This window comes from Commensalibacter papalotli (ex Botero et al. 2024), from assembly GCF_947179115.1.
Classification (GTDB): Bacteria; Pseudomonadota; Alphaproteobacteria; order Acetobacterales; family Acetobacteraceae; genus Commensalibacter; species Commensalibacter papalotli.
This window is the reverse complement of sequence record NZ_CAMXCI010000006.1, coordinates 1-56,369: the sequence shown is the minus strand read 5'-3', so window position 1 is coordinate 56,369 and position 56,369 is coordinate 1. Positions and strand designations below refer to the sequence as shown.

General features: G+C 37.0%; 40 protein-coding genes and 2 pseudogenes. 28 read left to right on the top strand and 14 right to left on the bottom strand.

The window, feature by feature from the left end; all coding sequences use genetic code 11:
• Both QMN76_RS11035 and QMN76_RS10040 read right to left on the bottom strand, forming a co-directional pair.
• Positions 1-116 (bottom strand): single-stranded DNA-binding protein (locus QMN76_RS11035; protein WP_408869470.1); only part of this gene is annotated, 116 nt, incomplete at its 3' end.
• Positions 117-136: 20 nt separating this feature from the next.
• Positions 137-568: a hypothetical protein gene (locus QMN76_RS10040; protein ID WP_282024332.1), complete on the bottom strand. Its 432-nt coding sequence runs from the start codon at positions 566-568 to the stop codon at positions 137-139.
• A 234-nt stretch (positions 569-802) separates the two neighbouring features.
• On the opposite strand from QMN76_RS10040, the gene QMN76_RS10035 reads away from it, so the two are divergent.
• The 19 genes from QMN76_RS10035 (at position 803) to nrdG (ending at position 27,481) form a co-directional block, all read left to right on the top strand.
• Positions 803-1,828, top strand: coding sequence for a sulfate ABC transporter substrate-binding protein (locus QMN76_RS10035; protein WP_282024331.1), 1,026 nt, complete (start codon positions 803-805; stop codon positions 1,826-1,828).
• Positions 1,829-1,850: 22 nt separating this feature from the next.
• A complete protein-coding gene (cysT, locus tag QMN76_RS10030; protein WP_034340077.1) occupies positions 1,851-2,720 on the top strand; it encodes a sulfate ABC transporter permease subunit CysT in 870 nt (289 codons plus the stop codon).
• Positions 2,717-3,556, top strand: coding sequence for a sulfate ABC transporter permease subunit CysW (gene cysW, locus QMN76_RS10025; RefSeq protein WP_034340074.1), 840 nt, complete (start codon positions 2,717-2,719; stop codon positions 3,554-3,556). The genes cysT and cysW overlap by 4 nt, the downstream gene beginning before the upstream one ends.
• A 1-nt stretch (position 3,557) precedes the next feature.
• Positions 3,558-4,538: a sulfate/molybdate ABC transporter ATP-binding protein gene (locus QMN76_RS10020; protein ID WP_034340071.1), complete on the top strand. Its 981-nt coding sequence runs from the start codon at positions 3,558-3,560 to the stop codon at positions 4,536-4,538.
• Positions 4,539-4,799: 261 nt separating this feature from the next.
• A complete protein-coding gene (locus QMN76_RS10015) occupies positions 4,800-5,558 on the top strand; it encodes a phosphoadenylyl-sulfate reductase (protein ID WP_282024329.1) in 759 nt (252 codons plus the stop codon).
• A gap of 33 nt (positions 5,559-5,591) precedes the next feature.
• On the top strand, positions 5,592-6,506 hold the full coding sequence (cysD, locus tag QMN76_RS10010) for a sulfate adenylyltransferase subunit CysD (protein WP_034340065.1): 915 nt from the start codon (positions 5,592-5,594) through the stop codon (positions 6,504-6,506).
• 41 nt (positions 6,507-6,547) lie between these two features.
• On the top strand, positions 6,548-7,861 hold the full coding sequence (locus QMN76_RS10005; protein ID WP_282024326.1) for a sulfate adenylyltransferase subunit 1: 1,314 nt from the start codon (positions 6,548-6,550) through the stop codon (positions 7,859-7,861).
• 24 nt (positions 7,862-7,885) lie between these two features.
• On the top strand, positions 7,886-8,338 hold the full coding sequence (locus QMN76_RS10000; protein ID WP_282024324.1) for a GNAT family N-acetyltransferase: 453 nt from the start codon (positions 7,886-7,888) through the stop codon (positions 8,336-8,338).
• A 91-nt stretch (positions 8,339-8,429) separates the two neighbouring features.
• Positions 8,430-9,515, top strand: a complete 1,086-nt coding sequence (locus QMN76_RS09995) for a LacI family DNA-binding transcriptional regulator (protein WP_282024323.1) — start codon at positions 8,430-8,432, stop codon at positions 9,513-9,515.
• A gap of 113 nt (positions 9,516-9,628) precedes the next feature.
• Positions 9,629-12,727, top strand: a complete 3,099-nt coding sequence (locus QMN76_RS09990; protein ID WP_282024397.1) for a beta-galactosidase — start codon at positions 9,629-9,631, stop codon at positions 12,725-12,727.
• A gap of 21 nt (positions 12,728-12,748) precedes the next feature.
• Positions 12,749-14,017, top strand: a complete 1,269-nt coding sequence (locus QMN76_RS09985; protein WP_282024321.1) for an MFS transporter — start codon at positions 12,749-12,751, stop codon at positions 14,015-14,017.
• 461 nt (positions 14,018-14,478) lie between these two features.
• A complete protein-coding gene (locus tag QMN76_RS09980; RefSeq protein WP_408869469.1) occupies positions 14,479-16,152 on the top strand; it encodes an NAD(P)-binding protein in 1,674 nt (557 codons plus the stop codon).
• A gap of 2 nt (positions 16,153-16,154) precedes the next feature.
• Positions 16,155-19,763: a pyruvate:ferredoxin (flavodoxin) oxidoreductase gene (gene nifJ / locus QMN76_RS09975; protein WP_282024319.1), complete on the top strand. Its 3,609-nt coding sequence runs from the start codon at positions 16,155-16,157 to the stop codon at positions 19,761-19,763.
• A gap of 2 nt (positions 19,764-19,765) precedes the next feature.
• Complete coding sequence (locus QMN76_RS09970; protein WP_282024318.1) at positions 19,766-20,776, top strand: dihydroorotate dehydrogenase-like protein; 1,011 nt, start codon at positions 19,766-19,768, stop codon at positions 20,774-20,776.
• Between the two features lie 739 nt (positions 20,777-21,515).
• Positions 21,516-21,728, top strand: coding sequence for a hypothetical protein (locus QMN76_RS11030; RefSeq protein ID WP_408869468.1), 213 nt, complete (start codon positions 21,516-21,518; stop codon positions 21,726-21,728).
• Positions 21,655-23,976 (top strand): Hint domain-containing protein, encoded by a 2,322-nt coding sequence (locus tag QMN76_RS09965; protein ID WP_282024316.1) that lies wholly within the window; start codon positions 21,655-21,657, stop codon positions 23,974-23,976. The genes QMN76_RS11030 and QMN76_RS09965 overlap by 74 nt, the downstream gene beginning before the upstream one ends.
• Positions 23,977-24,539: 563 nt before the next feature.
• On the top strand, positions 24,540-26,801 hold the full coding sequence (locus QMN76_RS09960) for an anaerobic ribonucleoside triphosphate reductase (protein ID WP_282024314.1): 2,262 nt from the start codon (positions 24,540-24,542) through the stop codon (positions 26,799-26,801).
• Between the two features lie 7 nt (positions 26,802-26,808).
• Positions 26,809-27,006 carry an anaerobic ribonucleoside-triphosphate reductase gene (nrdD, locus tag QMN76_RS09955; protein WP_034340046.1) on the top strand — a complete coding sequence of 66 codons (198 nt, stop codon included), beginning with the start codon at positions 26,809-26,811 and terminating at the stop codon, positions 27,004-27,006.
• Complete coding sequence (gene nrdG / locus QMN76_RS09950; RefSeq protein WP_282024310.1) at positions 26,981-27,481, top strand: anaerobic ribonucleoside-triphosphate reductase activating protein; 501 nt, start codon at positions 26,981-26,983, stop codon at positions 27,479-27,481. The genes nrdD and nrdG overlap by 26 nt, the downstream gene beginning before the upstream one ends.
• On the opposite strand, the gene QMN76_RS09945 is transcribed toward nrdG, so the two are convergent.
• On the bottom strand, positions 27,478-28,542 hold the full coding sequence (locus QMN76_RS09945; protein WP_282024308.1) for an alpha/beta fold hydrolase: 1,065 nt from the start codon (positions 28,540-28,542) through the stop codon (positions 27,478-27,480). The two genes, nrdG and QMN76_RS09945, sit on opposite strands and share 4 nt — an antisense overlap.
• A 133-nt stretch (positions 28,543-28,675) precedes the next feature.
• On the opposite strand from QMN76_RS09945, the gene QMN76_RS09940 reads away from it, so the two are divergent.
• The 4 genes from QMN76_RS09940 (at position 28,676) to QMN76_RS09925 (ending at position 33,248) form a co-directional block, all read left to right on the top strand.
• A complete protein-coding gene (locus QMN76_RS09940; RefSeq protein WP_034340040.1) occupies positions 28,676-28,879 on the top strand; it encodes a zinc-finger domain-containing protein in 204 nt (67 codons plus the stop codon).
• A 20-nt stretch (positions 28,880-28,899) separates the two neighbouring features.
• The gene (gene polA, locus QMN76_RS09935) at positions 28,900-31,680 is read left to right on the top strand and encodes a DNA polymerase I (protein WP_282024306.1); all 2,781 of its coding nucleotides are present in this window, start codon (positions 28,900-28,902) and stop codon (positions 31,678-31,680) included.
• Between the two features lie 98 nt (positions 31,681-31,778).
• Positions 31,779-32,249, top strand: coding sequence for a glycine zipper family protein (locus QMN76_RS09930; protein ID WP_034340038.1), 471 nt, complete (start codon positions 31,779-31,781; stop codon positions 32,247-32,249).
• 390 nt (positions 32,250-32,639) lie between these two features.
• Entirely contained in the window at positions 32,640-33,248 is a 609-nt protein-coding gene (locus QMN76_RS09925) for an SCO family protein (RefSeq protein ID WP_282024304.1), read from the top strand.
• An 11-nt stretch (positions 33,249-33,259) separates the two neighbouring features.
• Here the strand turns inward: QMN76_RS09925 and QMN76_RS09920 are convergent, their stop codons facing one another.
• Positions 33,260-34,051, bottom strand: coding sequence for an energy transducer TonB (locus QMN76_RS09920; RefSeq protein ID WP_282024302.1), 792 nt, complete (start codon positions 34,049-34,051; stop codon positions 33,260-33,262).
• A gap of 163 nt (positions 34,052-34,214) precedes the next feature.
• On the opposite strand from QMN76_RS09920, the gene QMN76_RS09915 reads away from it, so the two are divergent.
• Together QMN76_RS09915 and QMN76_RS09910 are read left to right on the top strand one after the other, a co-directional pair.
• Positions 34,215-34,670: a DUF2946 family protein gene (locus tag QMN76_RS09915; RefSeq protein ID WP_034340033.1), complete on the top strand. Its 456-nt coding sequence runs from the start codon at positions 34,215-34,217 to the stop codon at positions 34,668-34,670.
• Between the two features lie 71 nt (positions 34,671-34,741).
• Positions 34,742-36,931: a TonB-dependent receptor gene (locus QMN76_RS09910; protein ID WP_282066009.1), complete on the top strand. Its 2,190-nt coding sequence runs from the start codon at positions 34,742-34,744 to the stop codon at positions 36,929-36,931.
• Here QMN76_RS09910 and QMN76_RS09905 read toward each other — a convergent pair.
• The 10 genes and pseudogenes from QMN76_RS09905 to tkt form a co-directional block, all read right to left on the bottom strand.
• Positions 36,914-37,477, bottom strand: coding sequence for a gluconokinase (locus QMN76_RS09905; RefSeq protein WP_282024297.1), 564 nt, complete (start codon positions 37,475-37,477; stop codon positions 36,914-36,916). The two genes, QMN76_RS09910 and QMN76_RS09905, sit on opposite strands and share 18 nt — an antisense overlap.
• Before the next feature lie 12 nt (positions 37,478-37,489).
• The gene (rpiA, locus tag QMN76_RS09900) at positions 37,490-38,191 is read right to left on the bottom strand and encodes a ribose-5-phosphate isomerase RpiA (protein WP_282024295.1); all 702 of its coding nucleotides are present in this window, start codon (positions 38,189-38,191) and stop codon (positions 37,490-37,492) included.
• A gap of 75 nt (positions 38,192-38,266) precedes the next feature.
• Positions 38,267-39,031, bottom strand: a complete 765-nt coding sequence (gene pgl / locus QMN76_RS09895) for a 6-phosphogluconolactonase (RefSeq protein WP_282024293.1) — start codon at positions 39,029-39,031, stop codon at positions 38,267-38,269.
• 85 nt (positions 39,032-39,116) lie between these two features.
• Entirely contained in the window at positions 39,117-39,965 is an 849-nt protein-coding gene (locus QMN76_RS09890) for a Cof-type HAD-IIB family hydrolase (RefSeq protein ID WP_282024291.1), read from the bottom strand.
• A 106-nt stretch (positions 39,966-40,071) separates the two neighbouring features.
• A complete protein-coding gene (locus QMN76_RS09885; protein ID WP_034340021.1) occupies positions 40,072-41,187 on the bottom strand; it encodes a glycosyltransferase domain-containing protein in 1,116 nt (371 codons plus the stop codon).
• 135 nt (positions 41,188-41,322) lie between these two features.
• Positions 41,323-44,901, bottom strand: a complete 3,579-nt coding sequence (gene nifJ, locus QMN76_RS09880) for a pyruvate:ferredoxin (flavodoxin) oxidoreductase (protein ID WP_282024289.1) — start codon at positions 44,899-44,901, stop codon at positions 41,323-41,325.
• A gap of 19 nt (positions 44,902-44,920) precedes the next feature.
• Positions 44,921-46,552: an NAD(P)-binding protein gene (locus QMN76_RS09875; RefSeq protein WP_282024287.1), complete on the bottom strand. Its 1,632-nt coding sequence runs from the start codon at positions 46,550-46,552 to the stop codon at positions 44,921-44,923.
• Between the two features lie 402 nt (positions 46,553-46,954).
• A complete protein-coding gene (gene gnd / locus QMN76_RS09870; protein ID WP_034340012.1) occupies positions 46,955-47,938 on the bottom strand; it encodes a phosphogluconate dehydrogenase (NAD(+)-dependent, decarboxylating) in 984 nt (327 codons plus the stop codon).
• A gap of 78 nt (positions 47,939-48,016) precedes the next feature.
• Positions 48,017-50,879 (bottom strand): annotated as a pseudogene (locus QMN76_RS09865) (bifunctional transaldolase/phosoglucose isomerase).
• A 119-nt stretch (positions 50,880-50,998) separates the two neighbouring features.
• Complete coding sequence (tkt, locus tag QMN76_RS09860; protein WP_282024285.1) at positions 50,999-53,062, bottom strand: transketolase; 2,064 nt, start codon at positions 53,060-53,062, stop codon at positions 50,999-51,001.
• A gap of 837 nt (positions 53,063-53,899) precedes the next feature.
• Here tkt and QMN76_RS09855 point away from each other — a divergent pair.
• From QMN76_RS09855 to QMN76_RS09845, 3 genes and pseudogenes are all read left to right on the top strand, one after another.
• Complete coding sequence (locus QMN76_RS09855; protein ID WP_282024284.1) at positions 53,900-54,430, top strand: ankyrin repeat domain-containing protein; 531 nt, start codon at positions 53,900-53,902, stop codon at positions 54,428-54,430.
• Positions 54,431-54,464: 34 nt separating this feature from the next.
• Positions 54,465-55,538 carry a histidinol-phosphate transaminase gene (gene hisC / locus QMN76_RS09850; protein ID WP_282024282.1) on the top strand — a complete coding sequence of 358 codons (1,074 nt, stop codon included), beginning with the start codon at positions 54,465-54,467 and terminating at the stop codon, positions 55,536-55,538.
• Positions 55,539-55,946: 408 nt separating this feature from the next.
• Positions 55,947-56,369, top strand: a pseudogene (locus QMN76_RS09845) (carbohydrate porin); the annotation flags it as partial.

The following is a 56,369-nucleotide window of genomic DNA, read 5'->3' as shown; positions in this document are numbered from 1 at the left end:
GTTCGTTCTTGATCTTTCCATTTCTGTTTAGTTGCCAAGGAAAAACTGGCTGTTTCTTTGCCTGATTGAGTTGTTTTAATCTCTGGATCATTGCCTAGATAACCAGCCAGATTCATCATGTTTATACTGCTTATCATCACGCACCAACCCTCTGAGGAATCAAACCTTTGGCAATCAAGTATTTAAATACTGAAGGTTGATAATTCTCGGTATGTTTGATTAGCCATTTTGGAATATTTTGTTGTTTTTCCAAAATTAATAACGCAAGTTGTTCATCCCTTGAAAGCATTCGAAAAGCAGGATCATCATCATGTTTTCCACCATCAATCACCCACCGTTCTGACGTTACTAACCTATGTGAAACGTTGGAAATCACTTTGGAAATATACCCAATGGGATATTCCTTACCCCATCCTGTTTCAATGGCTTTTAACACTGCCTCACCATCGTGAGCTGCCTCCTCAAACCAAATCGAGATTTGATCTAAGGCTTTGATCGTATCAATTTTGGCCACTTCTTGTAATCGCTTGCATGCCGTTTTCATAAAAGTTGAAAAGGTTCGATTCACTTCCCCTGTTAATTGTTCCTTTTTTCTTTTTTCTTTTTTCTTTTTTAAATTCTATTTCTTTACTCTTTATAGAGGAAATCGCTGCAAACGTTGATTCTCCAAACTCATTATTTAAAAAAATAACAACTATAAAAAATAGTATTTTAAATAAAACACTTTAAATTTTGATAAAATTACTATATCCTATATACCTTGAACTATATTTTCTTCTTTTATCATTAGAATGTCCATATAATGAAACCGTACCAACCAAAAATTTGGAAAATTTTAGCTGCTATTTTACTGATCGCTCCTCTATATCTCCAAACCAGCATTGCTAAAACGGTGACATTATTAAATGTATCGTATGATCCAACACGGGCATTTTATCACGCCTATAATCAAGCCTTTGCACAATATTGGAAAGAAAAAACAGGGGATCATGTAGTTGTTTATGAATCTCATGGTCCATCTGGGAAACAAGCACGATCCGTCATCGATGGTATGCAAGGGGACGTCGTTACCCTTGCTTTATCGGGCGACATAGACGCACTCAATAAATATAAACAGCTTATTGATCCTAAATGGCAAAGCAAATTGCCTTATCATAGTAGCCCCTATTACTCGACTATTGTATTCTTGGTACGCAAAGGAAACCCAAAAAATATTCATGATTGGGGCGATTTAATTAAACCTGGGGTGCAAATACTGACCCCCAATCCCAAAACATCTGGTGTTGCACGTTGGAATTTCTTGGCTGCTTGGGCATATGCTTTGGAAAAATATGGTTCTGAAGCAAAAGCATATGATTTTGTCAAACAACTTTATCAACATGCCCCTATTTTAGATACAGGCGCTCGATCATCCAGCCTCAGCTTTATTCAAAGAGGATTAGGTGATGTTTTAATTTCTTGGGAAAACGAAGCTTATATGGCTTTGAACGAATCAAAACCTGGAGAGTTTGAGCTTATTACTCCTTCTGTTTCTATTCTAGCAGAACCACCAGTAGCCGTCGTAGATTCTGTTGTTGATAGAAAAGGCACGCGTGTTGTAGCAGAAGGGTATTTAAATTACCTCTATAGTGACGTGGGACAAACTCTGGCGGCACAATATTATTATCGTCCCAGTAACCCAAAAATAGCAGAAGAATACAAAGATAAATTTCACACCTTAAAATTAATACCTATTGACAAAGTATTTAAAGGATGGAAAGAAATAAATAACAAATTTTTTAAGGATAATAAAATATTTGACAGAATTATGAGTGAAATTAATCGCTAATTTTTTTAATTAAGGAAGTTTAATGTTTTCTTCTAAATATTCAGTCATTCCAGGATTCTGGCTAAGTTTAGGATATACGTTATCTTGGCTTTCCTTAATTGTTTTACTCCCTTTGGCTGCACTCTTTTTATATGCCAGTCATATTCACTTTGACCAGCTTATGACTATTCTCGGCAATAAACAATTACAAAGTGCTTTAAAATTATCTTTATATACCTCTTTTTATGCCTCTTTATTGGCTTCAATTCTTGGTGTATTTTTAGCATGGATGTTGACACGTTATTCTTTTACAGGAAAAAAAATCATTGATTCAATGGTTGATCTTCCCTTGGCTTTACCCACAGCGATTGCAGGTATTGCTTTGACAACTTTATATGCACCCAATGGATTACTTGGCTCTCTTTTACCTTTTAAAGTTGCCTACACCCCCCTTGGCATTATAATTGCAATGGTATTTGTCACTATTCCTTTTACTATCAGAACGCTTGAACCGATTATCAAGGATATTCCTTATTCTGTCGAAGAAGCTGCAAAGACATTAGGGGCAACACCCTTACAAAGCTTTTTATATATTATTTTTCCAATGTTATTCCCTGCATGGTTAACGGGGTTTTCCTTGGCAATGGCACGTAGTTTAGGCGAGTATGGATCTGTTGTTTTTATTGCAGCAAATATCCCTTATAAAACCGAAATTTTACCCATTTTAATTGTCTCTAAGCTTGATCAATTTGATTATACAGGCGCTACGGTTATCAGTTTGTTGATGTTGCTGATTTCTTTTGCTTTATTATTTGCCATCAATATCATTCAACGTTGGATTAAACCACATCGCTTGATTTGGTTCATTACGCATTTATCTATCCCCCGTTTTTCTAAAAAGAAATCATCATGACGCCAGTAATCTATAAACAAAGTAACCTCAAAAGATCAGTACTTTTAATGATGACATGGATTGTATTTGGTGTTATTTTCCTGGCACCTTTATCCGTTATTTTGATTGAGGGGCTTTCAAAAGGGCTTGGGTTTTTTTGGCATACTTTTGCCAACCCAGTTGCGTTATCAGCATTAAAATTAACATTATTTGCCACGCTACTTTCTGTCATTTTAAATGTTATTTTCGGGGTAATGGCTGCGTGGTGTATCACAAAATATGATTTTGTTGGCAAGAACTTACTGACGACTTTAATCGACCTGCCATTTTCCATATCCCCCATTATTGTCGGATTAATTTATACCCTACTTTATGGTTCACAAAGCATTTTATACCCTTTTTTAATGGAGTATAATTTACAAGTGATCTATGCTGTTCCAGGCATTGTGCTTGCTACTATTTTTGTAACGTTTCCTTTTGTTGCTCGTTCATTAATTTCTTTGATGCAAGAACAAGGCAATACCGAAGAAGAAGCTGCTCGGTTATTAGGAGCGAATGGATGGCAGATTTTCTGGCATGTCACGTTTCCAAATATCCGTTGGGCTCTATTACATGGCGTGGTGATGTGTACTGCCAGAGCCATGGGAGAATTCGGAGCGGTATCCATTATCTCTGGTCATATTGAAGGGCTAACCAACACCCTGCCTTTACAAATAGAAATTTTATATAACGAATATAATGCAACTGCTGCCTTCAGTATCTCTATTATATTGTTAATAATGGCCATGATTATCTTGTTTATAAGACAATGGTGTGAACGCAGAATTACGAATGCTCATTCAGAGGCAGGACAATAAAATGAATATCCGTATTAAAGAATTAAATAAATATTTTAATCAATTTCATGTCTTACAAAATATCAATCTAGATATTCGTAAAGGTGAATTAATCGCCCTTCTTGGCCCTTCAGGCTGTGGAAAAACAAGCCTCTTACGTATTATCGCAGGATTGGAACAACCAAGCTCTGGTCAAATCTTTTTTAACGACCAAGATATTTCAAAAAAAGATATTCGTGAACGTCGCATTGGGTATATGTTTCAACATTTTGCTCTGTTTCAGCATATGACTGTTTTAGAAAATATTTCGTTTGGATTACGTGTAAAACCAAAAAAAGAAAGGCCTTCTGCATCCAATATTTTAGCAAAAGCTGAACATCTATTAGAAATGGTGCAACTAGGTAATTTAGCCAATCGATATCCAGAGGAATTATCAGGCGGTCAAAAACAACGTGTTGCATTGGCACGTGCCTTGGCGATTGATCCCAGCGTATTACTGTTGGACGAACCTTTCTCGGCTTTAGATACTAAAGTCCGAAGAGAGCTAAGACAATGGTTATCTAATTTACACCATGAAATACAACTGACCAGCGTTTTCGTTACCCATGACCAAGAAGAAGCAATGGAAATTGCGGATCGCGTTGTGATTATGAACAAAGGGGTTATTGAGCAAATTGGATCACCCAAAGAGATATTAGACACACCCAAAAATGATTTCGTTTATCATTTCCTTGGGGAAACAAATCACTTTTCAGTTGGTGAACAAAATTTCACGTTCAGACCTCATGAAATTATCCTCAGCATTCATACCGAAAAAATAGGATATTTTGAGGCTGAAGCAATCGATATTCGCCCTCTTGGTGCAGTAACAAAAATCGTTTTAAAACCCAAAGACAGTGATTATCCTATTGAAGCCCAAGTTCCTAATACTACCCGTGATTTAAATAACTTAAACAAAGGAGATAAAGTTTATTTCAGGCCAATTATGGACTTTGAAATTTAAAATTCTTGATGATAATCTCATATAAAATAAATCACTATTATATTAAGTTATATATATTAAAATCCTATAAAAAATGATATTTTTGTTGATTTATTTTAGAAAAACAATTAAATACATATAAATAAAGTATAATAAATTAACATTTGTTCACTACCTACCCTTTTTATAATTTTTTTGTTAAAAGATAGGTTCTAATTATACAAAAGGATTTTTTGTTTTACATCGCTTCGTATTTTCTTTTTTCAGCAAAGCTCACACATAATGACTCCGATAGAACTATACTCTAAAAAACCCAGTGAATTTTATGAACGTAAACTGCTTGAAACTCAAGAAATCCTTAAAAACGCGGTGGCAGAGTATGGCCAAATCGTTCAAGCCACCAGCCTTGGGGTCGAAGATATGGTCATTACGGACTTTATTCACCGTTTAGGCCTACCTATTTCTATTGCAATGTTGGATACGAAAAAATTACATCAGCAAACCTTGGATCTTAAAGATCAAGCAAAAACTCATTATAATCTGGAAATAAAAACTTATTATCCTGATGAAGATCAAGTTGCTGAATATGTCAAAAAAAATGGCGAAAATGGGATTTTCGAATCAGTTGAGCTGCGCAAAGAATGTTGCCATATTCGTAAGCTAGTCCCTTTAAAAGTAATGCTTAAGGGACATGAAGCTTGGATTACAGGCCTACGTAGAGAACAATCTAACTTTAGAGCCAACTTACAAATAGTTGAACAAGAAAACCCAAGCGATGCAACACAGCCAAAGGTAAAAATTAATCCTTTATTAGATTGGACGATTGGGGATATCTGGCATTATGTCAAAGAAAATAACGTACCTTATAATCCCTTGCATGACCAATTTTATGTTAGCATTGGATGTGAACCTTGCACCCGTGCGATTGCTTTAGGTGAAGATTTCCGTGCTGGACGTTGGTGGTGGGAACAAGATGGCGCAAAAGAATGTGGATTACATGTTCATGATGCATCTTCTCTATCAAACAGACCTTCAAAATAATAACGATTTGATTTAAGACTTAAGGGAAATTTTATGACTTCTCATTCACCCAATTTATATACTCCTCTTTCTGATTTAGAAGAAGAATCTATCTTTATCATGAGAGAAGTGGCTGGCTCTTTTGAACGCCCTGCACTTCTTTTTTCTGGGGGAAAAGATTCTTGCGTCATGTTACGTTTGGCAGAAAAAGCGTTTGGGCAAGGACAATTCCCCTTCCCTTTATTGATGATTGATACTGGACACAATTTCCCTGAAGTTGTTGAATTTCGTGATCGCAGAGCCAAAGAGCTTAATGCAAAATTAATCGTTCGTAATGTTGAAGATTCCATGAAACGTGGCACTGTTCGATTAAGTCACCCTTTGGAAAGCCGTAATCCACACCAATCTGTGACACTACTAGAAGCAATTGAAGAATTTCGTTTTGATGCGCTGCTAGGTGGTGCAAGACGCGATGAAGAAAAGGCCCGTGCCAAAGAACGCATTTTCTCTCATCGTGATTCTTTTGGTCAATGGCAACCCAAAGCACAACGTCCTGAGTTATGGAATATATTTAATACTCGCATTTTACCTGACGAAAATTTCCGTGTCTTCCCAATCTCTAATTGGACAGAATTTGATGTGTGGAAATATATTGAACAAGAAAAAATCCCGCTTCCTAACCTATATTACGCTCATCAGCGCCAAGTGATCCCCCGTAAAGGATTATTAGTGCCAGTAACCGATGTTACCCCTGTGCAAGAAGGGGAAACCATTGAAACCAAAACTGTGCGTTTCCGCACTGTTGGGGATATGACTTGTACTTGCCCTATTGAAAGTGATGCTGCCAATGCCAGTGACATTGTCAAGGAAACGGCTGCTGTAACTATCAGTGAGCGAGGAGCCACCCGTATGGATGATCAAACCTCTGAAGCATCTATGGAGAAACGTAAACTTGAAGGTTATTTCTAAGTTTACGCTGTCATCATTTTAACTCTTGAGGAAACGATTTTATGTCATCTTTACAAAACAAACATACGCTTAAATTCTTAACCGCTGGCAGCGTCGATGATGGGAAAAGCACCTTAATTGGGCGTTTATTGCTGGACAGTAAAGCCATTCTTGCGGATCAGCTTTCTGGCATTCAACATAAACTTGCTGATGATGAATCTTATGATCTAGCCAAATTAACCGATGGATTACAGGCTGAACGTGAACAAGGTATTACCATTGATGTTGCCTATCGTTATTTCACCACGCCAGAACGTAAATTTATTATTGCCGATGCGCCTGGCCATGAGCAATATACGCGCAACATGATTACCGCCGCCAGCAGCAGCGATGCTGCGGTGATCTTGGTTGATGTAACCAAAATCAATTGGGAAGACAAAGTGGTTGAGTTATTACCTCAAACACGTCGTCATACCTTATTGGCTAACTTATTAAAAGTGCCTTCTATTTTGTTTGCCATTAATAAATTAGACGCGATCAAGGACCCTGATACAGCATTTATTAATGTCAAACGTGCTTTGGAAAAATTCACCCAACAAGCCAATGTAACCATTACGGATATTATTCCTATTTCTGCATTAAAAGGGTTAAATATTACCACTCGTAATGCCGATAAACATGGCAATATTTTATGTGAAAAAGTCTATCAAGGACCTAGCCTATTAGAAGCCTTAACAGCACTCCCTTCTCACGTTGCGTATAACACACAAGCATTTCATTTCCCTGTTCAGTTCGTGCAAAAATTACAAGAAGCTCATGATGGTTCATCAACCCAACATGGTCGTCGTATTTTCTGGGGTAGAGTTGCTGCGGGCACTGTCACGGTTGGAGATCATTTGACCGTTCAGCCTTCTGGTGCAAAAGCCAAAATCAGCAAGATCTTTGCCAACGCACTACAAGAAGAACTTCATGAAGCTGCTACAGGTCAATCTGTCGGTTTAATCTTAGATCAAGAGATTGATGTTTCCCGTGGGGATTGGTTAATTGCAGCTGAATCATCAACTTCACAAAAAGAAGCCAAAGCAACCTTGGCATGGTTAGATGATGAGCCTTTGGTTGTAGGGCGTGCTTATTGGTTAAAGCACGGACACCGTTGGATTAAAACAAAAGTATCAGCAATTGAACATCATTTAAATATTCATACTTTGGAAACTGAACCTGCCGAAAATCTGGATAAAAACAGCATTGGAGAAGTTTCTTTGGTATTACAACAACACATTCCTATTTTACCATATAATGAAGCCAAAGACGTTGGGGCTGCTATCCTTGTGGATACAGCAACCAATCGTACAGCGGGGGCTGTTTTATTTAAATAGTTCTTTAAAATTATAGAGGGATCAATGATCAGAGAATTTCAAAGTAATGATTTAGATCAAGTGATGGCTATTTGGCTCAATCAAAATCTATTCGCTCACCCTTTTATTGATCCATCTTTTTTTAAAAACAATACTGACTTAGTCAGAATGATCCTTCCATCATCAGAAGTCTATGTACAAGATATTCACGGAATAAAGGGATTTATTGGATTAACAGATAATTATATTTCTGGTCTTTTTATCAAAACACAATATCAACGCAAAGGATTAGGCTCTAGCCTCATTGAAAGAGCCAAACAGGTTCGCTCTGAATTATTTTTAAATGTTTATACCGAGAATAAGGCTGCTGTTAAATTTTATCAAAAACACGGATTTGTTCAACTGGAAAACAGAATAAACGAAGAAACGTATCAACCTGAATATTTCATGGGATGTAAAGTCGATCACACGATTAAAATCGGTAAATGTGCATTATAAAAAACTTTATACTTTGTAAGCAAAATATACTAACGTACCAAGTTGATGTTTATATCTGATATATCAATTTAACAATGAAAGCTGATATTTTATGCTTAATAAACAGCCAACATTAAAAGATGTTGCTGCATTGGCTGGGGTGTCTTATCAAACAGTTTCGCGTGTGATCAACGGCTCTGTTTGCGTTTCTATAAAAACAAAAGAAGCAGTTTTCACTGCGATGAAATCATTGAATTATACGCCTAATCGTGTAGCCCAACAATTGGCTGGCAAGAAAAGCAGTACGATTGGTTTAGCAACCACAGATATTTCATTGCACGCGCCTTCTCAAATTGCAGCTTCTGTTAAGGTGCATGCGGAAGAATTAAAATATAGTGTTGTTATTGCAATGGCCAAAAATCAATCTTTGAATATAATAGACCATGTTATCAACGAATTATTAGAACAACGCGTCGATGGAATTATTGTCAACATCCCCAGCAATTCGCAACAAATAATTCAAATTCAGCATTTATGTCGAAATATTCCTGTTTTATTTATGGATGTAGACCCCAAAGAATCCTGCCTTTCTGTAATGACAGATTCAAGAGAGGGAGGACAACAAGGCATTACACATCTGATTGAGTTCGGACATACGTCAATTGCGTTAATTACAGGGCCTCAAAGTTCTGTATCTGCTCGGTTACGTTTTGATGGGTGGATTAAAGCCTTACAAAAGCATCGTATATCCCCAATAAGTATTCAAGAAGGCGATTGGAGCTCTGCTTCGGGATATGCCTTGACAAAAGCATTATGCTATTCTCATCAACACCCAACCGCGATTTGTTTTGCTAATGATCAAATGGCATTGGGGGGATTACGTGCCTTACATGAGCTGAGAATTCAAATCCCAGAACAAATATCAGTGATTGGATATGATGATACAGAGGATAGCGCATTTTTTTATCCTCCGTTAACGACTATTGCTCAAGATTTTAAGGAGTTGGGTAAACAAGCTGTCGAGAAATTATTACATAAAATGAACGCTCCCGAGAGTAATATTTCATCTCTTGTGTTACCGACAAGTTTAGTTAAAAGAGAGACAAGCACTTCTGCCAATTCATTAAATTCAACAAATGATAAAGAGTTTGCTAAGCAATTATATGTGATTGCAGATTATTTATCAGCAAGATCTTAGGTAAAATAAGAAAATATCCACACCTCACTTTTATATGATTTTACAAGTGGTGGTGTTTATTACTCTAAATATAAATGTGAACGAATAACATTTATATTTAGGAGTTATGAGTGATGCCTCAATCAGATTCTTTTAAAGCGTTAACTTTGTCACAAATCCTAGCAAGAAGAGATTGGGAAAACCCTTCAATAATAGAGTTTAAAAGGCTGCCATCGCATGCTCCTTTGTATCAATGGTCAAATAAACAAGATGCATACCAGGATATAAAACCACAATCTATTCAATGTTTAAATGGATCATGGAATTTTAATTATTTTACTGCTCCCGAAGAGGTGCCAGAACAATGGGTGCAGGATGACCTGGAAGATCACAAAACAATTCCTGTCCCATCTAATTGGCAAATATATGGTTATGATGCGCCTATCTATACGAATGTAACATATCCTATTCCTGTGAATCCACCTTTTGTACCAAAACATAACCCCACAGGTTGTTACTCGCTCACAATTAATGTGGATAAAGAAAAACTAACTGACAAAAATTGCCACATTATATTTGACGGTGTTAATTCCGCTTTTTATTTGTGGTGTAATGGACAATGGGTTGGATATTCTCAGGATAGTCGCTTACCAGCAGAATTTAATTTAACTAATTATTTACATGCTGGTGTTAACCGAATAGCGGTTATGGTTTTACGCTGGTCTGATGGCACGTATCTAGAAGACCAAGATATGTGGCGTATGAGCGGTATTTTCCGTGATGTTAATTTACACTATAAGCCAAAAGATTATATCTCTGACTTCGCGGTAACGCCTTCTTTGCAGGGTCATTACGATTATGGAAAACTTTCCATAGAAGTTACTGTTCAAAGCGATCAAGCTCGCTATGATCACTTAAAAATTCAAGCTGATTTATGGTATGGTAAAGACCATATTTGTTCTGAAGTAAAAGAAATTGGCACTGATATTGTTGATGAACGTGGTAACTATCATGATAAGGTTGACTTAGAGTTATCTGTAAATACTCCATTTCTATGGAGTGCAGAAGAACCACATTTATATCGTTTAGTGCTAAGTTTACTTGATACTCAAGATAATCTAATAGAATGTGAGGCTTGTAACGTTGGTTTTAGGGAAATAACTATAGAGAATGGCTTATTAAAATTAAATGGCCAACCCTTATTAATCCGTGGCACTAATCGCCATGAACACCATCCCGAACATGGTCAAGTCATGGATAAAGCAACGATGCTGCAAGATATTCTTTTAATGAAACAGCATAATTTTAATGCAGTACGATGCTCTCATTATCCGAACAATTTATTATGGTATAAATTATGTGATCAATATGGATTATATGTTGTTGATGAAGCCAATATAGAAACACACGGGATGACCCCGATGAACAGGTTAAGTAATGATCCTGTTTGGCTAAATGCCATGATGGCAAGAATTACACGTTTAGTCCCTCATCATCGTAATCACCCATCTATTATCATTTGGTCGCTGGGCAATGAATCTGGTTATGGGCATAACCATGATGCGATGTATCAATGGGTAAAGAAAACAGATCCATCAAGACCTGTTCAATATGAAGGGGGTGGGGCTAATAGTCCTGCCACTGATATTGTATGTCCAATGTATGCTCGGGTTGATCAAGATCAAAACTTTCCAGCGGTGCCTAAATTTGCTATTAAAAATTGGATCAGCATGCCTGATGAAAATAGACCATTAATTTTATGTGAGTATGCGCATGCAATGGGAAATAGTCTTGGAAGCTTCGATGAGTATTGGCAAGCGTTTCATCAATATCCCAGACTGCAAGGTGGATTTATATGGGATTGGGTTGATCAAGGTATTACGAAAGAAGAAAATGGCGTTTCTTTCTATGCTTATGGTGGAGATTTTGGAGATAAACCCAATGATCGTCAATTCTGTTTGGATGGATTAGTCTTTCCAGATCGCACCCCTCATCCGACCCTATATGAAGCCCAACATGCACAACAATTTTTCAAATTTGAACTCGTAAGTAAAAATCCATTAACATTAAAAATTACCAGTGATTACTTATTTAGACATACAGATAATGAGTTATTAAAATGGTCTTTTGAATGGAATGGAAGAAAAGTTGCTCAAGGCCAATGTCTATTAAATATTACAGCCCAAAAAGACCAACTTATCGAAATTACTGAAATTCCAGAATATATAGGTGTTGGAGAGTTATGGTTTAATGTTGAAATCGTGCAACCTGAACCTACTATTTGGTCTGATGCAAATCACAAAACAGCATGGGATCAATGGTTAATTGCACAAACATTAGACTATCAATCTTTTGATAAAACAAGTTGTCTAGCTGCAATTACTGAGAAAGAAAACCTGCTTTCTATAAAAATTGATCAGTCTGTATGGCAATTTGACACTCAAACAGGACTACTGGTTCAGTGGAATAAAAATAATGCCCCAGCACTCCTTTCTCCTTTACAAGACAACTTTACCAGAGCACCCATAGATAATGATATTGGGGTAAGTGAAGTTGATCGTATTGATCCTAATGCTTGGATAGAGCGATGGAGCCATAGCGGATATTATCATTTAGAATCAACTTTAATTGATTATAAAGTTGATGTTTTGAATGATGGCGTATTCGTAAGAACAAAACATTATTATCAAGGAAATGGCCAGTGTTTGTTTATTAGTGAAAAAGAGTTTTTCCTTAGTCATGATAATCAAATGAAAGTGCAAGTGCATGTTGAAATTGCCAAAGGTCATCCTCAACCTGCTCGTATAGGATTAACGTGTTGTTTGAATGCAGATCCTAAAAATGTGACTTGGTTTGGTAAGGGCCCTTTTGAAAATTACCCTGATAGAAAAACGGCTGCTCAAGTAAGCCTATGGCAAGCTTGTATCGAAGAATTATATACTCCTTATATTTTCCCATCTGAAAACGGATTGCGTTGTGATACGCGAACTCTGGAAATTGAAGATCATCGATTATCTGGATTATTCCATTTTGGTATCAGTCAATATAGTCAAAAACAATTGATGGATACGTCACATCGTCACTTGTTGAAAAAAGAAAAGGGAATATTGCTGATCCTAGATGCACAACATATGGGCGTTGGTGGTGATGATTCATGGAGCCCAAGTGTACACTCTGAATATTTACTTTCAGATAATCATTACCATTATCAAATCTGCTGGTCTCGCTCATAAAAGGCAAAGGGGAAATCCATCATGTATTATCTTAAAAATCAAAATTTTTGGATTTTTGGATCTTTCTTTTTTCTATATTTCTTTATTATAGGTGCATATTTCCCTTTTTTCCCAATTTGGCTTGGTGAAATTCATCATGTCTCCAAATCTAATATGGGAATTATGTTTGCCAGCATTTCTTTTTTTGCATTGGTTTTCCAACCAATTTTTGGACTGTTATCAGATAAATTTGGAACAAAAAAGCATCTCTTATGGGTTATTGTTGGGATGTTGGTTTTGTTTGGCCCATTTTTTATATTCGTTCTTGGACCTTTGCTAAAAGTCAATATTTATATTGCTTCTGTGGTTGGTGGGTTTTACTTGGGCTTTATTTATAATGGTGGTGCACCTACGATTGAAGCATATATAGAAAAAGTCAGTCGTCATAATCATTTTGAATTTGGCAGAGCCAGAATGTTTGGATGTGTTGGTTGGGCAATATGCGCCTCTGTTGTTGGTTATATGATGACCATTAATAATGAGTTTGTTTTTTGGATGGGATCTGTTTTTGCAATCTGCTTAGCAATCTTGTTATATTTGTCCAACCCAGAAAATAAAAATACTCAAGAGGAGAAAATTACACCTGAAGTTCAAGAAAAACCTTTTGATATTCATTTGGTATTACAATTATTTAAAAATCCTAGACTTTGGTTCCTAAGTTTATTTGTTATCGGTGTTTCTTGTACCTATGATGTCTTTGATCAACAATTCGCCAATTTTTTTGTATCCTTTTTTACATCAGAAGCTCAGGGAACAAGAGCTTTTGGATATGTTACCACGCTAGGAGAATTATTAAATGCGCTAGTGATGTTTTTTACTCCTTTAATTATTAATCGTATCGGGCCTAAAAATGGACTATTAATTGCGGGTTTCATTATGTCTGTGCGGATTTTAGGATCAGCTTTTGCTACTTCTGTTATTGAAGTTATTATTTTGAAAACACTCCATATGTTTGAAGTTCCATTTTTAATTGTCGGGTGTTTTAAATATATTACTACTGTTTTTGAAATTAGATTATCAGCAACTATTTATCTTGTATGCTTTTGTTTTTTTAAACAAATTGCAATTATGTTAATGTCATATTTAACTGGAAACCTATATGAAACAATAGGATTTCAAGATACCTATATTATTTTGGGTATTATCGCCTTTAGTTTTTCAGTTATCTCTATTTTCACCTTAACAGGTGGTGATGTTGATGTGAACAAGGTTATTAATAAACAAGTTCCTACCATAGAGCCCACTTCATAAAAACCAATTTATATCTACATAAATTCAAATTATTTAAATGATAAAGTGACCGCTGATTATGATAATAAAAAGTTACTATGTAAACCCAACAACTCTATAGAAGAAATGGTGTTGTATTATATTTTAAAGTAACTTTTTGTCTCATTTTGCAACGATACTATGATGTGCAATTTCTGACTATAATAGATTAATTTCATTATAATTTAAAGCAATATATTTAACAAAAACCTTAAATATTGTTTGTAATATACAGTTAATTTAAGCAATATAGATCCTAGTCAAGTGCATCATTTATCTTGACATAGTGAGACTGTAATTTTTCTGTCTTCATCAAAATTTATAGGCCCGCTGTTTCTAGATTATTAATATTCAGCACATCCAAACAAAATCTAATTTTTATGGATACTGAGAGGCTAATATAAATAAAAAAATTCAAACTTAATGAATTAATAAATAATCATTTGTGTGATGAGGTATCACCTTGCCACAAATCTGGAGTTCAAAGAAATATGAATAAAAACCAACATGATATGAGTGGGATTGTGGATTTAATGCGCCCACAAACAACAGGTTCTGAACGTAAAAGCCATCCCATTTATGTAGATTTACTGCCACCTTGTAATGAAGCCTGTCCAGCAGGTGAAAATATTCAATCCTGGTTAGCACATGCACAAGCTGGAGATTATTACGAGGCATGGCTTGAGTTAACAAAAAACAACCCTTTCCCAGCTATTCATGGACGCGTTTGTTATCATCCTTGTGAAACGGCTTGTAACAGAGTAGAGCTGAACAGTTCAGTCAGTATCCATGCTGTTGAGCGCTTTTTAGGGGACAAAGCCCTAGAGGAAAATTGGCAATTCCAAAAAAATATACCAAATTCAGGAAAGCGCGTTATGGTTATTGGTGCTGGACCAAGTGGCCTTTCCGCTGCGTACCACCTTGCAATGCTTGGACATACTGTCGAGATTTTTGAAGCTGGCCCTGTATCTGGAGGAATGCTTCATTTTGGTATTCCTGCGTATCGTCTACCACGTGATATCCTACAAAAAGAAGTTGATCGGTTGATTACTCTTGGTATCAAAATTAATCTTAATCATAAAATAACTGATGTATTAAATGATCAAAAAGCTGGAAATTTTGATGCGGTTTATTTAGCAATCGGTGCTCAAGCAGGCAGTAATATTAATATTCCCGCTCGTGATTCAGCAAAAATACTAGATGCTGTTGATGTATTAAAAAAAGCTGGTATCGGTGAGAAGCCATTATTAGGACGTAAAGTAGTCATCTATGGTGGTGGTAATACGGCAATGGATTCTGCAAGAACAGCAAAAAGGCTGGGTGCTGATGACGCCATCATCGTTTATCGTCGTGATCAAAACCACATGCCGGCACACCAATTCGAAGTTGAAGAAGCATTAGAAGAGGGTGTGAAAATTAAATGGTTATCTACCATTAAAAACATGGATGGTACCAATATTACCATTGAAAAAGTAGTGTTAAATGATGAAGGCAAACCTGTGCCAACAGGCGAATTTGAAACTTTATCTGCTGATTCTTTAATACTTGCTGTTGGACAAACGACCGAGACTGATTTTTTACGCAGTGTAGACGGCATTGAGTTTAAAAAAGATGGTACGGTTATTGTAGATACACATATGCAAACAGGACATGCGGGCATTTTCGCAGGTGGTGATATGGTGCCAGCCGACAGAACGGTTACCACCGCAGTCGGACACGGTAAAAAAGCAGCACACTATGTTAATGCGTGGTTAAGAGATACATTGTACCAGCCTGCTGCCAAGCATAGAGTTATTCACTATCAAGGAATGAATCTGCCAATTTATTCAGACGCAACCAAATCAGAACAAGAAGAACTGTCTTTATCTAATCGAGATAATTTTAATGAGATTATTGAAGGATTAACCGAACAACAAGCTCAATATGAAGCAAAACGATGTCTCTCCTGTGGGAATTGTTATGAATGTGACAATTGCTATGCTGCTTGTCCTGAAGGCGCCATTAAGAAATTAGGGGTAGGTCTTGGGTATAGTGTTGATTTAGACAAATGTACGGGTTGTGCTGCTTGTTATGAGCAATGTCCATGTCATGCCATTGATATGCAAAGTGAGATTTAGTGATGAGTAAAAGAATTATAATCGATGGTAATACAGCCGCCGCGGACGTTGCCTATCGCCTAAACGAAGTCTGTGCGATTTTCCCTATTACCCCCTCCTCTACAATGGCAGAACTTGCTGATGAATGGGCAGCACAGGCTAAAAAGAATATTTGGGGTAACATTCCTCATATTCAAGAAATGCAAAGTGAGGGTGGTGCTGCTGGAGCTGTGCATGGTGCTCTTCAGTCTGGTTCATTAACAACAACATTTACCGCCTCTCAAGGGTTAATGTTAATGCTACCTAATATGTATAAAATTGCAGGTGAGCTTACATCAACGGTTTTTCATGTGGCTGCTCGTGCGTTAGCTACTTCTGCTTTATCTATATTTGGTGATCACTCTGACGTCATGGCTGCCAGAACAACAGGATTTGCCTTGTTTAGTTCTGGAAATGTTCAAGAAGCCCATGACGCCGCATTGCTTTCACAAGTAGCGACGTTAAAATCACGCGTGCCTTTCTTACATTTCTTTGATGGTTTCAGAACCTCTCATGAATTAAATACACTCGAAATCTTAGACGATTCAGTGCTTAGAACGATGATCGATGATGAATTAGTTTATGCGCATCGTGCACGCGCTTTAAATCCAGAAAATCCATTCATTCGTGGTACTGCCCATAACCCAGATACTTTTTTTCAAGCACGTGAGGCTGTTAACCCTTATTATGAAAAAGTGCCTGATATTTTACGAGATGCAATGAATGAATTCGCAAGATTAACAGGGCGTCAGTATAAACTGTTTGATTATTATGGTGCAGAAGATCCTGAAAAAATCTTAATTTTAATGGGTGCTGGTGCGAAAACAGCTGTTCAAGCTGCTAAATTATTAGCTGCAAAAGGTGAAAAAGTTGGCGTTATCCAAGTTCGTCTTTTCCGTCCTTTTTCTATTCAATATTTGCTGGACGTTCTACCTAAAACAGTCAAAAAAATTGCAGTTTTAGAGCAACATAAAGAAGTTGGTTCCATTGGCGAGCCTTTATATCAAGATATTATTGTGGCAATGGCTCAAGCAATTGCAAGTAAAAAAATATCTGAAATGCCTCTTATCATTGGGGGGCGTTATGGTTTATCTAACAAAGACTTTACTCCCGCAATGGCAATAGCTGTCTATGCAGAGCTAGATAAAGAACATCCTCGTAACAGCTTTACGATAGGCATTAATGATGATGTCAGCCATACCAGTTTAACTTTTGATAAAACATTAAATCCAGAATCAGATAAAGTCACCAGAGCCGTATTCTTTGGTTTAGGTGCTGATGGAACCGTGGGGGCTAATAAAAATAGTGTAAAAATTATTGGTGATGATGCTGGCCTTTATGCTCAAGGCTTCTTTGTTTATGACTCTCATAAATCAGGTGCGCAAACAATATCTCATTTACGTTTTGGGCCAGAACCTATTGATGCGCCATATTTAATTGAGCATGCCAATTTTGTAGCATGTCATAAATTTGAATTTTTAGAGCGACAAGATATTTTAAAACTGGCTTCTCATAATTCTGTTTTTTTATTGAATGCACCTTATGATGCCAGTGAAATATGGGATAAATTATCCAAAGACGTTCAAGAACAGATTATCGAAAAAGACATCCAATTCTATGTCATTAATGCTAGTTCGGTAGCCAAAGAACTAGGCCTTGGCTTTAGGGTAAATACAATTTTACAAACTTGTTTCTTTTCTATTTCTGGCGTTTTAGATAAAGACCAAGCCATTAAAAGCATCAAAGCACATATTCAAAAAAGTTATGGCCGTAAAGGTGAACATGTTGTTCAACAAAACTATGCTGCTGTTGATGGTGCTTTAAAATATTTACAACAAGTTGATGTACCTAAAACAGTAACCAGCAAGCTTGAAAAAATAGCACTCGTTCCTGCAAATTCTTCAGACTTTATTAAACAAGTCACAGCAAAAATGTTTGCTGCTGAAGGGGATTCTATTCCAGTAAGTGCAGTTCCAGCAGATGGTACTTTTCCAAGTGGCACTTGTGCCCTAGAAAAACGTAATGTATCGGATATCATTCCTGAATGGCGTTCTGATCTTTGTATTCAATGTGGCCAATGCAGCTTTGTCTGTCCTCACTCAGTCATTCGCTCTCGTTACTATAACGAAAAAGAAGCCGCTAATGCTCCTGAAGGGTTTCAATCTGTTCCTGTAAATGCCAGAGGGTATCCTGAAAGCAGATTTACTTTACAGGTTTATATTGAAGATTGCACAGGCTGTGGGCTTTGTGTTGAAGCTTGTCCTGCATATAGTCTTATTGAGTCTGAAACAAAAGCGCTTAATATGATTGATAAAGCAGATATTTTTGAGCAAGAAAAAGCGAATATTGATTTTTTTGAGAAACTCCCTGTAAATAACAGAGCAGATGTCGATTTTTCCAATGTTCGTGGCGTGCAATTTCTACAACCACTCTTTGAGTTCCCAGGTGCCTGTGCTGGATGTGGCGAAACACCTTATTTAAAATTATTAAGTCAATTATTTGGCGACCGCATGCAAGTTGCTAATGCTACGGGTTGTTCCTCAATTTATGGCGGTAATTTACCTGTAACACCGTGGGCAAAAAATCATGAAGGGCGTGGACCTGCTTGGTCTAACTCATTATTTGAAGATAATGCTGAATTTGGATTAGGGTATCGTCTAGCTGCAAATAACCAATTAGAGCTTGCTGTTAAACAATTAAATGAACTGGCAGATATAGTAGATGCTTCTTTAATTGATGACATTATTCACGCACCTCAGGATCAAGAATCAGAAATTCGTAAGCAAAGAGAACGGATTGCTGAGCTTAAAGTGAAATTGTTACCCTTAAAAGATAAAGATGCTCGTGTTCAAAATATGTTGTCTTTGGTAGATCATCTTGTACGTCGCAGTATTTGGATTGTTGGTGGTGATGGTTGGGCATATGATATTGGTTATGGTGGTTTAGATCATGTATTAGCCAGTGGTAAGAATGTAAATATACTCGTGTTAGATACCGAAGTTTATTCTAATACTGGAGGGCAAGCTTCTAAGGCAACACCAATGGCAGCTATTGCTAAATTTGCTACTGGAGGCAAACACACGCCTCGTAAAGACTTAGCACTACAAGCGATTGCTTATGGTAATGTGTATGTGGCCCAAGTCGCCATGGGTGCAAATCCACAGCAAACCTTGCAAGCCTTTAGAGAAGCAGAAACTTATGATGGTCCTTCTATTATCTTAGCATATAGCCATTGTATTGCTCATGGTATTGATATGACAAAAGGAATGAACCAACAACATCTAGCAACTGAAACGGGATATTGGCCTCTCTTTAGATTTGACCCAAGAATGAGAACTTATGGGCAAAATCCTTTCCGTTTAGATTCTAATAAACCCAATTTACCCTTATCAACCTACGCATATAATGAAATCCGATATAAAGCATTGTTAAAAAGCAATCCTAAAGAAGCAGAGTATCTAATGAAAATGGCGCAGAACTGGGTAAACGAACGCTACAGAACTTATGAAGATTTGGCTGCAAGAGATGGTAGTCGCTTTCAGCCGGATCCGTTTGAATCAGGTATCGCAGCAAGAGAAAGTGTGGGAGTATAAAAATGAACCATAAAATAGACTTAACCAGTCAATATTTGGGTTTAACCTTAAAAACTCCTATCATCGCTTCTGCTTCACCTATGCATACAGATATGGAGTATTTAAAAACGCTTGAAAAAGCAGGAATAGCAGCAATTGTATTGCCCTCTCTTTTTCAAGAACAAATCGATTATGCCTTTGAAGAGCTTGATACACTTCATCATTATCATTCTGCTGAAGCCAGCAGCTATTTACCCATAGATAATATTGCCTCAGGCCCTTATGGAGTAGGCCCCGAAGCATATCTTAAACTTGTAGAAACAGCTAAGAAAACAGTTTCTGTGCCTGTTATTGCCAGTTTAAATGGATATACAAATAGTGCTTGGGTAGAATATGCAAAACTTATCCAAGAAGCTGGTGCAGATGCTTTAGAGCTAAATATTTTCTCTGTTCCTACAAATATTAATATCTCAAGCCAACAAATCGAGGATGGTTATATTAGTATTATCGCGAATATTCGTAAGCATGTCGATATTCCTTTGGCAGTAAAATTATCTCCTTATTTTACCTCAATGGGGAATCTTGCTCAGCGTATGATTGATGCAGGCGCAAATGGGTTGGTTTTATTCAATAGAATAATGTCTCCTGATATAGATATACAAAATTTGGATATAACATCTCGTTATAGCCTCAGTAACATGAGTGAAGGGTTAATTGCTCTGCAATGGATAGGATTATTAGCACGACGGGTTAATGCATCTCTTGCAGCTTCAACTGGCGTTGATGACTATCAACAAGTTGTCAAATTTTTATTGGCAGGAGCTGATACAGTAATGACAACCAGTGCGCTATTACGACATGGTCCAAACTATGTTGAAGCTTTACTTGATGGTCTTTGCATGTGGCTTAAAGCTCGTCAACAAACAGATCTTAAGTTAATGCGTGGTCAAATGAGCTGGCAGAAATTAAAAAACAATCAAGCCTATGAACGTAGCCATTATATTAAATTAGTTGGTTCCTTTCATCCTAAATAATTTACATCAATGAATAACGATTTTTCATAAAATAAAATTATAATATTTCAACATAAGGTGCTTTTATTAAGCATCTTATGTTTTTATAAATATTCATTTTTGCACTAGTTATATTTCTTGTTCGATATTTTAAAATCTCTTCGCTTTTTCTAAGCATGATGTTGTATAGTTCAACTGATCAACTCCCCCATAGAAATCTTCTATTAATCTGTCCAGTCATTATATGTTGGATATATATTTATAATTTTTCGTTATTAGCTAAATAATAAATCTGGATAAAGTTTTCAGAGATAGCTCTTTTAATTAAATACTTATTATTGAACTCTGTTTGATCGAATGTTTAGTTTATATTTAGTGACAACTGACGCGCTTAATCCTGTTTCGCTACCCAATATCATTGTATAATGTTTAATGATAACTTTAAGATGCGATGGTTAAAATATTCTAATTATTGTCCTTCTAGCAGTAACGCTCACATTTTGGCTATCAACCAATGAGCGAAACAATAAGAATGTATATTTTTTATCTAATACTTACCAATTATTATCGGTAAGCTTTAAATAAACCATTAAGTTACTAATGAAGCGACTATAACCTCTGAACTATCAATAAATATATTTATAATTATAGAAAATTTGATATCGAAACTTAACAAAAGCAGGTTAGGTTTAAACTAAGAAATATATAGATAGAATCTTCGTATTAAATTCTTAATTTTTCTGCTTACAAGGCAATCAATATGTCAAACACAGTAGTCTCCTCAGGTGAAATTGTTTCTAATATATCCATTTCCTATGGAGAACAGCTTATAATTTCTACATTTGGAAGTGCTTATAATACATCCATTTATTCTGGAGGACAATTAACGGTATCTTCATATGGAAGAGTTTCTGATACATCCATTTATGCTGGGGGGGCAATTAACAGTTGTTTCAAACGGGAATGCTTCTAATACCAATATTTTATCTGGTGGGAATTTAATAGTTACTTCTAATGGAAGTGTTTCTGATACATCTATTTATTCTGGAGGTCTATTTTCTGTTATCTCTGGAGCAAGTGTTTCTCGTACAATTATTCTCTCTGGAGCAGAGTTTACCGCTTCCTCTGGAGCAAGTATTACTGAAATAACGATTTCTGATGGAGGACTATTTACAGCTTCCCCAGGAGCAAATGTCGCGAATATATTTATTTTATCTGGCGTACAATATGCGGTCTCTTCAGGGATAAATATTTCTGGTATATATGTTTCTTCTGGAGGGCAGATCCCAGTTGCTTCAGGAGCAAGTATTATTGATACAACTATTAACTCTGGAGGGCAGTTAACAGTTGCTTTAGGGGTGAATGTTTCTGGTATATTTATTTACTCTGGTGGACAACTAACTGTTTCCTCTGGGGTCACTATTTCTAATGCATATATTAACTCTGCCGATCTTATAGGCCCCTCAGGGGTGACGTTTTATAACGCAAGTATCGGAGGGGAGTTTACAATCCCTTCTAATATGAATTTTATTCATACGAGTGTTTATACTAGCGCTAAAATTATAGTTGCTTCGGGAGCAACTATGTCTGATACGCAGGTTTTTGCTCAAGGGACGCTTATAGTTGCCTCAGGAGCCATTATTTCTAATACAAGTGTTGGATCGCTTATTGTTTCTTCTGGCGGAAGTGCCATTAATACATATGTTTATGCTAATGGAGATGTAACAGTTTCCTCAGGTGGCTCTATTACTAGTGTAGATCTCGGAGGGTTACTGACGGTTTCTTCTGGTGGAAAAATAAATGGTGAAATAACTCTTCATGGGGGTTACGCCACAATTTATCCAGATGCTGGTGGAACAATCAATTTTCCTGGAAATGGTAATCATGGCTTAACTATTTCGGGTCTTGAAAATGGTGGTATCGTAACAACCTTAATCAACAATTTTGATGGTGCAAGCACGAGTTGGTCAGATCAAATTAAATTAGCAGGCATTCAAACCTCTAATGTTACTAACGTAGCCTTTGAAGATGTTAATGGAAATATCAATGGTGATTTTGTAACCTTAATTCTTAATAATGGTAATAAAATTTCCTTAAATATTCCTGGCGCCAAAAATGAAGGATATCATCTTGCATCTGATTCAACTGGTAATTTAATTTATGAGGTTTGTTTTCTTGCGGGTTCTATGATTAAAACGCTTGAAGGAGAAATCGCGGTAGAGGATATTCGTATTGGTGATAAAATCCTTAGTTTTAACTGGCAACAAAATAAAGAAGATGTTCAATCTGTTCGTTGGGTCGGAAATAAAACCGTAAAAGTTAATCCAACATTACATGATGATGAAGCAGGGTATCCTGTACGCATTTTAAAAGATGCTATTGCTGAAGGTACTCCTTGCAAAGATCTATTAATTACCCCTGAGCATTGTTTGTTTTTTAATGGAAAATTCACCCCTGCTCGTATGTTTGTGAATGGGTATAGTATTTTTTATGATTATTCGATTACAAACTACACTTATTATCATTTTGAAACAGAGGAGCATTCAGTTATTTGGGCAAATGGAGTGTTAACAGAGAGTTATCTGGATACAGGAAATCAAACCCAATTTAGTCAACATGGTGATTGTGCTATTTTAATACGCCCAAAAAAACCCAAAACTTGGGGGAAAGATGCTGGTGCCCCCTTAATGGTTGATCGCAGTTACGTTGAACCTCTTTATCATACGTTATTGCAACGTGCTATAAAGATGGGTTTACCAATGATGCAAGATAAAAATCAACTTACCCATGATCCTGATTTTCATTTGATTACACAAGATGGTTTAACTATTGAACCTATATCACATTTTCAAGGTCGATATATATTCCCTTTACCTGATGAAAATATTAAAAGCGTTTATCTTGTATCCAGAACAAGCCGCTTAAATGATATTGATGGACCTTTTGAAGATAACCGTCATGAGTTAGGTATCTCAGTTGGAAGTATCCAAATCGTAAGTGCAGCCTATAATATACAAGTAATTAATATGACCAATCATCTAACGCAAGATGATTTACCAGGGTGGCATACTTTGGAACAACAACCTTGTCGTTGGACAAAAGGAAAAGCATTATTGAATCTGCCTGACAATAATCATAAAGAACGAAAATTAATTATTCAAGTTTGTTCTGATAGAGCATATCCTCTTAAACAAAAACAAATTCAGTCTATTGCTGTTTAAAATAAATATTGCTTACTTGTAAAAGATTGAACTAAACTTACAAGTAAGCAATTAAAGATCATATTTTTCTTTACTAGCTGTTGCATCTTCGGTTCTATAAAAATCATGGTTAGAATTCTTGTTTCAAACTTTAAATTGTTTATCCTGACCATTTTAGGATAGTATCAAAATAATTTATATTATTGATCCATAAATATATTATGAATCAGAAGAATCTAAGACCTCATTTATTAACATGAACTGAGGTCTATAAAAAATCACCGTTAGTATAATTTAATCGAACTATATCTATTTTGAAATATAGCTCTATTTCCTTCAGTGATGATTATAAATCATAAAAAAAATTCATAAATTCTTAAAACCTTAATAAAAAAAATCGAATTAAAAACTATAGCTGTTGCATACATACAAAAAGTCATCAAAAATCGTTTTGAAATATATTGTGATCAAAATCATACAAATAGTAGTTTGATTTATATTTAAATACTATATATAGTTTAATGTTAAGAATCATTCTTAAATTACATCTTGATTCTTTAAACATTACGTTTTCAAGGTATGTTATGACACACATTATCAAAAGAGACGGGTCTCTAGCACCTTTCGACCAAGTTAAAATTCTGAATGCAATCATCAAAGCCAATAATGCAACACTTGATGAAAACATGACACCTACAGATCATTTATTTTTAACTGAAAAAGTTTGCCAAAACATCAACCAAGATTATGTTAATCATGTTGAAGGAATCCAAGATATAGTTGAACGAACTTTAATCCATTACGATTATGCTGATACGGCTAAATCATATATTTTATATCGTGCCGAGCATACTAAAATCCGTAATAGTGAAACCTATTTGATGGATATATATAAAAAACTAACCTATAGCTCTGCCAAAGATGCTGATATTAAAAGAGAAAATGCCAATATAGATGGCGATACAGCAATGGGAACGATGTTAAAATATGGTTCAGAAGGATCAAAATTTTTTATAGATAATTATATTCTGCCACCTAATATTTCTAAAGCTCACCAAAATGGTGATATTCATATTCATGACAAAGATTTCTATATGTTGACGGCTACTTGCTGTCAAATTGATCTTATTACCCTTTTTGAAAATGGTTTTTCAACAGGGCATGGATATTTAAGAGAGCCAAATTCTATAGAAAGCTACTCAGCGCTTGCATGTATTGCTATACAAGCCAATCAAAACGAAATGCATGGGGGGCAAAGTGTTCCTAATTTTGATTATGCAATGGCATTAGGGGTAAAAAAAACCTTTAAACAAGAATATTGGAAAATATTCGCCATGTATCTTCAAATTAAAACCGATATGACTGAGCAGGATATTAATCTTTTACTAGAGACCCTGAAATCTCATTTTCAAGAAGATATTCATATTAATTTAATTTCTAAATTTGAAGCAAAACTAAAACAAGTTAACAACCTTTCCGTTTCAACAGAAGCACTTATTTCAGCACATCATTATGCCTGTAAAAAAGCCCTAGCCAATACTGACCGTCGTACATATCAAGCGATGGAAGCTTTTATTCATAACTTGAATACTATGAATTCCAGAGCAGGTGCCCAAGTCCCTTTCAGTTCTATCAATTATGGAACTGATATTTCTGAAGAGGGGCGCATGGCAATTCATAACCTTCTTAAAGCAACAGAGGCAGGATTAGGAAATGGGGAGACCCCTATTTTCCCTGTACAAATTTTCAAAGTAAAATCTGGCGTTAATTTTGAAAAAATTGATCCAAATTACGATTTATTTAAACAAGCTATGGCAACTTCTGCTAAACGACTTTTCCCAAATTTCAGCTTTATAGACGCCCCTTTTAATTATCAATATTACCAACCTAACTCTTATCAATCAGAAGTCGCATATATGGGATGTCGTACTCGCGTTCTGGGCAATGCACATGATGAAAATCGAACTGAAATATGTGGGCGTGGTAATTTAAGTTTTACCTCCATTAATCTTCCACGATTAGGGTTAGACGCTGATCACAATATTGATCTGTTTTTTACACTTTTAGATGAAAAAATCGATCTGGTTATCGAACAATTATTACATCGGTTAAAAATTCAAAGTCAAAAAAAAGTTAAAAATTATCCCTTTTTGATGGGTCAAGGAATTTGGATTGATTCCCATTTGCTTAATTCGGAAGATACAGTTGAAGAAGTATTAAAACACGGAACTTTAACCGCAGGTTTTATTGGACTTGCAGAAACACTAAAAGCCCTTATCGGGGTTCATCATGGAGAGAGTAAAGAAGCACAAGAACTTGGGCTGAAAATTATTTCTCATATGAGAGAACGCATGGATGAACAAGCCAAAAAGACAAAGCTTAATTTTTCCCTGATCGCAACCCCAGCTGAGGGATTAAGTGGACGCTTTGTTATGATGGATCGTGAAAAATACGGAAGTATACTAGGAATTACAGATAGAGAATATTACACAAACTCATTCCATGTTCCCGTTTACTTTCCAATAAAAACACATAAGAAAATTGATATAGAAGCGCCTTATCATGCGTTAACAAATGGTGGTCATATTACTTATATTGAACTTGATGGTGACGTTTGTAAAAATCTTGATGCTTTTGAAACGATCATACGTCATATGCAATCCAAAGGCATTGGTTATGGTGCCATTAATCATCCCTTAGACAGAGACCCTGTTTGTGGATATGTCGGTGTTATTGATAATGTCTGCCCCCGATGCGGACGTAAAGAAGGTGAAGCTATAAGCGTCGAAAAGCTTAGTCTTTTGCACCAGCAATACCCAAATGTTCCAACCTATCACCATAAATGAGAAAATTATGACGATTAAACTTGAAAATCAAACGAATACATCCGCAAATCCCCCTCATCAAACAATGGTTGGTGAAAATATCGGTTTTGCAAGAACACGCCGTATTACTGGATACCTCGTGGGAACCGTAGATCGTTTTAATAATGCTAAACAAGCAGAAGAAAAAGACCGTGTTAAACATGACTGCTCATCAACTACGCCTTAGTGGCGTTGTCGAGGAATCAATCGTTGATGGGCCAGGTTTGCGTTTTGTCATCTTTACGCAAGGCTGTCCCCATCAATGTCCAGGGTGCCACAACCCCAAAACACACCCTTTCACAGGTGGATTTTGTATGGATATTGAAACCATTTTTGAACAATTTCAGGAAAATCCATTATTGGATGGCATTACATTTTCTGGTGGCGAGCCTTTCATGCAGGCTGCCCCTTTGGTGCAATTAGCTAAAAAAATTCATTCGATAAAAAAACATATTACTATCTATACAGGTTATGTTTTTGAAAATTTATTAAAAATGAGCAAACAGAACCATGCAATTATAGATTTGCTAACCATGACAGATCTCCTAATTGATGGCCCTTTTTTATTATCTCAAAAAAATTTAGAACTGTCTTTTCGAGGCAGCGCTAATCAAAGGTTACTGGATCAACAAGAGATGCAAAAATTAATACAGCAATGTTAGTGAACAATATTATCCACTTGACTGGGCATAAAAAAAGGAACTTTTCCTTTACCTTTAACAGACATCCATGCAGATGAAGCAGCATCACCACCAGAAGGTAACCATTGGTCTGGATCATTAATCCAAGTAATAATGTCTTTGGCTACTATTTTACGGTTTTTATCTCTTAATAATAAATGATAGCCTCCAGGCACATAGTCTTTTCTTACCCATTTAGGGAATTTTTCCCACACGGTATACATAGAACCCATAGGCACAAGCTGATCATTATCGCCATATAAAACCAAAGTATGATATCGAATATAAGGGGCTGCTTTAATAGCATCATCCATTAATTTTACCAATCCATAAATGGCCTTTACCCTGCTGTCATGTAAAGATAATGGATCAAAATATAATCTTATTAATGACTCCTCATTATCACTGGCAACTATACGTTTAATCGGGGCTTTGCGTGCACTAAGATGCCAATTAGGAGCAACAGCATTTAAAAAGCGTAAAGAAAGATCCCCAACCATACCAATTTGCTTTGAACCCCAAACCGCGGGAGCCAATAAAATATATCCATCGACCTGAGGTGCATCAGAACGCGCAGCAAGGCACATTAAAACTGCACCACCCATACTTTCACCCATTAAATAAATCGGGGTATTCGGAAAACGCTGCTTGATAATTTTAACGACATCAATAACGTCCTGCACCATACGATCGGTGCTGGACCATTTACCTCGTAAACGAGCTTGACCAAAACCTCGTTGATCAGGCGAATAAATGCTAATTCCTTTATCCACAAAATATTGTGCAGAATCCTCCCATGCATCTCGGCTATCATTAAACCCATGTAAAGCAATAATAATTACTCGTTGAGAAGGAGCTTGCCATATACGCAATGGAATTAACGCATTATCAGAAGCCATTATCCAATCATCAGCAGGAATTAGTTTTTTATATTTAGCATAAGGGTCCTGAGCACTTGCTTGCTGACCTTGATCAACATCTTGCTGGTTATTTTTAGTTTGTGCCTTTAGACTATTTCCATTTAAAAATGCCCATCCCATCATAAAAATGCAGCATATAAAACAGAAATATGTTAAAAAGGTTCGATTTAAAATTCTCATCGGATACTCAATACTTAATACCAATATATTGTTTCTAGTATTGACGTTTCTTTTGATAATAAACAAGGATATTTTAATGAAAACCGAACAATCTTCTACTCCAACCACCCAGCGTGGACATTTCGAAACCGTTTATACCAACACAAAAACGGTCTCTTGTGAGGGTAACAATCCTGCTTTGGGTCATCCTCGTGTCTTTTTAAAATTAAAAGAAGGCAAAGTCGTGTGCCCTTATTGTTCTAAAACGTTTATTTTCCAAGAACAATCTGACAATCATTAAACAGAACTGATCTTAAACTCATGTCATCTTCTTCTGCTTCAAAACATCTGATCCTGGTTGATGGATCTGGCTTTATCTTTCGCGCTTTTCACGGTATCCCATTAATGTTAGACCCCTCTGGAACCCCTGTGAATGCGGTTTATGGGTTTACCAATATGATGATGAAGATTATTCGTGAACGAACAGCCAGCCATATGGCAGTCATTTTTGATGCAGGCAGAAAAACTTTCCGTAACGATATCTATCCTGCTTATAAAGCCCAAAGACCCCCTCCACCAGAAGAGCTTATTCCCCAATTTGCATTGGCCAAAGAGGCATCACGCTTACTTGGCTTACCAACAATTGAAATGGCTGGATGGGAAGCTGACGATCTAATCGCCAGTTATGCCAAAGCAATGGTCAAAGCTGGAGGGGAATGTACAATTATTTCCTCTGACAAAGATCTGATGCAGCTTATTAATGATCATGTTTGTATGCAAGATCCAATCAAAGAGAAACTCATTCGTGAGCCAGAAGTTATGGCCAAATTTGGCGTTGATCCTTCAAAGATGATTGCTTTGCAGGCTTTAATGGGGGATTCTGTCGATAATGTGCCTGGCGTTCCTGGCATAGGTCCTAAAACAGCAGCGGCTTTGATTAATGAATATGGTGGTTTAGAAGAGATACTGGCCGCCATTCCCACCATGAAAGCTTCTAAGCGTCGTGACAGTTTAGAAGAACATCAAGAAAACGCTCGTATATCTTATCAATTAGTACAATTAAAAGATGATTTAGATCTTCCTGTGCCTATTGAGAATCTAGGATGCTGTAATGCTGAAGAAGAGCGTCTGATTACATGGCTGCAAGAACGAGGATTTCGCTCTATTCTAGCTCGGTATTCTAAAGGTCATGTATCTTCTCATTCAGCTGCCGGGAATTCTGTTCAAGCATCACAAAAAGAAGAAGAGAAAGATCATTCCTATATTCTCTCTCCAGCTTACGAGAATTATGAAACCATTATCTCTCTTGAGCAGCTCAAAATTTGGATAAAGCTGGCTCAAGAAACTCACTATTGTGCACTTGATACCGAAACAGACAGTTTAAATGCATTACAAGCCAATATTGTGGGAATTTCTATGGCTGTTGCTCCAGGAAAAGCCTGTTATATTCCCATCGCACACCAACAAGAAAGTTTGTTTGAAGAACAAAGCGCTAACCAACTTGCAGTAGGCGATTTAATCAAAGCGTTTAGCGCTCTTTTTACCGATCCAGCAGTATTGAAAATCTTTCATAATGCCAAATATGATTTTCTGGTTTTTCATCATAATGGTTTTCCAATCCCCACCCCTTATGATGATACCATGATGATTTCTTATGTCCAAGCTGCTGGCAAACATCGTCATAATATGGATGAGCTGGCACAGCTTCATCTAAACCATCAGAATATCTCTTACGATGAAATAACAGGTACAGGACGTAAACGCATTACTTTTGCACAAGTTCCCATCGATAAAGCAACAAATTATGCAGCAGAAGATGCAGACGTTACATTACGTTTATGGTTATTACTCCGTCCCAATATGCGTGCGTTAAACGTATTAAGCCTGTATGAAGAAATGGAACGTCCATTAATCAATGTTTTGACGCAAATGGAGCAAGATGGAATTTTAATTGATCCAAACTTACTGCGCTCTTTATCCCAAGAGTTCAGCCAAAAGATGGATATTCAAGAAAAAGAAATCCATAAAATGGCAGGGAAAGAGTTTAACGTTGCTTCTCCTAAGCAACTTGGTGAAATTCTGTTTGATGATATGGATTTCTCTGGTGGCAAAAGAATGAAAACTGGGGCTTGGGGAACTGATTCCAAAGTTTTGCAAGAACTCAGCGATAAAGGCCATACTATTGCCGATCAAATCTTGGGCTGGCGACAATTGGCCAAGCTTAAATCTACTTATACAGATGCATTAATTGAAGATATTAATCCCCAAACAGGACGGGTTCATACCAGTTTTAATATGGTTGGCACAGTTACAGGCCGCTTGTCATCAACAGATCCAAACTTACAAAATATTCCTATTCGCAGTGAAGAGGGTGGGAAAATCAGGGCTGCGTTTATTTCTGCCCCTGATCATGTGTTAGTTTCTGCTGATTACTCTCAAATTGAACTGCGTTTATTGGCACATGTCGCCAATATTCCACAGCTTAAAGAATCCTTTATTAATAACGAAGATATTCACGCCAGAACCGCTTCTGAAGTATTTAACACCCCGATTAAAGGCATGGATCCTTTGGTTCGTCGTCAGGCAAAAGCCATTAATTTTGGTATTATTTATGGCATCAGTGCCTTTGGCCTAGGAAAACAATTAGGGGTTTCAGCAGGGATTGCAAAACAATATATTGATACATATTTTGCGCGCTATCCAGAAATCAAAGCCTACATGCAAACCACTCAAGAAGAAGCAAAAGAAAATGGGTATGTTTTAACACCGTTTGGTCGCAGATGTTGGATTGCAGGCATTCAAACTGCCAAAGGACCTCAACGTGCTTATGCTGAACGCCAAGCCATTAATGCTCCATTACAAGGAGGGGCTGCTGATATTATTAAAAGTGCCATGTTAGATATGGATAAAGCTATCAAAGAGCATCAATTACAGGCAAAAATGCTATTACAAGTTCATGATGAGCTGTTATTTGAAGTCAAAGAAGAAGATGCTGAAAAATTTGTTAATTTAACCAAAGAAATCATGCAAAAAACCGTAAAAATTTCTATTCCTTTGGTGGTTGAGGCTGGTATTGGTAAAAACTGGTCAGAGGCCCATTAAAATTATTCTTCATAATAAAAACACTCTTTTAAAATAGTAATTTGTGAATATATTCTAGTTTAACTTTATAAAACTTAGTACATAAAAGGTTCAAAGCAATGAAGATTCGTAAACTAAACACTGTTGCTTTCATAGGAGCAATCTTAGCACTCACCTCCTGCGCTGAAACACCAATGGGACCACAAGTTCAAATAACACCCCCTCCAGGTAAAACATTTGAACAATTTCTAGCAGAAAAACAAGATTGTCAAAAATATGCTGCAAATGATGTACATGGGCAAGCATCACACCAGAATAAACGCGCAATTATTGGAGGTGTCTTGGCAACAGCTGCTGGTGCGGGGCTGGGGGGTGCGCTGGGGGGTGCTTCTGGTGCAGGTATTGGTGCAGCAGGCGGTGCACTGGGTGGTGGCCTAGGGGCAACCAGTTATTCGCAAGGTAAACAAGTGGGTATCCAAACTCAATATGATCAAACCTATACGGCTTGCATGGTTGCTCGTGGGAATAAAATGACACCTAATGCAGTTGTCGTTCAACCAAATGGTGATAATTCAGTTTACGCACAATAAAACACCACCGTGTAAGTGTACGACTATAATTTATAAGAGGGAATGATCCCTCTTATTCATATGTGAAATATTATTTAAGCAAGTAAATTGTACTTAAAAATTGAAACATTGTGCAAATCAACTTTACATTTTGAACGACTTGAGAGTTACAAAAGACAATCACTTATAAAAATTGTGTAAGGACAATGAATTTTCTGACTTTACAGAAAATTTAAAATATTAATTACTATATTTAAGAAATAAACTAGACCTAGAACCTTTACAAAAAAGTAATTATTTTTTTGCTAATAGGAACTGAAATCGATCCTTATCATTCCTTTACAAAAAACAACAGATAAAGCACTATTAATTCCTTAACAAAGTCCTATTGTAAAAAAATAAGCAAATCAAATGACACAAAATAAGAAAACACCTATTTTAATTATACTCATTACTGGAGTTATAATTGCCCTAGGAGCTGGTGCTGTTGGTATCTTTTATACAAAACAAGCGATCCAAACCGCCCCTCAGCAAACAGACATAATTGGTGGCGGCTTTCAATTGCTGAGCCCTTCTGGAAATGTTGTCAGTACAGGCAGTTTTAGAGGAAGATGGATGTTAATATATTTTGGTGCTTCACGTTGCCTCAATGACCAATGCAGCCAAAACCTTAATAAAATGGGCAAAATCATGGAACTGTTGGGAAAAAAATCCATCAAAGTCATTCCTATCTTTATCTCTTTTGACAGTCAGTATGACACTCCTGATCGATTAATGTTATATATGAAGCATTTTAACAATAAAATTATTGCTTTAACTGGCGGCGATTTGGCTATTCGAGATATTTCTATTTTATATCATGTACCTCTTAAAACAGTTCAAGCTACCGAAAAAACCAAACTTATTGAACCTTTTCACCAGTTTATCCTAATGGATCCAACTGGAAAATATAATCAATCAATTAATACCGACGAAACAGCAGAACAAATTGCTGACGCTTTAAGTTCATTAATTCAATAAATCAAAGACAATTATTTCAATTTGTTTAAAGAGAAATGAACTGGCATTGTTGTTTTAATTACAGGCTGCCCTGGTGCAGCCTGACATTTCATAGCTTGCACTGCTTGTATCGCAGCCTGATCTAAATCTGAGAAACCGCTACTTTCTAAAACACCAACTTGTTTTACCTGTCCATCAGCAAGTAATTGATAGCTTACTTGGACGGTTCCTTGCTCGTGACGCCTGCGTGCGGCCATAGGGTAATCTTTAGTCAAGACACTACATCTTTGTGAAGGTGACAAAATCTGACTTGCTGATTGCACAGACGGTGCTACAGAATGTTGAGTTGGGGTTAGTTGCTGATTTGCAGAAGCTGAATGAGTAGCAGGGCTTTTATGTGTTTCATTTTGTGTCGGTTGTGTATTTTCCTGCCTCTTCTCTGATACTATTTTCTGAGGTCTAGGAATTGAAATCGGAGCAATTGCATCTGTCTGAGGTAAATTTTCTGACGCCTCAACATTTGGTTCTGTGACTGGTGGTTGTAAATCACTCTGATCTATATTTGGCGCATCATCAGGAATGGGTAAAACAACAGGTGCTTCAAATGCAACCTGTATTGAAGAATGCAAAGGGTTATCTCGTTTAGGGATTTCCATACACCAAAATGCAATCAATACGCACAAGCCATGCAATAAAAGGGCAACGAAGCTCTCTCCAATCATATAGTCAAATGAGCCAATTTTTTCCAAAGAAGGCACCATGCGTTTTGACGGGGCCTTCATGGCAGAAATATGTATTGAAGGTGAAATTGGATCCTGCTTCATTAGATCATTCTATAACCATATGCATTAACTTTGCCTTTATCCTTACTTTGTTGATATACCTGCCACACCAAGAAAGCAATTCTCTATTCCTAGAAAAACATATTTGACAATCTTATGCTTTTCATCAACAAAAGAATCATCTTACAAAGAGACAAGAACGTCAATGCAGCCTCTTAATTTACACATTAATAGGATACAAAACAGAAATAAAAGCCACTCTACTTGGTTTTTATATGCCATTTATCTTGTTTTGACTCTTTTTATTACACAATTACTGATCGCACCGTTGACTTTCAGCAATTGGTGGCATTGCCCCATGATGAGCAATGCACAGACTTCTGCACCGATGGATATGGAAGATTGCATGCATATGCAACATACACCCATTTCCAAAGAGACCAAACAAGATCACCATAAAAAATCTCAGCATGGCATGGTTTTATGCCCCTTATGCACCAGCTTTGCTTTACCCACGCCACTTTTATTAAATGGGCCAGAACTTCCAGCAATCAGTGTGATTATTATTGCCCATCAGATCAAAGCCTATTTCTCACATGCACCACCCACAAAGTTTGTGCGAGAAAACCCCGCTAGAGCCCCTCCATCTTTCAGATTCTGATCTTTCTTATCTATTATAGATAAGGAAACGCTGCATATTCATTTTTATCTATTTTATATCAGAGTCGAATTATGTTCTCTTTTCCACGCACGAGCTATAAATTCTCGCTTATGCTTTCGGTTTTTTTTATTCAATCATCTGTATCAGTATGGGCTGCGGAAACGCCTTCCTCTGCAAAAACTCAAACTTTACCTGCTATTAACATTAATGCTGATGATATAGCCGATGAACCATCCGAAATTACTCCAGGCAGTACAACGTTAAAAGCAGACCAACTGAAAAGCGTTGTAAATAATAGCCCTGATACAGGTGCGTTACTTGAGCATCAAATGGGAGTCAGCCTTTATAAATCAGGACGTATTGCATCCTTGCCTGTGTTAAACGGCATGGCGGATGATCGTGTTGCCACCGTAATTGATGGAATGCGCATTACAGGGGACTGCCCCAATCATATGAATCCTGCACTATCTTACCTAAATCCCCATGATGTTTCCGTTATCAATATTATGGCTGGCATCGCACCTGTAAGCCTTGGTGGAGACAGCACAGCAGGCACCATTAATATTGAACGAAAATCCCCTGTTTTTGCCAAGAAGAAAAATAAAATTATTTCTACAGGTCAAGTCTCAGGGTTCTTCCATAGTAATGGTAAAGGGCTTGGGGCTTCTGGAGATGTTACCGTTGCCAACGATCACCTTAGTATTCGTTATAATGGGGGATGGTCGCAATCCAGAAATTACCATGCAGGCGCTGGCGGTGGTAAGGTCAAATCTACACAATATAAGATGTTTAATCATGATGTAACCTTGGCTTATAAAAAGGATAATCATTTACTCTCTCTTAATATTGGACAAACAGATACCCCTTATGAAGGCTTTCCAAATGCCTATATGGACATGACAAAAAATCAATCTGTTTTTATCAATGGAAAGTATAAAGGCGATTTTGATTGGGGAACTTTAGAAGCCAGAGGCTATTGGCAACGCGTCACGCATGCTATGAATATGTTGGGTGACAAAGGCGGGCATTCCCCAACCACAGGCATGCCTATGAATAATATCGGACGTTTAGCGGGATATGATATTAAAGGTACCATTTACCTTAATAATAAAAATACTTTACGAATTGGTAACGAATTCGCCTATTATACGCTTAATGATTGGTGGCCTGCCCTGCAAGGCAGCATGATGATGGGTCCGAATACTTACCATAATATTAATCGTGGGCATCGTAATCGCTTGGGTACCTATGCAGAGCTTGAAACCCAATGGGATCATGATATTATCACCTTGCTCGGTGTCAGAAATGATGTGGTTATGATGAATACTGGGCAAGTTTCAGGTTATAAGGGTCTTGCTGGTATGAATGCCACCGAAGTTGCTGCAATGGACCGTTTTAACAGTGCCAACCGTGGTAAAACCGATGTTAATTTTGATGTTACCGCCCTTTTGCGTTGGAAAGCAGATCCCAACTTTACTTGGGAAACAGGCTATGCCAGAAAAACGCGTTCTCCTAATTTATATGAACGTTATTCATGGGGGACTACCCCAATGGCTATGCGCATGGTCGGATGGTTTGGAGATGGTAATGCCTATCGCGGGGATATTAATCTAAAACCAGAAATTGCCAATACCATCAGTACCAGCTTTAATTTTCATGATACCAAACAAGAAGTCTGGGAATTAAAGATACAACCCTATTATACTTATATTCATCATTATATTAATGTGAACTATCTAGGCAGCGCCTCTGGACGTGCTGGCACAACTATTTCAAATCTGCAATTTGCCAATCATAATGCCCAGCTTTATGGTGTAAACTCTGCAGGTTCGTATAATGTATGGAACAGCAAAAAATTCGGTAAAGGCGTTTTACAAAGTAATTTAAACTGGGTCAGAGGCACTGATCTAACCAATCATACCAACCTCTATCATATGATGCCTGTCAACGGAACACTCAGCCTTAATCAATATATTGGGAATTGGAGTGGTCGTATCGAAGGGGAATTTGTAAATGCCAAAGGTTTAACTGATCCTTTACGACGTGAGCCAAAAACTCCTGGTTATATATTACTTAATATGGGCGCAAGCTATACTTGGAATATGTTCCGACTGGATATGAGCATTGAAAATGTCATGAATAAAAAATATTACTTGCCTATGGGTGGCTTAACCATTGGCGACCTTATCGCAGATAACAGGGTCAGAGCTTTACCAGGAATTGGACGTTCATTTAATGTGGCTTTAACTGCCAGCTTTTAAGGATCTTTGCTGCAATTGATAAAGTGTCTTTTGCAGCACTTCCTCAAAAGGTTCTTCCTCTACCTTTATTTCAATAAAAGGTTCATTTGGTTGAAGTGGCTCAAGCGTTTCTATCTGGCTTGATAGCAAACTGGCTGGCATAAAATGCCCTTTTCTTTTCAACAAACGCTTTAATAAGATATCCTCGGGCACATGAATATATATAAAATAAAAAGGGTTTTGGATATTTTTTCTTAAAATATCACGATATCTTTTTTTTAATGCAGAACAAGTAAGAATGCCTGACCCATGATGGTTTTGTTCACTTTTTACCAACCAATCATGGCATTTTTCTAGCCATGGAATACGGTCTTCATCTGTTAAAGGAACACCACGAGACATTTTTTCAATATTATGCTCGGAATGCAAATCATCTCCTTCTTGAAAAGACCAACTTAATTTTTCCCGTAACCCTTTGGCAAGCTTACTTTTTCCACAGCCTGAAACCCCCATCACTACAAGTAAACATGGTTTTATCGTAGATATATCAACTATGGGATCAGGCATTTTACACTCCTACTACTTTAAATGATGTAATCCATCATTACCAGCAATTAACACTTCATTCGTGCAATGAATAAATAATCCATTTTCCATCACACCGACAATTTGATTAATTTCATTTTCCAACTTGACAGGGTCTGTAATTAATCCAAAATTGCAATCCAATATCATATTTGACCCATCCGTTAAGAAAAATTCTTTACTGTCTTTTTTCAAACGAACATCAATATTAGCACCAATTTTTTCCAGATGTTTGGCCGTAGCCTCCCATCCAAAAGGGGTAACTTCTACAGGAACAGGTGTATGATCACCAAGTTGATCAACCATCTTACGCTCATCTACTACGACAACGAATTTTTTAGCAGCATACCGAACAATTTTTTCTCTGAGTAATGCTCCACCCAGCCCTTTGATTAAATTATAACCTTGACGGGTAACTTCATCTGCACCATCAATATCAAGATCAAGTTCGGGGCATTTACCTAAAGTTGTTAACTCAATCCCAAAAGATTCCGCAAGATGGGCTGTATCGACTGATGTCGGAACCCCAATAAATCGCAGCCCCTCTTCTTGCCAACGTCTCCCCAAAGCTCTTACAACACAAGCCGCAGTGCTGCCACTTCCTAAACCAACCCTCATTCCAGGAGTGACCAAAGAAGCCCCAAGGTCACCGACTTTTTGTTTATAAAGCTCTATTTGGCTTGTATCTGTGCTCATTTTCTATTCCCTTTATGCCATAAAGCGTATTCTTTATTACCCAATATAGAGTAATAAAGAAATTATCCTTATAACTTACTCTCCACCTGCTGCACGATCAAGAATCCAATGTAATTCTCCCTCGGTTGTGATCGCAGCAGAAGGATAAGGTTTATTCTCGTCACGAACTTCACGAATAATTTGGGTTTTACTATCTCCACTAACCACAAACATCACGAAACGACTGGAAGCAATCGCAGGATAAGTTAAAGTCAATCTTTGATGTGGTGCGTCAGAAGGTTGGCTCCAAGACACCCATTTTTCTTGTTCTTGTAAAACAGGGGTGCCAGGAAATAACGAAGCTGTATGACCATCTGCCCCAAGACCTAACAATACGATATCAAATAAAGGTTTTCCCTTTTGTAACGTTTCAAAACCATAGATTTCTTGTAATTCTGCTTGATAAATCTCAGCAGCTTTTACTGGATCTTCCAAAACTGGCATAGGATGCACATTGCGAAATGGAATATCAATATGCTTTAACAAAGCCTCTTTAACCATATGAAAGTTGCTGTCTGCATCTGTATGGGAAACCATTCTTTCATCTCCGAAAAACAAATGAATTTTATGCCATGGCATCCGGTCTGCATATTCAGAGCTACCTAATAACTCATATAATCTTTTAGGCGTAGAACCACCTGATAATGCAATACATAAGGGCCCATCTTGTTTTTCTTCGGCATGATGTAAAATAGAACTGGCCAAGTAATCAGCTTGAGCCGTTGCATCGGATAAAACAAGCACATATCCTGTCTGCGCAGTATGACCCTTTTCCCCTGTATTTTCTATTTTATCATTCATAACCAGTCCTTTTTAAATATTTTTACGATTAAATAAACTTTATCATAGCGAGATCTAACACGATATTCTATAGAATAAAGACGCCTTAGGCTCTGGGAAGAATAAAATTCTCTACCGCATAAGCCCAGCCATTGTCTTCATTACTTTTCGTTTGAAAATGTGCATGACGATAAACACGTTCGCTGGATTGCCCCATAGCAATTGCTAAACCTGCGATCTCTAACATAGGAATGTCATTATCCATATCTCCGATACAAGCAATTTCCGAAATATCAATTCCATATTGTTTGCCTAACTCAATCGCAGCAAATCCTTTGTTTGCTTTGGGATGGGTAATATCTAAATAATGGTCCGATGAGCGCAATGCTTTGACCGTGTCAGGATATTTTTGATTAATTTGATCAGCCAATTTGTCTAATAACGCTGTATTACTTGAAACACCCTCAATTTTAACAATACGATTTTTATATTGGCTAATATGATCAATAATTTCAGGACCACCACCAACAACAGCCTTTTCATGAGAAATAAAGGGATCATTCCTATCAAAAACAACCCAATCAAATCCCCCAAAAATCCATGCTTTAACATCATTTTTTTGTAATAACTCACAGACCTCATCAGCATCCTGGGTCTTCATAGCCATACTAGAGGCAACAGATCCATCATTCCCAATAATTTCGCCACCATTTAACGCAGCAAAAGGGGTTACAATATTCAAATCCTTAAAAAACATTTGAATCCCTTGAGGCGGCCTACTACTGACCAAACATAAATGAATGCCTGCTTCTTTTAATTTTTGAACTGCTGTCAGTGCTTCTGGTGTTATTCTTTTATCATCCGTTATTAGCGTTCCATCAATATCTGAAACAAGTAATTTAATTTTATTAGACGGTTTTTTATCAATTCTATGATTATCTAAATTACCCAACATACTCTCCTTGTAACAATATTTAATAGATCACTATTAAGCATATCAATAAATTATATGCTCAATCTTTTAGTAACAAAAAACAACATAAATATAATTGTAAGTAAAATTAACTCCATCCCATATTAACAATAGTTTCCAAAAGAGCATCATTTACATGCATCATAACTCGGAAAGGCACATCTATGAGCTCCAAAGAATCACAATTACCAACTATATCTTTTAAAGGGACATTATGATTTGTTTGAATTATATTCTCAGAATCAATAGTGAGAGCCTCCCAATTTCTAATGTAATTTTTGGGATAATAAGAATTGTCAGGATGAAAAGAAAGAATATATCCCTTACTTGTCAATAAACACATCTTGGTTTTTTGCCCGTTTTGTATAACAAAACATAAATCATCATTAATTTTATCTGTAAAAACAAACTTTCCACCATGAGGATACGCTAAGAATTTACCATTTTCTTGTATACAAGATAAATAACGTGGTAGATTTCCATCTCTGTTAATCTTTGCAATGTTATTAAACCCAACAATTGCTGATTTATCACCATTTCCATGCCAAACAGACGGCTTTGTACCGTAATGATGGTTTTTTAATATCATCCCGTCGTAAGAAAAGTCATCAACAGAATAATTAAAGGCAGAAAATAGCTCATCATAATAATCTAATTTAATATTCACATCTTGATTTTCGTAAGCAAAATACTGCATAAGTTCCTGGTCATCTAATCTACCTGTTTTCTGAGATGCCTCATAACAAAAATTAATCATTTTACGAAGGCTACCAACATATCCCATATAAACACCACTATTTAGATATTTATTCGGAGTATCTGTTTTTTGCTTAAAAAATTCTAGAATATCATTTCTATCTACTGTACCAATTACACCAGATATTTTTACAGGAGGCCAAAAATTTTTATCAACATTAAACATCATATCGCATTCATATGACAAAAATTTATTTAAAATTACACTATAGTGATCATTAATATTTACATCATAACCATCTGTAAACAGAACAATTGAATCTTCATGCAGATAATCATTGTTTAAAAAAGCTTGTGTTATAGCAATTTTTTGACAAACTCCAACCTTACCTCTCTGATAATTCCCTGATATATTTATAAACTGAAAACCGTTATCAATTGATTGCTGTTTTAAAATATTTAAATTTGCTCCGAATGGGGCTGCAATTGTTAAATGATATATAATCATCTCTTTAATTTCTTTCTGCTATTTTATCTGCCTAAACTATCTTATATCAATATCCTCAAAACCAAAATATATTAATAAACACATAAACGCTCTCAATATCTATAGATATGAGAGCGCTAAAATTTAATAAAAAAGTTAACGTGTTTTAAGTCCAAAAACAACGGGATTGGCTTCGCTACCTTCAATAGCTGCAAGCGCTTCATATTGTTTGTATTTACGTAATACAGCTTGTTGCGCCATATCCATCATTTCCTCTGCCTCGTTTGGACGTACTCGTGCCAAGTTACGATAACGAATTTCATTTCCAGCATATTGTTTTAATGGAATAGAAGGTTTCGGAGAATCAAGTTGGAATGGATTTTTACCAATTTTACGCATCATTGGATCAAATCTAAACAAAGGCCAATATCCAGAATCTGTAGCCAACCCTTGTTGCACCAACCCTTGACGCATATCCAATCCTTGACCAATACAATGGCTGTACGCAACAATCAACGATGGACCATCATATGCCTCTGCTTGACGGAATACATCTAATGTGTGCTGAGGGCTTGCACCCATTGCAACTTGGGCTACATAGACATTATCATAAGTCATTGCCATCAGAGCCAAGTCTTTACGAACAGTTTCTTTACCCGCAGATGCAAATTTAGCGACTGAACCAAATGGAGAAGCCTTTGAAGCTTGTCCTCCAGTATTGGAATACATTTCTGTATCCATCACCAAGATATTTACATTCTGACCAGAGGCAAGCACATGATCTAAACCGCCATACCCAATATCATAAGCCCAACCATCACCACCAACAATCCAAATACTACGGCGGATAAAATGATCGGCTAATGTCAATAAGCGTTTAGCATTTTTATCATTAATCTGAGCTAATCTTGTTTTCAACTCTCCTACACGTAAACGTTGTGCTCTGATTTCTGATTCATGAACTTGATTAGATGTAAGAATAGCATTAACCAACTCTTCTCCCACAACATCTTTTATTTTCAATAATAAATTGGAAGCAACCTCCAATTGCTTATCCGCAGCTACCCTAAAGCCTAATCCAAATTCAGCATTATCTTCATAAAGTGAATTAGACCAAGCTGGTCCTTTTCCTTCTTTATTCATCGCCCACGGAGTGACAGGCATGTTTCCACCATAAATAGAAGAACACCCTGTTGCATTTGCGACTTGTAAACGATCACCAAATAATTGAGTTAATACTTTTAAATAAGGAGTTTCACCACATCCTGCACAAGCACCAGAGAACTCAAATAACGGTTCAAGGAACTGCACACCACGAACGTTAGAGAAATTAATCTTGCTGCGATCATTCACTGGAAGGGTATTAAAGAAATTTAAATTACGCTTTTCACGATCTAACAAAGTTTCTTTTGCTGTCATATTAATCGCACGAACATCAGGTTCTGTTGGGCTACTTGCTGGACAAACACTGACACACAAAGTACAGCCTGTGCAATCCTCTACATAAAACTGCAACGTAAAGTTTGTATTTGGATATCCACGTGCATTTACAGGAGCTGTTTTAAAATCCTCTGGTGCATTTTCTAATTCTTTTTTATCGTAAGTTTTTGCACGGATCACACTATGAGGGCAAACATATCCACATTGACCACATTGAATACACAAATCTTCACGCCATTCAGGGACAAAGTCAGAAATATTGCGTTTTTCATATGCCGCAGTTCCAGAAGGAAATGTTCCATCAGCTGGTAAAAGACTGACTGGCAAACTTTCACCACGACCAGAGAACATGGGTACAATCACATCATGGATAAATTTAGGGGCATTCGCTGGAACTGGATTTTCTTGCGCTAAGTTACTGGATGCATATTCTGGGACCTTGACCTCAAATAAATGATCGCAAGCTGCATCAACAGCCTTATAGTTCTTTTGAACCACTGCATCACCTTTGGAAGAGTAGGTTTTATGAATTGATTTTTTAATATAATCAATCGCTTCATCACGAGGCAGCACACCAGAAATCGCGAAGAAACAGGTTTGCAGGATCGTATTTGTCCGCATCCCAAGACCAACTTCTTGAGCAACTTTGGAAGCATCCACAACAAAGAATTTTAATTTTTTCTCAATAATACGCTGTTGTGTTAAGCGTGGTAAATGTTGCCAGACTTCCTCTGCACTATAATGAGAATTCAATAAAAATGTGCCATTGTCCGCAGCATTTTCCAAAATATCTTGACGATATAAGAAATGAAATTGATGACACCCTACAAAATCAGCTTGCTGTACCAAATACGCTGCTTTGATTGGTTCATGACCAAAACGTAAATGAGAAACTGTTTGCGCGCCTGCTTTACGAGAATCATAAACAAAATACCCTTGGGCATATTGTCCTACATCTTCAGAAATAATTTTAACACTATTCTTATTCGCACCAACAGTCCCGTCTGAGCCTAGTCCAAAGAACATTGCACGTTTTGTATCTGATTTCTCAATATTAAATGCAGGATCATAATCCAAACTTGTAAAAGTTAAATCATCTTTAATACCAACGGTGAAACCATGACGCGGTTTTTCGACTTTTAATTCATCGTAAACTGCTTTAACCATCGCTGGGGTGAAATCTTTAGATGACAATCCATAACGTCCACCTATAATTAATGGTAAATGTTCACGATTTCCTCTGGCAACTGCTTCTGCCAAGGTCGCAATCATATCAAGATATAAAGGTTCACCAATTGCACCAGATTCTTTGGTACGATCCATTACAGCAATACGTTTTACAGTTTTTGGTAAAGCTGCCAATACTTGCTGTGCAGGAAATGGACGGTATAAGCGAATTTTTAAAATACCAACAGATTCTCCATTTTCACGTAACTTTGCAACAGTTTGCTCAGCTGTTTCCGCAGCCGAGCCCATCAATACAACAACATATTCAGCATTTGGATCGCCGATATATTCAACCAAATCATAATGACGACCCGTTAATTTTTTAAAACGTGCCATATATTCTTCTACAATTTCAGCCGTTTTATTATAATAAGGATTAACGGCTTCACGTGCTTGGAAGAATGTATCTGGATTATGTGCTGTTCCACGAATAAAAGGGTTCTCAGGGCTTAGCGCGCGTTCGCGGTGGGCTGCAACCAAATCATCATCAATCATTTTCTCGATGATGTCATCAGAAATCATATCGAGTGTATTGAGCTCATGCGAAGTTCTGAAACCATCAAAGAAATGAATAAACGGAACACGCGCTTTTAATGTTGCTGCATGAACAATCAACGATAAATCATGTGCTTCTTGAACAGAATCAGAACAAAGCAACGCAAAACCAGTCATTCTTGCAGCCATCACATCGGAATGGTCACCAAAAATCGACAAAGCAGAAGTCGCAATAGAACGTGCTGCAACATGGAAAACGGTTGATGTTAATTCACCTGCAATTTTATACATATTTGGCAACATCAATAACAGCCCTTGAGACGCTGTAAATGTTGTTGTCAATGCACCGGATTGTAAAGCTCCGTGAACTGCCCCTGCAGCACCGCCTTCACTTTGCATTTGTTGAACGAATGGGATATTTCCCCAAATATTTTTTTTGCCTTTCGCAGCCCAATCATCAATATCCTCTGCCATCGGGGACGAAGGGGTAATTGGGAAAATTGCACAAACTTCATTAACACGATAGGCAATATGCGCAACCGCTGTATTCGCATCCATAATTGTCTTAGACATTTATATATTATCCCTTACCTTATACCCGTTGTTCTGTAACCATATCGATTGCTTGACATGGGCATGTTTCAAAACAAGCAGAACACCCTGTGCAACGATCCATATTGACTTCATACCCATTTCCTGGGCCTAATTTTGTTAATGCTTGCTCTGGACATGCTGCCAAGCAATTGTCACACTCATAACAATTCCCACAAGACAAGCATCGTTGCGCTTCATACACGGCTTCATTTTCTGAAAAGCCGATTAACGTTTCTTTGAAACCAATCCGTTCATCAACAGGCAATTCTTTTTGAATGATTTGTGGTGTTTCTGCTAACAAAGGCAAGTGTAAATCTTTATAGTATGAAATTGGATTTTTCGATGGAATTTGATAGGCGTTCGCACTTAACCAACCATTTATAAATCTAGCCGCCTTTTTCCCTAATCCTACCGCAGTGGTTACACTGCGTGGCCCACGAATGGCATCACCACCAGCAAAAATACCCTCGGCACCCGTCATCATATCTTTACCAACCACAATCGTTCCATCTGGATTTAATTCGATTCCAGAGACCTTACTAAGAAAGCTACTTTCTGGTCTTTGTCCTAATGCCATAATCACAGTATCCATTGGCATGTCTTCGAATTCTTCTGTCGGTTCTGGGCGACCTGTATCACCAACAACCATTTTTCTCAAGACAACTTTATCTTTTTCAATAGACGCAATGGTACTCATACATTTAAATTGAGTTCCCTCGGCATCCGCATCAACGATTTCAAAATCATGTGCTTCCATATGAGGGCGATCCCAAAAGAAAATGATTTTAACAGTCTTGGCACCCATACGAAAAGCTGAACGTGCAGCATCCATAGCGGTGTTGCCTGCCCCATACACCAAAACATTTGCACCAACTTTAGGTTGGTTTCCTGCGCTCACATCATGTAAAAATTCAGCAGCAGATAAAACATGAGCTCCCTGTTGTGTAGGAATATCAATTAAAGAAGGTTTCCCTGCACCTATCCCAAGGAAAACAGCATCAAACTTACCGTCTTTCTTTTCTTGCTCTAGGTCTTCGACACGGTGATTACAAACAATCTTCACTCCCATTTCCACAATACGATCAATATCTTGTTTTAAGATATCACGTGGCAAACGATAGGCTGGAATACCATACTGCATCATCCCACCAGGAATAGAAAATGCTTCTCTGATCTCAACCTCATGACCCATACGACGCAAATGATACGCCGCAGACAAACCACCAGGACCAGCCCCTATAATGAGAATACGCTTACTATTTTTATTTTCTGTAACTGGAACTTTCCATCCACTGGCGTTCGCCATATCACCCAAAAATCGCTCAACAGCATGAATAGTAATAGAACCATCCAAATCACCACGATTACATGAATCTTCACAGGGATGGTAACAAGCACGTCCATGCACTGCTGGCATTGGGTTATTCATCAGAATATGTTCCCAAGCAGCTTGGAATTTGCCCGCTTGCGCTAATGAAAGCCATCCTTGAATATCCTCACCAGCTGGACAAGCATGGTTACAGGGAGGTAAATGATGATTATATACAGGGACTACTGTTCGAATTGGCCCTGCAAAGTCCTTTTTCTCCATATTGATACGGGGACTCATATCATGTTGTTTGATTGTCATACCATGACCTCCATCTATGAACAGACACTACTCATGTCTATTCATTATTTTGTTTCTTGAATGATAAAATTATTAATTTTTTTTATTACGATATTTATAAAATACCGAGTGAGAAGTATAATTATGTTTTATACTTAAACTAAGAAAATATGATTATTGGTTCATAAATTCTTCACCTTTTAATCCTTAATTATAACCGTGGAATGACTGTTTAAACGTTATTCTATATTAGAATATCGCAGAGAATGTATAACAAATTGTTTACTTTGCTTAAAAAAAATTTAGAAAACATCCAAAAATTATTAAATTATACTTTTATAAGGTCAAAAGAAATAAATGGCATAAAAAAAAGCTTTAACCTTTACGATTAAAGCTTTTATTGCAGAAATACTTACAAAAATTTTATTTTTTTTCTACGTGTCCGCCAAAGCCAAAACGCATTGCTGATAACATTTTTTCAGCATATGTGTTTCCTGAACGTGAGCGGAAACGAGTAAATAACGCAGCTGTAATAACTGGCGCAGGAACAGCTTCTTCGATTGCAGCTTCAATCGTCCAACGACCTTCACCTGTGTCAGCAACGTCCCCTTGGAATTTAGAAAGATCACCATCAACAGCCAATGCATCAGCACAAAGATCCAATAACCATGAAGGAATCACACTACCGCGACGCCATACTTCAGCGATATCAGCCATATTTAAATCAAAACGTTGTTCTTCTGGTAAACGATCAGACCCTTTCATACGCATAATATCAAATCCTTCTGCGTATGCTTGCATCATTCCGTATTCAATACCATTATGAACCATTTTCACAAAGTGACCAGAACCTGCTGGACCGCAATGTAGATATCCTTTTTCCGCACGTGGGTTTAAATTTGAACCACGGTTTTTTGTACGAGGAATATCCCCAATCCCAGGTGCGAGAGATTCAAGAATAGGGTCAATATGATCTACAGCTTCTTGATTTCCACCATACATCATACAATAACCACGTTCTAGACCCCAAACCCCACCAGAGGTTCCAACATCAACATAGTGAATACCTTTTGCATGTAAGATCTTCGCACGACGAACATCATCTTTGTAACATGTGTTACCACCATCAATAACGATATCGCCTTTGCTAAGCATATTACCAAGCGTTTCAATGGCTTTTTCAGTAACATCACCAGATGGTAACATCACCCAAATCACTTTAGGAGAAGGAAGTGCTGCAACCAATGCTTCCAAATCATCTACAACAGCGCTTTTAGGTGCTTCAGCATGAATTTTATCACTGACTGCACGAGTACGGTTTAATAAAACAACTTCATGACCATGACGAGCCAAACGAACAGCCATATTGCCACCCATTCTGCCCAAACCATACATACCTAATTTCATAATAATTTTCCTTTAAATTAACATCATAAAATGAAGGTGCCTTGAAGATTAATCCCACAAGACACTTTCTGTTTTAAACTACAAAGCGCTTAAAATAGTTTTGCTCAAAGTTTCCAAGCCCGCTTTCATATCCCCTTTGACATGAATACGGATCACTCTTCTATCACGTTCTGACAAAACATCAAAATCACCACGAGCTTGTGCCTCTTTTACAATTCCAAATGTATATTTTTCTGCTGGAACTGGCAAATCTTTGACATCATCAACAGTGATTTGCAAGAATACACCTGTTTTTGGCCCACCTTTATAGGCTTGACCTGTAGAGTGTAAGAAACGAGGACCAAATTCTGCAGCTGTTGCAACTTTTTTCTTGTCACGAATAGCCAAACGAATTTTTTGAATCCAATCACGCGTTGCAAGATCACGTTCAATATAAGCCAATACACCAACATAATCCCCAGTTTGAACCTGAGAAAATAATGTTTTTAAAGCATCTGTCAAAGAAGAAGCATTTTGTAATTTTTCAACTTCAACTTTACCTGCATATACTTCAAAATTACCATCACGAACCACAGGGGTAATATCTGGTAACTTACCATGCTCATTATAAGCTGTGGTAATTTTTTTGGTTTCGATTTTACTTGCTTCAACATCAGGTTGATCAAATGGATCAATTCCAATAAAGGAACCAGCGACTGCCGTTGCGAATTCGGTTTGATAGAAAACTTGTGCAATTTGGTTCTTATCTTGTAAATTCAAGGTAACCACTGGATGACCAGCTGCTTTTAAAGCTTCTAATGCTTTATCTTGAGCTGCATCAACATTACCATTTAAACGCAAATACACAAACAAACGATCATTACCATAATGATCTGGGGTTGTCAGAGTTTCCTCATCAATTGGAACAATACCCTTACCAATCTTACCTGTTGATTCAGCAAGCAACTGTTCCAACCAAGCACCCAAAGAGTTAATGGCAGGAGAAGCAATAATGGTAAATTTATCTCTTTTGAATTGTGCAACCGCTGTTCCCCAGATAGCGCCCAACTGGAGACCAAGATTTTGAGTCAAAGAAGTTTCTGCGGCACATGCTTTTTGCATTTTATGAGCAGATTGTAACAAAGCCCTTAGTGGTAGTCCAGCTGCTGCTGCAGGGATAATACCAAAATTAGATAAGACAGAATAACGTCCACCAATATCTTTTTTACCGTAAAAGATTTTCCAAAAACCGTCTTGTTTAGCAACATCTTCCATATGAGAACCAGGATCAGTTACAGTCACAAAATGGCTTCCGACCTTATCACCAACAACTTTTTTAGCTTCATTATAGAAATAAGCTTTTAAAATGTTTGGCTCTAATGTTCCACCAGATTTAGAAGAAACAATGAATAACGTTTTCCCTAGATCTACTTTTTGTTGAAAGGTAAAAACTTGTTGTGGGTCTGTACTATCCAACACATGCAGAGTTGGGAAACCTGTTTGATGACCAAATACTTCACCTAAAACTTCTGGCCCAAGACTAGACCCTCCCATTCCAAGCAATAACACATCCGTAAAACCTCTGGCTTTAACTTCGTTTTGAAAAGCCTCAAGGGTTGCAAGGTCACCTAATTGTTCATCAACAATATCTAACCACCCAAGCCATTTACTTTCATCTTTTCCTGTCCACACAGAAGCATCACGCGCCCAGATTTTTTGGACTTTACCCTCTTTATCCCAAGCGTTTAGGCCTTCTTGCACGGCTTTTTGATGATCTGCTGGTAATGCAGATTGCATTTGAATTAATTGTTCGTCCTGCATTAAATTATTTCCCACTTTGTAAAGTTTCTAGTTTTTCTTTAACAGAACCCAACAGTTGATCAAATGCAGTTGCAAATTGAGCAACACCATCAGCTAACAATTTATCTGTTACACCTGCTAAATTTAAATTTAAACGTTGAGCTTCTGATAATATTTTTTTAGCTCCCTCAACATCTTTATCTAGTGTTTGAGAAGCCGTTCCATGATCGCGAAAAGCATCCATTGTTGCAGGAGGAATTGTATTCACGGTATCTTGACCAATCAACTCATCAACATAGATTGTGTCAGGGAAAGATTTATCTTTACATCCAGTACTTGCCCACAATAAACGTTGTGGTTTAGCACCAGCAGCAGCAAGCTTTTTCCAACGATCTGTTTTTAAAACTTCAAGATAATGTTGATAAGCCATTTTCGCATTCGCAAGGGCGACTTTACCACGAACAGCTTTTAATGCTGCACTATCTTTGTCACCAGCAGCAACACGGGTATCGATTTCTTTATCAATTGCTGTATCAATACGACTTACAAAGAATGAGGCAACACTGGAAATATGACCAATATGATGACCTTTGGCTAGATGTTTTTCTAAACCAGCAATATAGGCTTCTAAAACATTTTTATAAGCATCCAAAGAGAACAACAAAGTGACATTAACGTTAATGCCTTCAGAAATTGCTGTTTCAATCGCAGGAATACAGGGTGCTGTTGCTGGAATTTTAATCATCAGATTTTTTTCAGCAACTTGTTTCCATAAACGACGTGCTTCTTCGATTGTCTTTTGACCATCCATCGCAATATAAGGAGACACTTCCAGGCTTACATATCCATCAACGCCTTTGGTTTTTTCCCACACAGGAAACATTACTTTACATGTATTGCGGATATCTTCAATCGCGGCTGTTTCATATAATGTTGGAACATCAGTCAAGCCAGATGCAATTAATTCTTTGAATTGTGGATCATATTCTGTTCCATGACCCATCGCTTTTTCAAAAATTGCTGGGTTAGAAGTAACCCCTTTAAGGTTATCTTCATCAACCAATTTTTTAAGACTGCCATTCGCAGTAAAAGAACGTTGAATAAAATCTAACCACGGAGATTGTCCATATTTTTCAAGTTGAACAAGAGGATTTTCAGCCATTTGAATTTTTTCCTTTTAAGGTTAACTTATAAAACAAATTATGTACTAATTATGTCATATTACAAATATTAAAGCCCTCTTTCTAGCTATTGTAAAGAGGGCTCTTTTCATCTAATCCACTATTTTTTAAGCTGCTCTCTAGCAACTTTAAGAACATTTTCTACTGTAAAACCGAAATGTTCGCGTAATTTATCATAAGGTGCAGAAGCCCCAAAACTGCGCATTGCAATGATGGCTCCAGTTGGGCCTGCATAACGGTCCCAACCAATTGGAGATCCCTGTTCGATCGCAACACGACCTGTAATGTGTGGAGGTAAAACCTCATCACGATATGATTGTGGTTGTTCTTCAAAGATTTCCCATGAAGGTATAGAAACAACACGAACTTTTTCGCCTTCTTTCAGCAATATTTCATATGCTTCCATAGCCAATCCAACTTCACTACCTGTTGCAATCAAGATGACTTCAGGCAATTCACCACAACATGCAACCACGTATCCACCCTTGCGAAGTCCAGCAGCAGAGGCATATTTTGAACGATCAATCGTCGGTAAATTTTGGCGACTTAATGCCAAAATTGTTGGATGTGAATTATGCTCCATTGTCATTTTCCATGCTTCAATAACCTCGTTAGCATCTGCTGGGCGGATCATACGAATACCAGGGGTTGCACGGAAATGTACCAACTGTTCAATTGGTTGATGAGTTGGACCATCTTCACCAACACCAATACTGTCATGTGTGAAGATATAAACGATTGGCAATTGCATCAAAGAAGCCAAACGAATTGGGTTTTTCATATAATCAGAGAAAATAAAGAATCCAGCTGCATACGTTTTAAGACCACTTAATGCAATCCCATTGGCAATCGCACCCATTGCATGCTCACGAACACCATAATGAATGTTACGACCACCAAAAGTGCCATTTGCTTCTGGATAATCTGGACTTTGGAATACACCAGCATCAGCAAATTCTAACCAACTCTTATTTGATGGTGCAAGATCAGCAGACCCACCAACCATCCATGGAATATTTTTCGCAATTGCATTTAATACTTTACCAGAGCTTGCACGAGAAGCAACGCCTTTTGGATCAGCGGCAAAAACTGGAATATCTTTGTCCCATCCTTTTGGAAGACGATTATGAATAATATCATCAATTTCTTGGGCAAGCTCTGGATGTTTGGTTTTATATTCAGCAAATAACGCGTTCCATTTTTTACTTGCCTCTGCACCGCGTTTACCAATACCAGCAGCAAAATGCTCTTTAACACCATCAGCAACATAGAATGTTTTGTCTTCAGGCATACCATATACTTTTTTAGTTGCCTTTACTTCATCTGGCCCCAAAGGCTCACCATGAACACCATGTGTTCCAGCTTTGTGTGGAGAACCATAACCAATGATGCTATCGAGAATAATTAAACTTGGAGCATCTGACGCATGACGTGCTTCGTTTAATTTAGCTTGAAAATCTGCAATATTATTCGCATCTTTGACTTCATGTACATGCCAACCTTGTGCTTTGAAACGTTTGGCAACATCATCTGTAAACGCAATACTAATGTTACCTTCAATAGAAATACGGTTACGGTCATATACCCAAGTCAAATTGCCTAGTTTTAAATGCCCTGCAACAGAAGCAGATTCATAAGAAATCCCCTCCATCAAATCGCCATCACCACAGAATGAATATACATGATAGTCAAACAATGGAAAACCATCTTTATTATAGCGCGCAGCCAACCATTTTTGTGAAATTGCCATACCCACAGAAGTAGCCAATCCTTGGCCCAAGGGACCTGTCGTCGTTTCAATACCTGCTGTATGACGATATTCAGGATGTCCAGGTGTTTTCGAATTAAACTGTCTAAATTGTTCTAAATCTTGCAGGGTCAATGCTGGTTTTTGTTCAACTTTACCATCATGAGTAACGTTGTGAATTCCAGTCAAATGAATCATTGAATACAACAATGCAGAAGCATGACCACCAGAAAGCACAAAACGATCACGTGCTGGCCATAATGGATTTGCTGGATCGTAATTTAATACATTATTCCATAACGCATAAGCAGCTGGCGCCAAATCCATCGGTGTTCCAGGATGCCCTGAATTAGCAGCTTGCACTTGATCAATGGCCAAACCACGAATTGTATTAATACAAAGTTCATCAATATTCATTCAAATCTCTCCTAAATAAAGTCTTTTACCCTAATCAATCATAGAGCAATTAATACATGATCTTAATACGCATTTAAAAAAAGAAAACCAAAATTCTTTACTAAATTAGATTATCATCTCTTTATATCACAAAAAGTTGGGAGTTAAAAAAAACAAAATGACCATTTAAAAACAATAGAGACCATTATTTTTTTGGTTAAAAAAAACACTATACGCCCAAATAAAAAGGATTATTAATTTTAGATCAAAGCGTTAAAAACTTATAATTACTGTATCAATATAATAAACAATCTTTAACACTTAAGAATTAAACTCGTCCACAATCCATATTCATAGCGATAATAATTTAAAAAAATCACCAATAGTAGAGAAGAAGAAAAATGATATAAAACGCAATAATAATACCCAAATAACAAAAAGCATCCATGGACTCTTGGTAATCGACCTTACAATCTCTTTGCAAGCACATCTCTAGTGTAAGTATCAAGGCTAGTATAATTGCCCCTATCATAACCGAAGGGGCACCAAAAAACATCCCCACTAAAGGAACAGGAATATTGCAAGTAAAAAGACCAATGGCAAAATAAAAAAATATCAACAGAGAAAATTCCAACACTTTTATTGGATTATCTGTCTTGTTTCAGCACTAATAATTTTAGGAATTGATTTTGCTTGTTATCATAACGACGCTTATTACTTAACCCATAAAACCGAAATTCAACGGGACAAACTTGAACAAGAATTAAAAACAAAAAAAATCAAGGATTAACTTTTCTTTTCAAACTATCTCGATAAAATAAAAAACTATTCTTTTATTTATAAAACGAGGGGATAACCATGACCTCCAATTCAGATAAACCTGCTTCATCTCAAAAACCAACTTTTACCCCAGAGCAAATTGAAGCACTCTATTTTGATACAGCACGTCAAGGAGAAATAGAACTTCTGACAGAGTTTATCAGAGCAGGTATGGATATAAACCACCAAAATCACGAAGGGCACACAGCCCTTATATTGGCAAGTTATCATAATCATACACAAGCCGTACAATTATTACTCAATCATGGCGCAGATCCCAATATACTGGACAATAAAGGCGCCACCGCTTTAACGGGCGTTGCATTTAAAGGCTATATCCCGATTGCAGAGCTTTTAATCAAAGCTGGAGCAGACGTTAACGCTGAAAACAACCTTAAACGTACAGCATTAATGTTCGCCATTCTGTTTGGACGCAAAGATATGATTAAACTTTTATTACAATCAGGCGCTGATCCCCATCACGAGGATGGTGAAGGAACGACCCCTATCAAACTTGCCGAGAGCCAAGGCGATATCGAACTAATTCAATTATTAAAACAACAGAACTAGTTTTATTTGAAAATTACTAATCTAGGAAACTAAAATGACTAATCCTTATTGGAGCCCTTTTGTTAATGATATTGTTCCTTATACCCCAGGGGAACAACCCAAAGTAACAAACTTGATTAAATTAAACACTAATGAAAATGCCTATGGTGTGTCTCCAAAAGTATTAAATGCCTTAAAAGAAGCCCTTACCGATCATCTAAAGCTTTATCCAGATCCAACCTCGAATCAACTTTGCTCAGAACTAGCCAAATTACATGATGTAGACACAGATTATATTTTTGCAGGAAACGGTTCAGATGAAGTTCTAGGCTTTGCTTTTTTTGCCCTATTAAAGCACGATAAACCCATTTTATTCCCTGATATTACCTATAGCTTTTATCCTGTTTATTGCAATCTGTTTAACATTGCTTTTAACACAATTCCGCTAACAGAAGATTTTGAAATTAATTTACAAGATTATGCCGATAAAGATTGTGCTGGTATTGTCATAACCAATCCTAATGCCCCTACTGGTGTTTTATTAAACCCTCAATTAATTCAAGAATATTTAAGGGAACACCGTAATCAAGTCGTCATTGTGGATGAAGCATATATAGATTTTGGCGGGGAATCCGTGGTCTCTTTAGTAAAGCAATTTCCTAATTTATTAGTCATCAGAACTTTTTCTAAGTTTTATGCCTTGGCTGGTTTAAGGGTTGGATACGCTGTTGGTAATCCAGATTTAATTGAGGGTATCAGACGCATTAAAGACAGCTTTAACTCTTATCCATTAGATCGTTTGGCACAAACCGCCGCGACAGAGGCTGTCAAAGACATTCAATGGTCTGTTCATAATGCCCAACGTATAATTGCCAATAGAAGTCATCTGATACAATCACTTAGAAAGATTGGGTTTAAAATACTAGAATCACAAGCTAACTTTATTTTTACATCTCATCCTAATATTTCAGGAGCTACTCTTGCATCACGACTTAGAGAAAAAAATATTTTGGTGCGGCATTTTAATACACCTCGGATTAAGAATTGGCTGCGCATTACCGTTGGAACCGAAGAAGAATGCAAACAATTAGTTCATGAAATTCAATATATTTGTAATCTTGATGTTTAATATAAAATTGATAAATAATTAAACCCTATATCTGCAGATTCTAACGTTAAATAATGTACTTTAATGTTGGAATCTGACACGCCAACTCAAGTTGATCTTTATCAAAATTCTATAAAATTTAATTGTCATTTTAATTTACTCTAAGCATATACAATATTCACATTTATCTTTTGAAAAAATATGCTTAAACGTACCCAAGCAGCACCTTCAAAAATTGAACAAGATAAAAATATCACATCATTAATATAATGTTATTAACTGGTCTAATATATAAATTGACAAAACTTAACGTCATTAATTATTGTTAATGATTATTAATTTCATTTACATATAAGATCCACGCTGATGCTCAACACGTTAAATCATTTCTTATACACACGTCCTATATATAGTAAGAGATTACTTTTCTTGTCTATTTATACCACGTTAAGCCTTTCGCTTTTCGGTCAACAAGCAGATGCGGCTCGTTCCTCACCCTTGCTTGATCAAAATGCTGCCCCTTCATCAAATTCAAGCAGTGGCGACCCGACAAAAAAAACGCCTCCCCCAGCAAAAGTGTTAGACCAAGATACGGGCCAACATCCTGAAAATGACGATATGTTACTTAAAAGCATGTGGGGTGTTCGACCTTGGTTAGCCCAATACGGTATTACCTTTACTGCGGTTGATGTTAATGAAGTTTGGGGGAACCCATATGGTGGTATCAAACAGGGTGCTGCGTATGAGGGTATGACGACATTGACCCTCAACTGGGATCCAGAAAAAGTGCTTGGTTTTAAACATGGGCTTTTTAATATCAGCGCTATGCAAATCAGAGGACGTTCATTTACA

What these genes read in the sequence shown, in the direction of transcription:
- cysW (WP_034340074.1), top strand. Translation starts at nt 2,717, where the DNA reads ATGACGCCAGTAATCTATAAACAAAGTAACCTCAAAAGATCAGTACTT.
- QMN76_RS09855 (WP_282024284.1), top strand. Translation starts at nt 53,900, where the DNA reads ATGACCTCCAATTCAGATAAACCTGCTTCATCTCAAAAACCAACTTTT.
- QMN76_RS10035 (WP_282024331.1), top strand. Translation starts at nt 803, where the DNA reads ATGAAACCGTACCAACCAAAAATTTGGAAAATTTTAGCTGCTATTTTA.
- gnd (WP_034340012.1), bottom strand. Translation starts at nt 47,938, where the DNA reads ATGAAATTAGGTATGTATGGTTTGGGCAGAATGGGTGGCAATATGGCT.
- QMN76_RS09940 (WP_034340040.1), top strand. Translation starts at nt 28,676, where the DNA reads ATGAAAACCGAACAATCTTCTACTCCAACCACCCAGCGTGGACATTTC.
- nrdD (WP_034340046.1), top strand. Translation starts at nt 26,809, where the DNA reads ATGACGATTAAACTTGAAAATCAAACGAATACATCCGCAAATCCCCCT.
- rpiA (WP_282024295.1), bottom strand. Translation starts at nt 38,191, where the DNA reads ATGAGCACAGATACAAGCCAAATAGAGCTTTATAAACAAAAAGTCGGT.
- QMN76_RS09925 (WP_282024304.1), top strand. Translation starts at nt 32,640, where the DNA reads ATGACACAAAATAAGAAAACACCTATTTTAATTATACTCATTACTGGA.
- QMN76_RS09995 (WP_282024323.1), top strand. Translation starts at nt 8,430, where the DNA reads ATGCTTAATAAACAGCCAACATTAAAAGATGTTGCTGCATTGGCTGGG.
- nifJ (WP_282024289.1), bottom strand. Translation starts at nt 44,901, where the DNA reads ATGTCTAAGACAATTATGGATGCGAATACAGCGGTTGCGCATATTGCC.
- hisC (WP_282024282.1), top strand. Translation starts at nt 54,465, where the DNA reads ATGACTAATCCTTATTGGAGCCCTTTTGTTAATGATATTGTTCCTTAT.
- QMN76_RS10000 (WP_282024324.1), top strand. Translation starts at nt 7,886, where the DNA reads ATGATCAGAGAATTTCAAAGTAATGATTTAGATCAAGTGATGGCTATT.
- nifJ (WP_282024319.1), top strand. Translation starts at nt 16,155, where the DNA reads ATGAGTAAAAGAATTATAATCGATGGTAATACAGCCGCCGCGGACGTT.
- QMN76_RS09970 (WP_282024318.1), top strand. Translation starts at nt 19,766, where the DNA reads ATGAACCATAAAATAGACTTAACCAGTCAATATTTGGGTTTAACCTTA.
- QMN76_RS09890 (WP_282024291.1), bottom strand. Translation starts at nt 39,965, where the DNA reads ATGTTGGGTAATTTAGATAATCATAGAATTGATAAAAAACCGTCTAAT.
- QMN76_RS10005 (WP_282024326.1), top strand. Translation starts at nt 6,548, where the DNA reads ATGTCATCTTTACAAAACAAACATACGCTTAAATTCTTAACCGCTGGC.
- QMN76_RS10015 (WP_282024329.1), top strand. Translation starts at nt 4,800, where the DNA reads ATGACTCCGATAGAACTATACTCTAAAAAACCCAGTGAATTTTATGAA.
- tkt (WP_282024285.1), bottom strand. Translation starts at nt 53,062, where the DNA reads ATGAATATTGATGAACTTTGTATTAATACAATTCGTGGTTTGGCCATT.
- QMN76_RS09920 (WP_282024302.1), bottom strand. Translation starts at nt 34,051, where the DNA reads ATGAAGCAGGATCCAATTTCACCTTCAATACATATTTCTGCCATGAAG.
- QMN76_RS09910 (WP_282066009.1), top strand. Translation starts at nt 34,742, where the DNA reads ATGTTCTCTTTTCCACGCACGAGCTATAAATTCTCGCTTATGCTTTCG.
- pgl (WP_282024293.1), bottom strand. Translation starts at nt 39,031, where the DNA reads ATGAATGATAAAATAGAAAATACAGGGGAAAAGGGTCATACTGCGCAG.
- cysD (WP_034340065.1), top strand. Translation starts at nt 5,592, where the DNA reads ATGACTTCTCATTCACCCAATTTATATACTCCTCTTTCTGATTTAGAA.
- QMN76_RS09990 (WP_282024397.1), top strand. Translation starts at nt 9,629, where the DNA reads ATGCCTCAATCAGATTCTTTTAAAGCGTTAACTTTGTCACAAATCCTA.
- QMN76_RS09905 (WP_282024297.1), bottom strand. Translation starts at nt 37,477, where the DNA reads ATGCCTGATCCCATAGTTGATATATCTACGATAAAACCATGTTTACTT.
- QMN76_RS09985 (WP_282024321.1), top strand. Translation starts at nt 12,749, where the DNA reads ATGTATTATCTTAAAAATCAAAATTTTTGGATTTTTGGATCTTTCTTT.
- QMN76_RS09930 (WP_034340038.1), top strand. Translation starts at nt 31,779, where the DNA reads ATGAAGATTCGTAAACTAAACACTGTTGCTTTCATAGGAGCAATCTTA.
- cysT (WP_034340077.1), top strand. Translation starts at nt 1,851, where the DNA reads ATGTTTTCTTCTAAATATTCAGTCATTCCAGGATTCTGGCTAAGTTTA.
- QMN76_RS11030 (WP_408869468.1), top strand. Translation starts at nt 21,516, where the DNA reads ATGTCAAACACAGTAGTCTCCTCAGGTGAAATTGTTTCTAATATATCC.
- QMN76_RS09945 (WP_282024308.1), bottom strand. Translation starts at nt 28,542, where the DNA reads ATGATGGGATGGGCATTTTTAAATGGAAATAGTCTAAAGGCACAAACT.
- QMN76_RS10020 (WP_034340071.1), top strand. Translation starts at nt 3,558, where the DNA reads ATGAATATCCGTATTAAAGAATTAAATAAATATTTTAATCAATTTCAT.
- QMN76_RS09960 (WP_282024314.1), top strand. Translation starts at nt 24,540, where the DNA reads ATGACACACATTATCAAAAGAGACGGGTCTCTAGCACCTTTCGACCAA.
- QMN76_RS09965 (WP_282024316.1), top strand. Translation starts at nt 21,655, where the DNA reads ATGGAAGAGTTTCTGATACATCCATTTATGCTGGGGGGGCAATTAACA.
- QMN76_RS09885 (WP_034340021.1), bottom strand. Translation starts at nt 41,187, where the DNA reads ATGATTATATATCATTTAACAATTGCAGCCCCATTCGGAGCAAATTTA.
- nrdG (WP_282024310.1), top strand. Translation starts at nt 26,981, where the DNA reads ATGACTGCTCATCAACTACGCCTTAGTGGCGTTGTCGAGGAATCAATC.
- QMN76_RS09875 (WP_282024287.1), bottom strand. Translation starts at nt 46,552, where the DNA reads ATGACAATCAAACAACATGATATGAGTCCCCGTATCAATATGGAGAAA.
- polA (WP_282024306.1), top strand. Translation starts at nt 28,900, where the DNA reads ATGTCATCTTCTTCTGCTTCAAAACATCTGATCCTGGTTGATGGATCT.
- QMN76_RS09915 (WP_034340033.1), top strand. Translation starts at nt 34,215, where the DNA reads ATGCAGCCTCTTAATTTACACATTAATAGGATACAAAACAGAAATAAA.